Annotated in this window: 52 protein-coding genes, 6 tRNA genes and 1 riboswitch; of the genes, 16 read left to right on the forward strand and 42 right to left on the reverse strand. The window is 49.0% G+C overall.

Going from position 1 to position 54744, the window contains the following annotated elements:
- Positions 1–78 precede the first annotated feature (78 nt).
- The 14 genes from fusA to deoC all read right to left on the reverse strand — a co-directional run bounded on the left by fusA (position 79) and on the right by deoC (position 17092).
- The gene (fusA, locus tag CWB98_RS00005; RefSeq protein ID WP_054016908.1) at positions 79–2193 is read right to left on the reverse strand and encodes an elongation factor G; all 2115 of its coding nucleotides are present in this window, start codon (positions 2191–2193) and stop codon (positions 79–81) included.
- Between the two features lie 27 nt (positions 2194–2220).
- Positions 2221–2691, reverse strand: a complete 471-nt coding sequence (rpsG, locus tag CWB98_RS00010) for a 30S ribosomal protein S7 (protein WP_046003850.1) — start codon at positions 2689–2691, stop codon at positions 2221–2223.
- A 102-nt stretch (positions 2692–2793) separates the two neighbouring features.
- Positions 2794–3168, reverse strand: coding sequence for a 30S ribosomal protein S12 (rpsL, locus tag CWB98_RS00015; RefSeq protein WP_010387308.1), 375 nt, complete (start codon positions 3166–3168; stop codon positions 2794–2796).
- A 191-nt stretch (positions 3169–3359) separates the two neighbouring features.
- Positions 3360–7541, reverse strand: coding sequence for a DNA-directed RNA polymerase subunit beta' (gene rpoC, locus CWB98_RS00020; protein ID WP_138542970.1), 4182 nt, complete (start codon positions 7539–7541; stop codon positions 3360–3362).
- A gap of 95 nt (positions 7542–7636) precedes the next feature.
- Positions 7637–11662, reverse strand: coding sequence for a DNA-directed RNA polymerase subunit beta (gene rpoB, locus CWB98_RS00025; RefSeq protein WP_138542971.1), 4026 nt, complete (start codon positions 11660–11662; stop codon positions 7637–7639).
- 265 nt (positions 11663–11927) lie between these two features.
- Positions 11928–12290 (reverse strand): 50S ribosomal protein L7/L12, encoded by a 363-nt coding sequence (gene rplL, locus CWB98_RS00030; protein ID WP_023400585.1) that lies wholly within the window; start codon positions 12288–12290, stop codon positions 11928–11930.
- A gap of 70 nt (positions 12291–12360) precedes the next feature.
- Positions 12361–12855 carry a 50S ribosomal protein L10 gene (rplJ, locus tag CWB98_RS00035; protein ID WP_010387318.1) on the reverse strand — a complete coding sequence of 165 codons (495 nt, stop codon included), beginning with the start codon at positions 12853–12855 and terminating at the stop codon, positions 12361–12363.
- Positions 12856–13188: 333 nt separating this feature from the next.
- A complete protein-coding gene (gene rplA / locus CWB98_RS00040; RefSeq protein WP_010387319.1) occupies positions 13189–13893 on the reverse strand; it encodes a 50S ribosomal protein L1 in 705 nt (234 codons plus the stop codon).
- A gap of 6 nt (positions 13894–13899) precedes the next feature.
- A complete protein-coding gene (gene rplK / locus CWB98_RS00045) occupies positions 13900–14328 on the reverse strand; it encodes a 50S ribosomal protein L11 (protein WP_010387320.1) in 429 nt (142 codons plus the stop codon).
- A gap of 178 nt (positions 14329–14506) precedes the next feature.
- The gene (nusG, locus tag CWB98_RS00050; protein ID WP_010387321.1) at positions 14507–15064 is read right to left on the reverse strand and encodes a transcription termination/antitermination protein NusG; all 558 of its coding nucleotides are present in this window, start codon (positions 15062–15064) and stop codon (positions 14507–14509) included.
- A 37-nt stretch (positions 15065–15101) separates the two neighbouring features.
- On the reverse strand, positions 15102–15479 hold the full coding sequence (secE, locus tag CWB98_RS00055) for a preprotein translocase subunit SecE (protein WP_138542972.1): 378 nt from the start codon (positions 15477–15479) through the stop codon (positions 15102–15104).
- Positions 15480–15610: 131 nt separating this feature from the next.
- Positions 15611–15687, reverse strand: a tRNA-Trp gene (locus tag CWB98_RS00060).
- A 128-nt stretch (positions 15688–15815) separates the two neighbouring features.
- Positions 15816–16316 carry a hypothetical protein gene (locus CWB98_RS00065; protein WP_138542999.1) on the reverse strand — a complete coding sequence of 167 codons (501 nt, stop codon included), beginning with the start codon at positions 16314–16316 and terminating at the stop codon, positions 15816–15818.
- Positions 16317–16345: 29 nt separating this feature from the next.
- Positions 16346–17092 (reverse strand): deoxyribose-phosphate aldolase, encoded by a 747-nt coding sequence (gene deoC, locus CWB98_RS00070; protein ID WP_138542973.1) that lies wholly within the window; start codon positions 17090–17092, stop codon positions 16346–16348.
- A 444-nt stretch (positions 17093–17536) separates the two neighbouring features.
- On the opposite strand from deoC, the gene cysG reads away from it, so the two are divergent.
- The 9 genes from cysG (at position 17537) to CWB98_RS00115 (ending at position 26161) form a co-directional block, all read left to right on the forward strand.
- Positions 17537–18958: a siroheme synthase CysG gene (gene cysG / locus CWB98_RS00075; protein WP_138542974.1), complete on the forward strand. Its 1422-nt coding sequence runs from the start codon at positions 17537–17539 to the stop codon at positions 18956–18958.
- 44 nt (positions 18959–19002) lie between these two features.
- Positions 19003–19902, forward strand: coding sequence for a sulfate adenylyltransferase subunit CysD (gene cysD / locus CWB98_RS00080; RefSeq protein WP_046003841.1), 900 nt, complete (start codon positions 19003–19005; stop codon positions 19900–19902).
- On the forward strand, positions 19902–21317 hold the full coding sequence (gene cysN / locus CWB98_RS00085) for a sulfate adenylyltransferase subunit CysN (RefSeq protein ID WP_138542975.1): 1416 nt from the start codon (positions 19902–19904) through the stop codon (positions 21315–21317). Before cysD ends, cysN begins: the two co-directional genes overlap by 1 nt.
- Before the next feature lie 33 nt (positions 21318–21350).
- On the forward strand, positions 21351–23075 hold the full coding sequence (locus tag CWB98_RS00090) for an SLC13 family permease (RefSeq protein WP_138543000.1): 1725 nt from the start codon (positions 21351–21353) through the stop codon (positions 23073–23075).
- A 12-nt stretch (positions 23076–23087) separates the two neighbouring features.
- Positions 23088–23687 (forward strand): adenylyl-sulfate kinase, encoded by a 600-nt coding sequence (cysC, locus tag CWB98_RS00095; protein WP_046003838.1) that lies wholly within the window; start codon positions 23088–23090, stop codon positions 23685–23687.
- A gap of 15 nt (positions 23688–23702) precedes the next feature.
- Positions 23703–24470, forward strand: a complete 768-nt coding sequence (gene cysQ, locus CWB98_RS00100) for a 3'(2'),5'-bisphosphate nucleotidase CysQ (protein WP_046003837.1) — start codon at positions 23703–23705, stop codon at positions 24468–24470.
- Positions 24471–24533: 63 nt separating this feature from the next.
- Positions 24534–24899 carry a cupin domain-containing protein gene (locus CWB98_RS00105; RefSeq protein WP_138542976.1) on the forward strand — a complete coding sequence of 122 codons (366 nt, stop codon included), beginning with the start codon at positions 24534–24536 and terminating at the stop codon, positions 24897–24899.
- A gap of 457 nt (positions 24900–25356) precedes the next feature.
- Positions 25357–25433 (forward strand) — tRNA-Ile (locus tag CWB98_RS00110).
- A 152-nt stretch (positions 25434–25585) separates the two neighbouring features.
- Complete coding sequence (locus CWB98_RS00115) at positions 25586–26161, forward strand: hypothetical protein (protein WP_138542977.1); 576 nt, start codon at positions 25586–25588, stop codon at positions 26159–26161.
- 8 nt (positions 26162–26169) lie between these two features.
- Here the strand turns inward: CWB98_RS00115 and CWB98_RS00120 are convergent, their stop codons facing one another.
- A complete protein-coding gene (locus tag CWB98_RS00120; protein ID WP_138542978.1) occupies positions 26170–26664 on the reverse strand; it encodes a YbaK/EbsC family protein in 495 nt (164 codons plus the stop codon).
- A 280-nt stretch (positions 26665–26944) separates the two neighbouring features.
- On the opposite strand from CWB98_RS00120, the gene CWB98_RS00125 reads away from it, so the two are divergent.
- From CWB98_RS00125 to CWB98_RS00140, 4 genes are all read left to right on the forward strand, one after another.
- Positions 26945–29443 (forward strand): EAL domain-containing protein, encoded by a 2499-nt coding sequence (locus CWB98_RS00125; RefSeq protein ID WP_138542979.1) that lies wholly within the window; start codon positions 26945–26947, stop codon positions 29441–29443.
- A gap of 43 nt (positions 29444–29486) precedes the next feature.
- Entirely contained in the window at positions 29487–29921 is a 435-nt protein-coding gene (locus CWB98_RS00130; protein WP_058796952.1) for a transcriptional repressor, read from the forward strand.
- Between the two features lie 72 nt (positions 29922–29993).
- Positions 29994–30461, forward strand: a complete 468-nt coding sequence (locus CWB98_RS00135; RefSeq protein ID WP_138542980.1) for a chemotaxis protein CheX — start codon at positions 29994–29996, stop codon at positions 30459–30461.
- A complete protein-coding gene (locus tag CWB98_RS00140; RefSeq protein ID WP_138542981.1) occupies positions 30458–30889 on the forward strand; it encodes a secondary thiamine-phosphate synthase enzyme YjbQ in 432 nt (143 codons plus the stop codon). Before CWB98_RS00135 ends, CWB98_RS00140 begins: the two co-directional genes overlap by 4 nt.
- 9 nt (positions 30890–30898) lie before the next feature.
- Here CWB98_RS00140 and alr read toward each other — a convergent pair whose 3' ends face one another.
- The 19 genes from alr to orn all read right to left on the reverse strand — a co-directional run bounded on the left by alr (position 30899) and on the right by orn (position 42788).
- Positions 30899–31987, reverse strand: a complete 1089-nt coding sequence (alr, locus tag CWB98_RS00145; protein WP_138542982.1) for an alanine racemase — start codon at positions 31985–31987, stop codon at positions 30899–30901.
- 48 nt (positions 31988–32035) lie between these two features.
- The gene (dnaB, locus tag CWB98_RS00150; RefSeq protein WP_138542983.1) at positions 32036–33415 is read right to left on the reverse strand and encodes a replicative DNA helicase; all 1380 of its coding nucleotides are present in this window, start codon (positions 33413–33415) and stop codon (positions 32036–32038) included.
- Positions 33416–33535: 120 nt separating this feature from the next.
- Positions 33536–34477: a DUF4097 family beta strand repeat-containing protein gene (locus tag CWB98_RS00155; RefSeq protein ID WP_138542984.1), complete on the reverse strand. Its 942-nt coding sequence runs from the start codon at positions 34475–34477 to the stop codon at positions 33536–33538.
- A gap of 9 nt (positions 34478–34486) precedes the next feature.
- A complete protein-coding gene (locus CWB98_RS00160) occupies positions 34487–34972 on the reverse strand; it encodes a hypothetical protein (protein WP_138542985.1) in 486 nt (161 codons plus the stop codon).
- The gene (locus tag CWB98_RS00165) at positions 34965–35516 is read right to left on the reverse strand and encodes an RNA polymerase sigma factor (RefSeq protein ID WP_138542986.1); all 552 of its coding nucleotides are present in this window, start codon (positions 35514–35516) and stop codon (positions 34965–34967) included. The genes CWB98_RS00160 and CWB98_RS00165 overlap by 8 nt, the downstream gene beginning before the upstream one ends.
- Positions 35517–35679: 163 nt before the next feature.
- A complete protein-coding gene (locus tag CWB98_RS00170) occupies positions 35680–37422 on the reverse strand; it encodes a DUF7305 domain-containing protein (protein WP_138542987.1) in 1743 nt (580 codons plus the stop codon).
- 5 nt (positions 37423–37427) lie between these two features.
- On the reverse strand, positions 37428–37952 hold the full coding sequence (locus CWB98_RS00175) for a prepilin-type N-terminal cleavage/methylation domain-containing protein (RefSeq protein ID WP_171045544.1): 525 nt from the start codon (positions 37950–37952) through the stop codon (positions 37428–37430).
- Positions 37949–38344, reverse strand: coding sequence for a type IV pilus modification PilV family protein (locus CWB98_RS00180; protein ID WP_138542989.1), 396 nt, complete (start codon positions 38342–38344; stop codon positions 37949–37951). The genes CWB98_RS00175 and CWB98_RS00180 overlap by 4 nt, the downstream gene beginning before the upstream one ends.
- Positions 38335–38796: a pilus assembly FimT family protein gene (locus CWB98_RS00185; RefSeq protein ID WP_138542990.1), complete on the reverse strand. Its 462-nt coding sequence runs from the start codon at positions 38794–38796 to the stop codon at positions 38335–38337. Before CWB98_RS00185 ends, CWB98_RS00180 begins: the two co-directional genes overlap by 10 nt.
- A complete protein-coding gene (locus tag CWB98_RS00190; protein WP_138542991.1) occupies positions 38783–39202 on the reverse strand; it encodes a type IV pilin protein in 420 nt (139 codons plus the stop codon). The genes CWB98_RS00185 and CWB98_RS00190 overlap by 14 nt, the downstream gene beginning before the upstream one ends.
- Positions 39203–39613: 411 nt before the next feature.
- Complete coding sequence (rplI, locus tag CWB98_RS00195; protein WP_054016932.1) at positions 39614–40066, reverse strand: 50S ribosomal protein L9; 453 nt, start codon at positions 40064–40066, stop codon at positions 39614–39616.
- Positions 40067–40101: 35 nt separating this feature from the next.
- On the reverse strand, positions 40102–40329 hold the full coding sequence (rpsR, locus tag CWB98_RS00200) for a 30S ribosomal protein S18 (RefSeq protein WP_002962753.1): 228 nt from the start codon (positions 40327–40329) through the stop codon (positions 40102–40104).
- A gap of 12 nt (positions 40330–40341) precedes the next feature.
- Positions 40342–40671, reverse strand: coding sequence for a primosomal replication protein N (priB, locus tag CWB98_RS00205; RefSeq protein WP_138542992.1), 330 nt, complete (start codon positions 40669–40671; stop codon positions 40342–40344).
- Between the two features lie 30 nt (positions 40672–40701).
- Positions 40702–41043 (reverse strand): 30S ribosomal protein S6, encoded by a 342-nt coding sequence (gene rpsF, locus CWB98_RS00210; RefSeq protein ID WP_010386261.1) that lies wholly within the window; start codon positions 41041–41043, stop codon positions 40702–40704.
- 211 nt (positions 41044–41254) lie between these two features.
- A tRNA-Gly gene (locus CWB98_RS00215) sits at positions 41255–41330 on the reverse strand.
- A gap of 118 nt (positions 41331–41448) precedes the next feature.
- Positions 41449–41524, reverse strand: a tRNA-Gly gene (locus tag CWB98_RS00220).
- Between the two features lie 193 nt (positions 41525–41717).
- Positions 41718–41793 (reverse strand) — tRNA-Gly (locus tag CWB98_RS00225).
- 118 nt (positions 41794–41911) lie between these two features.
- Positions 41912–41987: transfer RNA gene (locus CWB98_RS00230), tRNA-Gly, on the reverse strand.
- Between the two features lie 255 nt (positions 41988–42242).
- Positions 42243–42788 (reverse strand): oligoribonuclease, encoded by a 546-nt coding sequence (gene orn / locus CWB98_RS00235; RefSeq protein ID WP_046004965.1) that lies wholly within the window; start codon positions 42786–42788, stop codon positions 42243–42245.
- A 173-nt stretch (positions 42789–42961) separates the two neighbouring features.
- Here orn and rsgA point away from each other — a divergent pair, with 173 nt between their 5' ends.
- The gene (gene rsgA / locus CWB98_RS00240) at positions 42962–44014 is read left to right on the forward strand and encodes a small ribosomal subunit biogenesis GTPase RsgA (RefSeq protein ID WP_046004964.1); all 1053 of its coding nucleotides are present in this window, start codon (positions 42962–42964) and stop codon (positions 44012–44014) included.
- A gap of 34 nt (positions 44015–44048) precedes the next feature.
- Positions 44049–44915 carry an archaetidylserine decarboxylase gene (gene asd, locus CWB98_RS00245; protein ID WP_125720180.1) on the forward strand — a complete coding sequence of 289 codons (867 nt, stop codon included), beginning with the start codon at positions 44049–44051 and terminating at the stop codon, positions 44913–44915.
- 58 nt (positions 44916–44973) lie between these two features.
- On the opposite strand, the gene CWB98_RS00250 is transcribed toward asd, so the two are convergent.
- The 8 genes from CWB98_RS00250 to CWB98_RS00285 form a co-directional block, all read right to left on the reverse strand.
- On the reverse strand, positions 44974–45726 hold the full coding sequence (locus CWB98_RS00250; protein ID WP_138542993.1) for a HesA/MoeB/ThiF family protein: 753 nt from the start codon (positions 45724–45726) through the stop codon (positions 44974–44976).
- Entirely contained in the window at positions 45723–47243 is a 1521-nt protein-coding gene (thiE, locus tag CWB98_RS00255; RefSeq protein ID WP_138542994.1) for a thiamine phosphate synthase, read from the reverse strand. Before thiE ends, CWB98_RS00250 begins: the two co-directional genes overlap by 4 nt.
- 88 nt (positions 47244–47331) lie before the next feature.
- Positions 47332–48123 (reverse strand): thiazole synthase, encoded by a 792-nt coding sequence (locus CWB98_RS00260; RefSeq protein ID WP_054016936.1) that lies wholly within the window; start codon positions 48121–48123, stop codon positions 47332–47334.
- 2 nt (positions 48124–48125) lie between these two features.
- A complete protein-coding gene (thiS, locus tag CWB98_RS00265) occupies positions 48126–48323 on the reverse strand; it encodes a sulfur carrier protein ThiS (protein ID WP_054016937.1) in 198 nt (65 codons plus the stop codon).
- Entirely contained in the window at positions 48320–49339 is a 1020-nt protein-coding gene (locus CWB98_RS00270) for an FAD-dependent oxidoreductase (RefSeq protein ID WP_138542995.1), read from the reverse strand. Before CWB98_RS00270 ends, thiS begins: the two co-directional genes overlap by 4 nt.
- Before the next feature lie 40 nt (positions 49340–49379).
- Positions 49380–51332, reverse strand: coding sequence for a phosphomethylpyrimidine synthase ThiC (gene thiC / locus CWB98_RS00275; protein ID WP_138542996.1), 1953 nt, complete (start codon positions 51330–51332; stop codon positions 49380–49382).
- 164 nt (positions 51333–51496) lie between these two features.
- Positions 51497–51598, reverse strand: a riboswitch (TPP riboswitch).
- A 28-nt stretch (positions 51599–51626) separates the two neighbouring features.
- Positions 51627–52004 carry an META domain-containing protein gene (locus CWB98_RS00280; protein WP_249364557.1) on the reverse strand — a complete coding sequence of 126 codons (378 nt, stop codon included), beginning with the start codon at positions 52002–52004 and terminating at the stop codon, positions 51627–51629.
- 137 nt (positions 52005–52141) lie between these two features.
- Positions 52142–52531, reverse strand: coding sequence for an acyl-CoA thioesterase (locus tag CWB98_RS00285; RefSeq protein WP_138542997.1), 390 nt, complete (start codon positions 52529–52531; stop codon positions 52142–52144).
- A 105-nt stretch (positions 52532–52636) separates the two neighbouring features.
- On the opposite strand from CWB98_RS00285, the gene CWB98_RS00290 reads away from it, so the two are divergent.
- Positions 52637–54718, forward strand: coding sequence for a TonB-dependent receptor (locus tag CWB98_RS00290; RefSeq protein WP_138542998.1), 2082 nt, complete (start codon positions 52637–52639; stop codon positions 54716–54718).
- Positions 54719–54744 lie beyond the last annotated feature (26 nt).

Below are 54744 nucleotides of genomic sequence, written 5' to 3' on the forward strand. Positions count from 1 at the left end.
TTCAAACTTTTCTTTTGCCATTTTCAAAATTCCTATAAAGAAATTAAAGTCCAGCCCTAAGACCGGACCGAACTAAAATTACTTAACAGCGCGAGCTGCAATAATTGCGTCAGCAACGTTTTTCGCCGCTTCTGCGTACTTGGAAAATTCCATTGAGTACGAAGCTCGACCTTGTGTTGCAGAACGAAGATCGGTTGCATAACCAAACATTTCAGACAGCGGTACCTGAGCATTAACTTGCTTCAGACCACCAAATGAGTCTTCCATACCTTCGATTATGCCTCGACGACGGTTGAGGTCGCCAACGACATCACCCATGTTTGCTTCAGGGGTGGTGACTTCTACCTTCATAACAGGCTCAAGAATCACAGGCTGCGCATCAAGCGCGCCTTTCTTGAAGCCCATTGCGCCGGCAATCTTAAACGCCATCTCATTTGAGTCGACATCGTGGAACGAGCCGTCAAACAAGGTAGCTTTCACACCCAGCATTGGATAACCCGCAAGAACACCTTGCTTCATCTGCTCCTGGATGCCTTTGTCAACCGCAGGAATGTATTCCTTAGGAACCGTACCACCTACGATTTCGTTCACGAATTCGTAAATTGGCGCGTCTTCATCAGCAACATCCATAGGCTCGAGCTTCAACCAAACGTGACCATACTGGCCGCGTCCGCCTGACTGACGTACGAATTTACCTTCGGCTTCAACCGAACCGCGGATCGTTTCACGATAAGCAACTTGTGGCTTACCTACGTTACATTCAACACTGAACTCACGTTTCATACGATCTACGATAATATCCAGGTGGAGTTCACCCATACCTGAGATAATGGTTTGGCCTGATTCTTCGTCGGTTTCAACTCTGAAAGACGGGTCTTCCGCAGCCAGTTTACCCAGCGCGATACCCATTTTTTCTTGGTCAGCAACGGTCTTAGGCTCTACTGCCACTGAGATCACTGGCTCTGGAAATTCCATACGCTCTAACGTGATAACAGCATCATGGGCACAAAGCGTGTCACCTGTGGTGACGTCTTTGAGACCAATTGCAGCAGCAATGTCCCCGGCGCGAACTTCTTTGATCTCTTCACGCGAGTTAGAGTGCATCTGAACGATACGTCCAAAGCGCTCTTTTTTGCCTTTAACTGGGTTATAAACCGAGTCACCCTGACCTACTGTGCCGGAATAAACTCGGAAGAAGGTAAGCGTACCAACAAATGGGTCGGTGGCGATCTTAAACGCCAGAGCAGAAAACGGTGCGCTGTCGTCCGCAGGACGCGTTGCTTCGCTTTCATCTTCCAGGATACCCTGGATCTCTTTAACCTCAGTTGGAGATGGCATGTATTCAACAACGGCATCAAGCACAGCCTGAACACCTTTGTTTTTGAACGCACTACCACAGGTCATTGGCACAATTTCATTGTTCAATGTACGCTGACGGATCGCGGCCTTAATTTCGGCCTCGTTCAGTTCACCTTCTTCAAGATATTTGTCCATTAGCTCTTCAGACGCTTCTGCGGCAGATTCGAGTAGCTCTGCGCGCCACTCCTCTGCCAGCTCCTGAAGTTCTGCCGGGATCTCTTCGTAGTTGAAAGTCATCCCCTGGTCTTCAGCATTCCAGTTGATGGCTTTCATCTTGATGAGATCAATAACACCTTTAAATTCATCTTCAGCACCAATTGGCAGCTGAATTGGCACAGGCGTAGCGCCAAGACGCTTTTTCACCTGATCCACAACGGCGAGGAAATCTGCGCCGGTACGGTCCATTTTATTGACGAAAATCATGCGAGGTACTTCGTACTTGTTCGCCTGACGCCAAACGGTTTCCGTTTGTGGTTGTACACCTGATGAAGCACATAATACGACTACAGCCCCATCTAGTACACGTAATGAACGTTCTACTTCGATGGTGAAGTCTACGTGTCCGGGAGTATCGATGATGTTTATACGATGCTCATCAAACTGAGCATCCATCCCTTTCCAGAAACACGTGGTCGCAGCAGAAGTAATGGTAATACCACGCTCCTGCTCCTGCTCCATCCAGTCCATAGTTGCGGCACCATCATGTACCTCACCAATTTTGTGAGACAGGCCCGTGTAATAAAGTACACGTTCCGTGGTGGTGGTTTTCCCCGCATCTACGTGAGCACAGATCCCGATATTACGGTAGCGCTCAATAGGAGTTGTACGTGCCATATTATCCTCTTAAAGGTCTCGGGCAGATTACCAACGGTAGTGAGCGAATGCTTTGTTCGCTTCAGCCATACGGTGAACGTCTTCACGTTTCTTAACCGCAGTGCCTTTGTTGTCAGCAGCGTCAAGCATCTCTTGAGCCAAACGAAGGCCCATTGATTTCTCGCCACGCTTACGTGCAGCTTCAACCAACCAACGCATACCTAGTGCGTTGCGACGAACTGGACGTACTTCAACTGGTACCTGGTACGTAGAACCACCAACACGGCGAGATTTAACCTCAACCTGTGGACGTACGTTATCAAGTGCAGACTCAAAGATTTCTAGGTGCGACTTGCCTGATTTTTCAGCAGCCACGTCTAGCGCACCATATACGATTTTTTCAGCAGTAGACTTCTTACCGTCAAGCATTACTACGTTAACGAATTTAGCAAGAAGCTCTGATCCGAACTTCGGATCTGGAAGAATTTTACGTTGACCTATTACGCGTCTTCTAGGCATTTTCTTTCTCCGGTATCTTCAGGTTCGTCTTACTACGACGAATTCCCAAAACAAAATATATAAATTAAAACTTAAGTGCTTGGCCTTACTAACGGAGAACCATTAGCCCTTAGGACGTTTTGCACCGTACTTAGAACGACCTTGTTTACGGTCATTTACGCCAGCACAGTCAAGCGCGCCACGTACTGTGTGGAAACGCACACCTGGTAAGTCTTTAACACGACCACCACGGATTAGGATAACACTGTGCTCTTGCAAGTTGTGGCCTTCACCACCAATGTAAGATGTTACTTCGAAACCGTTCGTTAGACGAACACGCGCTACTTTACGTAGTGCAGAGTTTGGCTTCTTAGGTGTAGTTGTATATACACGAGTACATACACCACGCTTTTGAGGACAAGCTTTAAGAGCAGCTGAGTTGCTCTTAGTAACCTTGCTGCGACGTGGCTTACGTACTAGCTGGTTAATAGTTGCCATTAAATAGCTCCTGAATTAATAAAAATTACTACTGAAAAAATCAAATTTCGCCAATTTAAACGTTCGGTTATTCGAACGAATAAATGGGTGGCGGAATTTTAATGAGCAAAGTTTAACCTGTCAACCAAAACAACTAAAAAGGCAGCGTTAAAGCTGCCTTTTTATTGTAATTGACGTGTTTTTCGTCAATTTTAGTCTTGGCCGCCAAGCAAGTCTGCGTTTAGTGCGTCAGTCAGTGCCTGAGATGCTTCTTCAGCACTTACTGTCTGCTCTTCAACTGCAGCTTCATTTTGCTTACGACGGTTGATGCGATCTAAGTGGTAAGAGAAACCAGTACCCGCTGGGATCAGACGACCCACGATAACGTTTTCTTTCAGACCACGTAGCTCATCACTCTTACCATTTACTGCGGCTTCAGTCAGGACACGAGTTGTTTCCTGGAACGAGGCTGCAGAGATGAAAGATTCTGTTGCCAGTGAGGCTTTGGTAATACCCATCAGCTGAATTTCGAACTTAGCTGGGATCTTACCTTGTTTCTCTAGCTCGCGGTTTGCGATGTTAACGCGTGCCACTTCGGCTTGCTCGCCCGCCAGGAACTCACTGTCACCACCATCGATGATGATACATTTACGTAGCATCTGGCGAATGATGGTTTCGATGTGCTTATCGTTAATCTTTACACCCTGTAGACGGTATACTTCTTGTACTTCGTTTACGATGTAGTTAGATACGTCAGTCACACCACGTAGACGTAAGATGTCGTGCGGAGACTCAGGGCCATCGGCGATAACTTCACCTTTCGATACCTGCTCACCCTCGAACACGTTCAGCTGACGCCATTTCGGGATCATTTCTTCGTATGCATCACCCTCTGCCGGCGTGATCACCAGGCGCTTCTTACCTTTGGTTTCTTTACCAAAGCTAACGGTACCTGTGATTTCTGCCAGGATTGCTGGATCTTTCGGCTTACGTGCTTCGAATAGGTCAGCAACTCGAGGTAGACCACCCGTGATATCACGCGTCTTCGAACCTTCCTGAGGAATACGCGCTAATACGTCACCCGGCTGAGCCGTAGCACCATCTGTGATTTCGATGGTGGTGAACGAAGGCAGACGAATTTCCTGCAGGCCACGCTCTTCATTTTCAATGATAAGCTTAGGCTCTTTTGCATTCACCTTAGCAAGGTCTTTAACTACCACACGCGTCAGACCAGTCAGTTCGTCTGTCTGTGCTTCTGTGTTAGAATCGTCGATGTCGCTGAACGATACTTTAGACTCATGCTCGATGATGATTGGGTGACTGTGCGGGTCCCAGGTCGCGACAATGTCGTTACCTTTCACTTCAGCACCGTCATTCACTGACAATACGGCACCGTAAGGCACTTTATAGCGCTCTTTCTCACGGCCCTGCTCGTCAATAACCGTAATTTCGGTTGAACGTGAGGTGATCACTATCTTACCGTCGGTATTGATTACGAACTTCGCATTGTGCAGCTTCATGCTACCGTTGTTCTTCACCTGAACGCTGTTCTCTGCAGACGCTCGAGATGCCGCACCACCGATGTGGAAGGTACGCATCGTCAGCTGGGTACCCGGCTCACCGATTGATTGTGCCGCGATAACACCCACAGACTCACCCGCGTTGATGATATGGCCACGAGCCAGGTCACGACCGTAACACTTAGCACATACACCAAAGTCGTTTTCACAGGTGATAACCGAGCGTACTTTAACTTCGTCCACTGAGTGCTCTTCTAACAGGTCACACAGCTTCTCATCAAGCATCACGTTACGTTCAACCAGCACTTCTTCAGTGCCAGGGATAACCACGTCTTCTGCGACAACACGACCCAATACACGCTCGCGTAGTGGCTCTACAACGTCACCACCTTCAATCAGCGGCTTCATCACAGTACCTTCAAGAGTACCACAATCAGTTTCGTTGATGACCAAGTCTTGTGCCACGTCTACCAGACGACGAGTCAGATAACCCGAGTTCGCTGTCTTAAGTGCCGTATCGGCTAGACCTTTACGCGCACCGTGCGTCGAGATGAAGTACTGTAGTACGTTCAGACCTTCACGGAAGTTCGCGGTGATAGGTGTTTCGATGATTGAACCATCCGGACGTGCCATCAGACCACGCATACCGGCTAGCTGACGGATCTGAGCGGCACTACCACGTGCGCCCGAGTCGGCCATCATGAATACTGAGTTGAAAGAGTCTTGCTCTTCTTCTTCACCTTTTGCATTCACAACCGTGTCTTTCGACAAGTTCGCCATCATCTCACGTGACAAGTTTTCATTAACACGTGACCAGATATCGATAACTTTGTTGTATTTCTCACCCGCAGTTACAAGACCAGACTGGAATTGCTGGTTGATTTCTGTAACTTCGGCTTCTGCCGCTTCGATGATACCAACTTTCGTAGGTGGGATTTCCATATCGTTGATACCGATAGAAACACCCGACTTCATCGCGTAGTGGAAACCGGTGTACATCACCTGGTCAGCAAAGATAACGGTATCTTTCAGACCCAGACGACGGTAACACTCGTTCAACAAACCAGAGATCTGCTTTTTACCCAGCGTGCGGTTGATCAACTCAAACGGCAGGCCAGTAGGCATGATCAAAGACAGGATGGCACGACCAACTGTGGTTTCAACCACTTCAGTTACGTCTTTACGCTCACCTGTTTCGCCATCAATGTGGACTTCTGCGATACGTACTTTCACGCGTGCATGTAGTTCAGCAGCGCCAGTACGGTAAGCTTTTTCAGCTTCTTTCGCATCTTTGAAAGCAATGCCTTCACCTTTTGCGTTGATGCGGTCGCGAGTCATATAGTACAGACCCAATACAACGTCCTGTGAAGGTACGATGATTGGCTCACCGTTCGCAGGAGACAGGATGTTGTTGGTCGACATCATCAGGGCACGTGCTTCAAGCTGTGCTTCCAGTGTCAACGGTACGTGTACCGCCATTTGGTCACCATCGAAGTCAGCGTTATACGCCGCACACACTAGTGGGTGCAGGTGGATTGCTTTACCTTCGATCAGAACAGGTTCAAACGCCTGGATACCTAGTCTGTGAAGTGTCGGTGCACGGTTCAGCAGAACCGGGTGCTCACGGATAACTTCGTCTAGTACGTCCCAAACCTCTGGTACTTCGCGCTCAACCATCTTCTTCGCAGCTTTGATGGTAGTCGCCATGCCGCGGCGCTCTAGTTTGCCGTAGATGAATGGCTTGAATAGCTCAAGTGCCATTTTCTTAGGCAGACCACACTGGTGTAATTTCAGTGTTGGACCTACTGTGATTACAGAACGGCCTGAGTAGTCTACACGCTTACCTAGTAGGTTTTGACGGAAACGACCTTGCTTACCTTTGATCATGTCTGCAAGCGACTTCAGAGGACGCTTGTTAGAACCTGTGATCGCACGGCCACGACGACCGTTATCGAGTAGTGCATCGACCGCTTCTTGCAACATACGCTTTTCGTTGCGTACGATGATGTCCGGTGCCGCCAGGTCAAGTAGACGCTTAAGACGGTTGTTACGGTTGATAACACGACGGTACAAGTCATTGAGATCAGACGTCGCAAAACGACCACCATCCAGTGGTACAAGTGGACGTAGATCAGGTGGCAGTACAGGTAGTACGCTCATTACCATCCACTCAGGATTGTTACCTGACTGGTGGAACGCTTCCATCAACTTAAGACGCTTAGTAATCTTCTTACGCTTGGTCTCAGAGTTGATAGTAGGCAGCTCTTCACGCATTTCAGCGATCAGCTGACCCAGATCCAGGTCACGTAGCAGATCAAGTACTGCTTCGGCACCCATCTTAGCTTCGAACTCGTCACCGTGCTCTTCCAGAGCATCCAGGTACTCTTCTTCACCTAACAGCTGGCCACGTTCAAGTGTCGTCATGCCAGGTTCAGTTACAACGAATGACTCGAAGTAAAGTACACGCTCGATATCACGAAGCGTCATGTCCAGCATCAGGCCGATACGAGACGGCAATGATTTTAGGAACCAAATGTGTGCAACTGGGCTGGCCAGCTCAATGTGACCCATGCGGTCACGGCGTACTTTAGTCAGTGTAACTTCAACGCCACACTTTTCACAGATCACACCACGGTGCTTCAAGCGCTTGTACTTACCACACAAACACTCATAATCTTTTACTGGGCCGAAGATACGGGCACAGAATAAGCCGTCACGCTCAGGCTTGAAAGTACGGTAGTTAATTGTCTCAGGTTTCTTTACCTCACCGTAGGACCATGAACGCACCATGTCCGGCGAAGCAAGACCAATGCGAATTGCATCGAATTCTTCGGTCTTATTTTGTTGCTTCAGAAACTTAAGTAAGTCTTTCACCTTAGCTCTCCTGTCGGAGTTAATCTTGAGGGCAAGCCTGGCTTGCCCCTTCATTCTTTTCAGTCCGGTCTGGGCCGCTTAGGCGGCCCGGCGGATCAACTTTCTTCCAATTCGATGTTGATACCCAGCGAGCGGATCTCTTTCAACAATACGTTGAATGATTCCGGCATGCCCGGCTCCATCTTATGGTTGCCGTCTACGATGTTCTTATACATCTTAGTACGACCATTTACGTCATCCGACTTAACTGTCAGCATTTCCTGTAGCGTGTAGGCAGCACCGTATGCTTCAAGTGCCCATACCTCCATCTCACCGAAACGCTGACCACCGAACTGTGCCTTACCACCCAGCGGCTGCTGAGTAACCAGGCTGTAAGAACCGGTAGAACGTGCGTGCATCTTGTCATCAACAAGGTGGTTCAGTTTCAGCATGTACATGTAGCCAACCGTTACCTGACGCTCAAATGCATCACCAGTACGACCATCATATAGCGTTACCTGACCACTTCGTGGGTAACCACCCAGCTCTAGCATGTCTTTGATTTCAGCTTCGCGTGCACCGTCAAACGCAGGTGTTGCGATTGGTAGACCACCTTTAAGGTTGTCTGCCAGACGGCGGATTTCATCATCAGAGAAGTTTTCAATATCGACTTTCTGACGGCAATCACCGATTGCGTAAGCTTTCTTGATGAAATCGCGCATTTCGTGTAGTTCACGTTGCTCTTTCATCATGTCTTCAATGCGCTCACCGATACCGCGTGCAGCAAGACCCATGTGAGTTTCCAGGATCTGACCGATGTTCATCCGCGATGGTACACCCAGCGGGTTCAGAACGATGTCTACCGTACGACCTCTTTCATCGTAAGGCATGTCTTCAACAGGCACGATAGTAGAGATAACACCCTTGTTACCGTGACGACCCGCCATCTTATCACCCGGTTGAATACGACGCTTAACAGCCAGGTAAACCTTAACGATCTTCAGTACGCCCGGCGCCAGATCATCACCTTGGGTGATCTTGCGACGTTTGTTCTCGAACTTCTTATCGTATTCAGCTTTCAGCTCGTCGTACTGCGCAGCCAGTTGCTCTAGTTCAGCTTGCTGCTCTTCGTCAGCCAGGCTTTGCGTCAGTAGCTTTTCAGCGTTCAGATCTGCGATCTTATCTTCGCTCAGACCAGCACGTACCAGCAGATCACGCGCACGAGTCAGAATACCACCTTCAAGGATACGGAATTCTTCGTTGAAGTCTTTCTTCGCTTCGCGAAGCTGCATGTCTTCAACTTCCAGCGCACGCTTGTCTTTTTCTACGCCATCACGGGTAAAGACCTGAACGTCGATAACCGTACCAGATACAGAGTTAGGTACACGTAGTGAGCTGTCTTTAACGTCAGACGCTTTTTCACCGAAAATAGCACGCAGTAGCTTCTCTTCAGGCGTTAACTGAGTTTCACCTTTAGGCGTTACTTTACCAACCAGGATATCGCCGCCTTTCACTTCAGCACCGATGTATACAACACCTGATTCGTCCAGCTTACCTAGCGCAGACTCACCCACGTTCGGGATATCAGCAGTGATCTCTTCCGGACCAAGCTTAGTATCACGCGCAATACACTGTAGTTCCTGGATGTGGATCGTAGTTAGACGATCTTCCTGAACAACGCGCTCTGACAATAGGATTGAATCCTCGAAGTTGTAACCATTCCACGGCATGAATGCCACGCGCAGGTTTTGACCAAGAGCCAGGTCGCCCAGGTCAGTCGAAGGACCATCCGCCAGAACGTCACCACGTACAACCGGCTCACCAACCATACAAGTTGGTTTTTGGTTGATACAGGTGTTCTGGTTAGAACGGGTGTATTTAGTCAGGTTATAGATGTCGATACCTGCTTCACCAGGTACACGTTCTTCTTCGTTCACGTTAACAACGATACGGCTTGCATCAGCATACTTCACCACACCGCCACGCTTAGCAACAATGGTTACACCAGAGTCTTTTGCCAGCGTACGCTCGATACCTGTACCTACCAGCGGCTTGTCTGCGCGCAGTGTTGGTACAGCCTGACGTTGCATGTTCGATCCCATCAATGCACGGTTCGCATCATCGTGTTCAAGGAATGGGATAAGTGCCGCTGCCACAGAGATAACCTGCTGTGGAGATACATCCATATACTGGATGCTGTCGCTTGGCATAAAGGTTGACTCACCCTTATAACGACATGGGATCAGCTCTTCTGCAAACTGGTTTTCTTCAGTCAGGTTAGTGTTCGCCTGTGCGATTACGAACTGACCTTCTTCAATTGCAGACAGGTAATCAACGTCATCCGTTACTACGCCATCCACGACTTTACGATATGGTGTTTCAAGGAAACCATAATCGTTAGTACGTGCATAAGTAGATAATGAGTTGATCAGACCGATGTTTGGACCTTCAGGCGTTTCGATAGGACAAACACGACCGTAGTGAGTAACGTGTACGTCTCGAACCTCGAAGCCAGCACGTTCACGAGTCAGACCACCCGGACCAAGTGCAGAAATACGACGCTTGTGCGTTACTTCTGACAGCGGGTTGTTCTGGTCCATAAACTGAGAAAGCTGTGAAGAACCAAAGAATTCTTTAACGGCAGCCGAAATAGGCTTAGCGTTGATCAGATCCTGAGGCATCACGTTGTCCAGATCACCTAAGCTCAGACGCTCACGTACAGCACGCTCAACACGTACCAGACCAACGCGGAACTGGTTTTCTGCCATTTCACCTACAGAACGGATACGACGGTTACCTAAGTGGTCGATATCGTCCACATCGCCTTTACCGTTACGGATGTCGATCAACACCTTCATCACGCTAACAATGTCTTCTTTGCTCAGCGTGCCAGGGCCTGTGTCAGTGTCATAACCAACACGGCTGTTGAACTTCATACGACCAACCGTTGACAAGTCATAACGCTCGTCAGAGAAGAACAGGTTGTCAAACAACGCTTCTGCTGCTTCTTTTGTTGGTGGCTCACCCGGGCGCATCATACGGTAGATTTCTACCAGCGCTTCAAGACGGTTTGATGTGCTGTCAATGCGCACAGTTTCCGACATGTAAGCACCGCTGTCTACATCGTTGATGTACAGGGTATCAATTTTAGTGTGACCCGCCTTCACAAGCTCGGCCATCAACTCCAGAGACAGCTCAGCATTTGCTTCTGCGATGATCTCACCCGTTGATTCATCGATGTAGTTTCGCGCAACCACACGACCAATGATGTACTCATGCGGTACTTCAAGCTGGTCAATGCCCTTTTTCTCGATTGTTTTTATATGACGGGCTGTGATACGACGACCCTGTTCAACCAGGACTTCACCGTCTGCATCTTTGATATCAAAAGCAGCGGTTTCACCACGTAGTCGAGATGGTACCAATTCCATCATCACTTTGCCGTTTGTCACTTCGAACGCTGTGGTTTCGAAGAACATGCCAAGAATTTCTTCAGTTGAGAACTCAAGCGCACGTAGAATGATTGACGCAGGCAGTTTACGACGACGGTCGATACGTACAAACAGGTTATCTTTTACATCGAATTCAAAGTCTAACCACGAACCACGGTAAGGGATCACGCGTGCGTTATACAGTACTTTACCCGACGAGTGTGATTTACCACGGTCGTTATCAAAGAATACACCAGGTGAACGGTGTAGCTGAGAAACGATAACACGTTCAGTACCATTGATAACAAAAGTACCTGTGTCAGTCATGAGCGGGATTTCGCCCATGTAAACTTCTTGCTCTTTAATGTCTTTGACTGTGCCTGGTGCATCTTTGTCCATTAGCACAAGACGAAGTTTTACGCGAAGTGGAGCAGAAAAAGTCACACCGCGAATTTGACATTCTTTTACATCGAATACTGGCTCTCCAATACGATAGCTAACGTATTGAAGCTCAGAATTGCCCGAGTAGCTTTTGATCGGGAACACAGAACGGAATGCCGCTTCCAGTCCGGTATCACCATCAGCGTCCGGTGTAATGAACTTTTTGAACGATTCCAACTGCGTTTGCAAAAGGAAAGGTATGTCCAAAACTTGTGGACGTTTACCAAAATCCTTACGGATACGTTTCTTTTCAGAATAAGAGTAAGCCATGGGGTTCCTCAGCTTGCTGATCTTTGACCCAACCTGTTCATGGAGAACAGACTTCATTGGCATCTAAGCCATGATAACAACATCTAATTGTCGTCCTATGAGTCACTCACTTTCAAAATACTACTAACAGATTGAAAAATAAGAAAAAACATAGGAATTTATTGCGCAACAGGAAAGCGTCGCTCTATAGCGCAAAAGGGCCGGTGATTAAATAATCACCAGCCCTTGCCTGATTGCTCAGGCAGCGAACCTAGCAAATGCCAGATTACTTGATCTCAACTTCAGCACCAGCTTCTTCAAGATCTTTCTTAAGTGCTTCAGCTTCTTCTTTAGAAACAGCTTCTTTGATTGGCGCAGGAGCAGACTCAACAAGAGCTTTTGCTTCTTTAAGGCCAAGACCAGTTGCACCACGTACAGCTTTGATAGCAGCAACTTTGTTACCGCCAGCGCCAGCTAGGATTACGTCGAACTCAGTCTTTTCTTCAGCAGCTTCAGCAGGACCAGCAGCAACAACAGCAGCAGCTGCAGTTACGCCGAATTTTTCTTCCATTGCTTCAACTAGTTCAACAACTTCCATTACTGACATTTCAGCAATCGCGTCAAGGATTTGGTCTTTAGTTACAGACATTTTAAGTTTCCTAATTAATCACGAACCATGGGGTTCTAAAAATTTATTTGTGAAAGTAAGAAGCGTGCTATTAAGCAGCTGCTTCAGCTTTCTGAACACGTACAGCTTCAATTGTTTTACACAATTTACCAGCTGACGCTTCTTTCATAGCGCTCATTAGGCGTGCAACAGCTTCGTCGTAAGTAGGCAGCTTAGCTAGCATGTCTACGTCAACAACATTGCCTTCAAATGCAGCCGCTTTCAGTTCGAACAACTCGTTCTTCTTCGCGAAATCAGCGAAGATACGAGCTGCAGCACCTGGGTGCTCTGAAGAGAAAGCGATTAGGCTTGGGCCCACTAGCGATTCGTTAAGGCACTCATAGTCAGTACCTTCTACAGCGCGCTTAGCTAGCGTGTTACGGACAACTTTCATCCATACGCCTGCTTCACGAGCTTCTTTACGAAGTGCAGTGATCGCATCTACTGTTACACCACGAGAATCTGCAACAACTGCAGACAGAGCACCTTTGGCAGCTTCGTTGACTTCAGCAACAATTGCTTTTTTGTCTTGAAGATTTAAAGCCATGGGTGTTACTCCTGGTTATGATGGGAACGTGTCCCAGTTCTACTTTACTCATTGTCTTTCGACTCAGAGCTGCTTTTTACGGCGAGAACCAGAAGATTAGGAAAAATCTAGCTGGGATTCACACCGTCTACGTAGGGAATTAAGTAACTCAGTTACACCTACGGTCTTGGACGGAAACGCAATTTATCGGATCATTGTAGACTATAAAGCCTGCAAAGTGCCGAAATTATGCGCTTCAACCCGAATTCTTTGCTTCGTTGAGAGTCAGACTCTCAACGAAATGGCGCAAAATTATAGTCTAATTTTTACGCCATGTAAACGCTTATCTCTAAATTAAGCCACTTGCGTGTTTAGAGTAGCTTGGTCTACAGCAACACCCGCGCCCATAGTCGTTGAGATGCTTACTTTCTTCACGTAAGTACCTTTAGCTTGTGAAGGCTTAGCCTTCTTAAGCGCAACGATAAGTGCTTCCAGGTTTTCCTGAAGCTGGTTAGCGTCGAAATCAACCTTACCGATAGTGGTGTGGATGATGCCGTTTTTGTCGTTACGGTAGCGAACCTGACCCGCTTTCGCGTTTTTAACTGCCTCTGCAACGTTAGGCGTTACAGTACCAGTCTTAGGGTTAGGCATAAGGCCGCGTGGACCTAGGATTTGACCTAGTTGACCAACTACGCGCATTGCATCCGGAGAAGCAACAACTACGTCGAAGTTCATTTCGCCTTTCTTAACCTGCTCAGCAAGGTCTTCCATGCCTACCAGATCAGCACCAGCTTCTTTTGCTGCATCAGCGTTTGCACCTTGAGTGAATACTGCTACGCGTACTTCACGACCTGTACCGTGAGGTAGTACAGTTGCACCACGTACGTTTTGGTCAGATTTACGAGCATCGATACCCAGGTTTACAGCAACGTCTACGCTTTCAACGAACTTAGCAGTAGCCAGTTCTTTAAGAAGAGCAACAGCTTCGTTGATTTCGTATTCTTTAGTAACATCCACTTTTTCGCGGATAGTACGCATACGCTTAGTTAATTTAGCCATTCTCAATTACCCCTCTACGTTCAAGCCCATTGCACGTGCAGAACCTGCAATCGTGCGTACAGCTGCGTCCATATCAGCAGCAGTAAGATCCGGACGTTTAGTCTCAACGATCTCTTCAAGCTGAGCGCGAGTAACAGTACCCACTTTCTCAGTGTTAGGACGGCCAGAACCAGACTTGATACCAGCTGCTTTCTTAAGAAGGTAAGAAGCAGGTGGAGTTTTCATGTCGAAAGTGAAAGAACGGTCGTTGTAAACAGAAATGATTACAGGAACCGGTGCACCTTTCTCGATAGACTCTGTACGTGCGTTGAACGCTTTACAGAATTCCATGATGTTTACACCGTGTTGACCTAGTGCAGGACCTACTGGAGGACTAGGGTTAGCCATACCAGCAGCAACTTGTAGCTTGATTAAAGCTTCAACTTTTTTAGCCATGATAATACCTCGTTATGTGGGTCTTAGCCTTGTGCGCGCGAGGACGCGTACTCAGACGGCTTCCCAATTAAAAAAATCTGTCTTTTTGTGCGTCATCGTAATGACATACAAAAAGGCCGCTGATTATAGATTAACCAGCGGCCTTTGGCAATAACTTTTGCTGTTTTAAACAACAAAATTACTTATCTTGCTCAACCTGTCCAAACTCCAGGTCAACCGGTGTAGAACGACCGAAGATCAGTACCGATACTTTCAGACGACTCTTCTCGTAATCGACTTCTTCCACAACGCCATTAAAGTCAGCAAATGGACCATCAATAACACGTACCACTTCACCTGGCTCGAACAAGGTCGCTGGCTTAGGTGCTTCTGCATTTTCCTGCAGACGGTTAAGAATACGATCAGCTTCTTTTTTGCTGATTGGCGCTGGACGATCTGACGTACCACCCACAAAGCCCATCACACGTGGTGTACTGTTGACCAGGTGCCAGGATGCATCATCCATCACCATCTCAACCAGTACATAGCCTGGGAAGAATTTACGTTCAGACTTACGCTTTTGTCCGGCACGCATTTCCACAACTTCTTCAGTTGGGACTAGTACTTCACCGAAGTAGTCTTCCAGACCTTCGATTTTAATGTGCTCAAGAATAGTTTGAGCGACGCGCTTTTCAAAACCTGAAAACGCCTGAATTACGTACCAACGTAATTTCTTTTCTTTGTTCTCATCCGACATGGGATCAGATCTCCAATCCAGTTAAAACGCTAACCTGTTACAAGGCCAAACCGGTTAAATAGCCAACTGCACGAAACAGAATGCCATCCAATCCCCACAGGATCAGTGCCATTACTACTGTTGCAGCCATTACGATAAAGGTCGTGTGTGTTGTTTCCTGACGCGTTGGCCAAACTACCTTGCGAACCTCAATTCTAGACTCTTTGGCGAAAGCGATAAAGGTGCGCCCTTTTTCTGTTGTCGCAGCAATACCCAATGCTGCACCAATCGCAACTACCACACCAATCGCGCGCGTTAGCACTGAGATATCAGCGTACATGTAGTTACCAACAACTGCGCCAGCCAATAAAACGACTGCCAACAACCACTTTACCGTGTCCATCGAGCTAGACGGGTTTTCAACATTAGTGCTCATAATTTATTTTTACCTTAAATACAGACACAACAACCCTACATATGAGCAGGGTTAATCCATTTCAATCCAAATTTACAAATAAGCGGTGGTGGTAAAACCCATTATTTTAGATTTGGACTGATTATTAAGAGTGGCAGGGGCGGCAGGACTCGAACCCGCAACCATCGGTTTTGGAGACCGCTGTTCTACCAATTGGAACTACGCCCCTGCAAAGTGGATGCCCATTATACTGACGAACAAACTGAAAACAAGAGTAAAAGATGCGCAAAGCGGTATTTGTGCCAATTTCAGGCTGGTTCTGCTTCTACCGAGCGCTAAGAACCCGAAATTTCCCAGCTAAAACAAGCGCAGCGGATCACCATAGAAGAAATCACAGAGCAGCCATATTTGTTCGAAAGGGTGTGTTTGGGGAACAGGTAAGTGTGGTAATTCTCTTTCGAAGTCGGCCCGGTGCCACATCGGGCTGGCATTTCGGATCAACAGCCAAACACGCTGAGAATGATAATGCTTGCCCGCCTTTTGTGTTAGTAAGCGACCAAGACCTGTATTCAGTCGCCGTGTACTCGGCGCCTGGGCCATCACTGCCAATTCACGTTGCATGGTCAGTGACAACGGGCGACCTAATACAGCCATAGCCTCCGTTTCGCTGGCATAAAGGTGCGCAACTTCAATATCGAGTTGTGACTCCCCCAGATAACAACTCACATCGGGTTTTGCTGGTTGATTGTGCCAGATGTGACGCATGGGCGTGTGAGTGAGGCGCTCATAGCTGCGCATAAATAGCTTGGCCGCACCATGCTCCAGCTGTTGTTTCTCTCGCTCACTCTCGCGTATCACTGCCTGGTCACGCTTCACCTTGCTCTCCGTTAGTCTGAACAACTCAGCTGGTTATGCACATCTTGTAATAAACTCGATGCACCAAACCGGAAATGGTCTGCACACAACCAGTCATTACCCATGATATCGACTGCAACTTGTAAGTAATCATTTGCTTGCTCAACACTTTTAACGCCGCCAGCGGCTTTAAAGCCAACAGCCTTGCCCGAAACACGGATGCGTTCAAGCATGATTTTTGTCGCTTCTAACGTTGCATTCACCGGCACTTTGCCGGTACTGGTTTTAATAAAGTCAGCCCCGGCCAGAATGGCAACATCACTGGCCTGAGCGATTTGCTGTGCATTTTCCAGCACCCCTGATTCAATAATCACTTTAAGCTTTGCCTGTGCGCCACAGAGTTGCTTGCTTGAGCGCACATACTGCCAGGGCGTATCCGGGTCGCCTGCCTGGAGCTGCTGATAAGGCATGACCAAATCAATCTCATCGGCTCCGGCCTGCAACGCCTCTTTAGTCTGTGTCAGCACTTGCTGCAGCGACTGCTTACCGCTGGGAAAATTTGTGACTGTGGCGACCTTCACCTGTGACCAGCCTCGACGTGCCAGCTCCCTTTTACATAGCGCCACAAATTCCGGATACACACACACCGCAGCGGGTAATCCCAGTTCTGGTCGAATGCTGTCTAACAACGCAATGATACTGGCTTCGTTATCCTGTTCGTTTAACGACGTCAGATCCATCAATCCAAGCACCTCGCGTGCGACGGCTTGCATTTTCATATTAGTTTCCTTTTTACTGCCACAGTCCTGAGGACATGGCTGCATCATATGAGTCGGACTTCAACGTTAGCCGCTTGCCCCACTCGACCACAGGACATTTGTCCGCACCATTACCGAACAAGTTCACTTGGCCACGCCCGCTTATCCAGCCAGCCGCTGGGGCTAAAGTTACGGCGTTGTTCAGTACCAGCAAGCACGCTTTGGGATAAATTGTCGAAATTATAACTCATAACCAATAGCTATAACTGTTATCAGACACATGTAACCACCCTAAACCCCTTGATATATATGAAGTAAGCCTATTTTAAAGTCTTTATATAACTTTTAGTTATAAAAACTGGGTTTAAGTTATTTTTTCCCTGCCAGTACGCGGGATATTCTGCCACTCTAGAAAAAGCCAGAGTTGGCTTATATCAAGTTTTACGATGTTTAAGGGGCAACAGCGTGCAGTACTTACCTATCTTTACCAAGCTAGACAACAAACCCGTGCTGGTCGTCGGCGGCGGTGAAGTTGCACTGAGAAAGATCCGCGCGCTGCTAAAAGCGCGCGCCGATGTAACTGTACTGGCTCCTGAATTCTGTGACGAACTCATGCAATTGTCTGAAGAAGGTGAGCTACATCTGAAGACAGCTTACTTTAGCGCCGACGCCGTTGACAGCATGGCGCTGGTTATTGCTGCCACCGACAACGATGACGTCAACGCACAGGTGCGCGATGCAGCGGATGCGCGCAATATTTTCGTCAATGTGGTTGATGACCAGCCAAAATGTAGCTTTATTTTTCCGTCTATCGTTGACCGCAACCCCATTACCATTGCAATTTCCAGTGCCGGCACAGCGCCTGTATTGGCGCGCCGTTTAAGAGAAAAGCTCGAAACCCTGATCCCACAACATATTGGCCCGTTAGCTGAACTGGTTGGCGGATTCAGAGACAAGGTCAAAAGCCGTTTTAAGCATTTTGCGGATCGCCGTCAATTCTGGGAGCGGGTATTCGACTCACATGTTGTCAGTAAAGTACAAAGCGGAGACACACAAGGTGCGCAACAGCAGCTGCATGACATGCTGGACGACACCGCTGAGCCACAGGGCGAAGTCTATGTCGTCGGCGCAGGCCCGGGTGACCCGGAACTACTGACACTCAAAGCTCTGCAATTGATGCAACAAGCTGATGTTGTGGTGTATGACTACCTGGTGTCCGATGAAATTATGGAACTGGTCAGACGCGATGCCGACCTTATCTGCGTCGGAAAACGCGCCGGACACCACAGTGTCAAACAAGAAGACACCAATCAGATGTTGGTTGAGCTGGCCCAGCAAGGTAAAAAGGTATGTCGTATTAAAGGCGGCGACCCCTTTATTTATGGCCGTGGTGGCGAAGAAGTGCAGGTCCTGGCTGCGGCCAACATCCGCTACCAGATAGTCCCTGGTATTACCGCCGCCGCGGGGTGCAGTGCCTATGCGGGTATACCGCTTACACACCGTGACCATGCTCAGGCTATTCAGTTTGTGACGGGGCACTGTAAAAAAGAAGGGCAGGAACTGGACTGGCAGTCGCTAGCCAAGCCCAACCAGACGTTGGCCATTTATATGGGGGTTATTAAATCTCCGCATATACAGGCCCAACTCCTGGCCCATGGCCGCAGTGAACACACACCAGTGGCCATCGTTGAAAATGGTACCCGCAAATCACAGCGTGTTGTGACCACTGAACTTGGTCAGCTGGCAGCGCAAATCGAAGCCAACAATATCCAGTCTCCGGCGCTGCTGATCATTGGCGAAGTCGCTGCACTGCATCAGGAGCTGGCCTGGTTTGGTAAAACAGAACAAATTGCAAGTTACGCTCAGCCGCTCGCTAAGATCGCCTGACACATGAACCACTTTATTTTTAGTATTTAAGTAGGACGACGACAATGGCTTTAACTCACCTTCAGCAACTTGAGGCTGAAAGTATAAAGATTATTCGCGAAGTCGCTGCTGAGTTTGAAAACCCAGTGATGCTTTACTCCATAGGTAAAGACTCATCGGTACTCCTTCACTTAGCACGTAAAGCGTTTTTCCCGGCAAAGATCCCTTTCCCTCTGCTGCATGTAGACACGGACTGGAAATTCCGCGAGATGATTGAGTTTCGTGATCGTCTGGCCAAAGAGTACAACTTTGACCTGATTGTGCATAAAAACCCGGAAGGGTTAGCAATGGGCGTTGGCCCATTCACCCACGGCTCAGCCAAGCACACTGATATCATGAAAACTCAGGGTCTTAAGCAGGCATTGAACAAGTACGGTTTTGACGCAGCCTTTGGTGGCGCACGCCGTGATGAAGAAAAGTCTCGTGCAAAAGAGCGTGTGTATTCATTCCGTGATAAACACCACCGCTGGGATCCAAAAAACCAGCGTCCTGAGCTGTGGAATACCTACAACGGTCAGGTCAATCCAGGCGAAAGTATTCGAGTATTCCCGCTATCAAACTGGACTGAGTTGGATATCTGGCAATATATCTACCAGGAGAACATTGAGATAGTGCCGCTTTATCTGGCAGAAAAACGCCCGGTAGTTGAGCGCGATGGCACATTAATCATGGTCGACGACGAGCGTATGCCACTGGCGGAAGGGGAAGTGCCTGAAATGAAGTCGGTACGTTTCCGTACGCTGGGTTGTTACCCACTGACCGGTGCGGTTGAATCTGAGGCGAACACTCTGACCGGGATCATCGAAGAAATGTTGTTATCGACCTCTTCAGAGCGTGAAGGCCGGGTCATCGACCATGATTCATCCGGGTCAATGGAGAAGAAAAAACGTGAGGGGTATTTCTAATGTCTACCGCAAATGAAGTAAAAGAACTGGGGATTGAAACCTACTTGTCACGCCAACAGGACAAAAGCCTGTTGCGCATGATGACCTGCGGCAGTGTAGACGATGGTAAATCCACCCTGATCGGCCGTTTGCTGCACGACAGCCACCAAATCTATGAAGATCAGCTGGCAGCGCTGCACAAAGACAATGAAAAAGTCGGTAATGCCGGTGAAGAGCTGGATCTTGCGTTGCTGGTTGACGGTTTGCAGGCAGAGCGTGAGCAAGGTATCACCATCGACGTCGCATATCGCTATTTCTCAACGGCCAAGCGCAAGTTTATCATCGCGGACACACCTGGGCATGAGCAGTATACCCGTAACATGGTAACCGGCGCTTCAACCAGCGATCTGGCCATTATTCTGGTTGATGCCCGCTATGGTGTGCAGATCCAGACCAAGCGCCACAGTTTTATCTGTGATTCGCTGGGGATCAAACAATTCGTTGTGGCCATCAACAAAATGGACATCGTTGACTTTGATGAAGCGGTGTTCGAAAAGATCAAGGCCGATTACCTGAAGTTTGCAGAGCAGCTGGACGTCAATGACATCAAGTTCGTGCCGATTTCGGCGTTGAAAGGCGACAACGTTGTTACTCGCTCCGAGCACACCCCTTACTACACAGATCAACCGCTGATGGCGCTGCTGGAAGATTCTCCGGCTGCTGAACCAAACAGTGCCTTTGAAGCCCGCTTCCCGGTGCAATACGTCGTTCGCCCCAACCTGGATTTTCGTGGTTTTCAGGGCACGTTGACGTCAGGTGCGCTAAGTGTGGGTCAGGCGGTTAAGATTCTACCTTCGGGTAAAACCAGTACCATCAAAGAGCTGGTAACCTTCGACGGCAACTTGGAACAAGCAGAAACCGGTCAGGCACTGACCATCACTTTGAATGATGAAGTGGATGTCAGCCGTGGTGATGTGATTGTCCCGGCAGACTCATCGACTAAAGCAACCAACCTGATCCAGGCCAAGCTGGTATGGATGCACGAAGCGCCTCTGGTGCTGGGCAAAACGTACAACTTCAAGCTGGGCGCTAAGAGTACGGCTGCCATCGTGAAGCAGATTGACCACACCATAGACGTCAACACGCTGGAACATGGCGAAGCCGAAAGCCTGCAGCTGAACGAGATTGCCATTGTTACGCTGGAACTGACAGAAACAATCGCTGCCGACGTATATCGTGATAACCACGAAACCGGTGCCTTTATCCTGATTGACCGTCTGAGCAACCTGACCGTAGGTGCGGGTATGATTGATGTGATTCTGGATGAACAACTCAGCGAAAAGCAGCAGTTCAGCGAGTTTGAGCTGGAGCTCAATGCCCTGGTTCGCAAGCACTTCCCACACTGGCAAGCGCTTGATTTGAGCAAGCTGAAATAACGGCCTTATGCCTGTTAACGGGAGTTATCTATGCTGCTAGAGCAGATCATCTTAACAGGCATCATGCTCGTGTTAGTCGCGTGTCTTTTTGGCACGCGGCTTAATCCGGCCTGGTTATTCGTTGGCGCAATCAGCAGCGCTTATCTGGCTGGGCTAATCGATCTGGAAACCATGCTGGTCAATTACGCTAATCCGTCGTTGATCACTCTGGTTTTACTGATCCTTGTCTCTATTGCCATTGAAAAAACCACTCTGGTGCAATACCTTGCCCGCTCGCTGGCCAATGGTTCGCTGGCGCGCTCGGTCATGAAACTGGGGTTATCCACGGCCTTTTTGTCGTCTTTTACCAACAATACCGCCGTGGTTGCGTCTTTGATCAGTACCATTAAAGAAAGCAAAACCCACTCGCCTTCCAAGTTATTACTGCCACTGTCGTACACAGCGATTCTGGGCGGTACCCTGACCCTGATCGGCACCTCGACCAACTTAATCGTCAATGGCTTTGCGATTGAGGCTGGTATGGCACCGCTGGGCTTTTTTGATTTTACCCTGGTTGGCATTGGCGCACTGAGTGTGGGCCTGATCACCATCATTCTGTTACTGAAGTTTTTGCCAGACCATGGCCGTAAGGAAGAAGAAGTAGTACCTTTCTATCTGGAAGGGAAAGTGACTGCGGGCTCCAAACTGATAGGCCGCACAGTCGAGGAAAATGGCCTGCGCGATCTGCGCGATTTATTCCTGGCAGAAATCATTCGCGGCGAGCGCCGCATTTGCGCCGTGACCCCGCAACAGGAAATCCAGCAGGGTGATGTGCTGTTGTTTGTCGGCGATATCAAGTCTGTGCCTTTACTACGTCGTTTCGACGGATTACAGGTGGTACACGACAAGCACGAAAAAGACGCTGAGCATTTGGTGGAAGTCGTGATCAGTCAGTCGTCCAAGTTTTTGGGCAAAACACTCAAAGAGATCCGCTTTCGCGAACAGTTTCATGCCGCGGTGATAGCCATTCGCAGAGGTCATGACCGTCTGCCTGGCGGCCTGGGTCAGGTCAAGCTGCAGGCAGGAGATTCTTTGATTCTCGCCCCTGGCGGTGACTTTTACCAGCTGCCCGACCTGAAACGCGAATTTGTTTATATCTCTGGCCTGGACCTGCAAACCCATTTAACACAGCCACAATCGAATAAAGTGATGGCTGCCTTTGTTGCCGTGCTCGGCTTGGGGATCTTCGATATTGTGCCTTTAGTCAAAGGCCTGATGGTATTATTACTTGGGCTAGTGCTGTTTGGCTCCGTCAAAGTCAGTGAAATGAAGCGTCGTTTTCCCATTGAATTGCTGGCCATAGTGGGCAGTGCCATTGGCTTAGCTAAGCTGATGATAGACACAGGGTTAGCCGGGCAGATTTCCGATGCGCTGTTTTATGTGCTAGGCGACTTCGGCCCGTATGGTGCCTTTATCGCCATTTTTGTGATGACGGTGGTGTTCACTGAATTAATCACCAACAATGCGGCAGCCGCACTGTCATTCCCTGTCGCGTATGCATTGGCCATTGGCTTTGGCGTGAATCCACTGCCATTCGTAATGGCGGTGGCCTTTGGTGCATCGGCCAGTTTTATTTCACCTTTTGGCTATCAGACTAACCTGATGGTATACAGTGCAGGCAATTACCGGATCAAAGACTATGTGACCGTGGGCCTGCCGCTTTCAATTATTTACTCGATCACTGTGCTGACGCTGATCCCCTTGGTTTTCCCGTTTTAGTGGATAGGAATTATGGATACGAATATTGTCTGGCATAACTATGCCGTGAATAAAACACATCGCAGCGAACAAAAGGGCCATCGTCCGGTTATTCTGTGGTTTACCGGCTACTCTGGCTCGGGCAAAAGCACCGTTGCCAATGCATTGGAAAGTGCTCTGCAACAGCTCGGCGCACACACATACCTGCTCGATGGCGACAATGTACGTCATGGGCTGTGCAAAGATCTCGGATTCAGCGACGCAGATCGGGTTGAGAACATCCGCCGTGTGGGTGAACTGAGCAAACTCATGGTCGATGCGGGCCTGATCGTACTGACCGCCTTTATCTCCCCGTTCCAGGCCGAACGCGATATGGTTCGCAACCTGGTTGAAGACGCCGAGTTTATTGAGGTTTATCTGGATACACCGCTGGAAGTGTGTGAACAGCGGGACCCGAAAGGCCTGTATAAAAAGGCCCGCGCCGGCGAGATCAAACACTTTACCGGCATAGACTCAGACTATGAACCACCTCAAAACCCGGAGATCCGCATTAATACCGGTGAAAATAGTCTGGACCAATCGGTGCAACAGCTGGTAGCGTATCTGCAACAGCGCGAGATAATTCATCTGTAGTACCAAGGAAATACCATGAACGACACCGACTTATTGGAGGAAATTGTTAATCTGGCCCGACGCGCCGGAGACAAGATCCTCACCATTTATGCCAAAGACTTTAACGTTGAATATAAAGACGATAAAAGCCCGGTCACCGACGCCGACTTAGCCGCCAATGAGGTGATCACGGCAGGCCTGCAAACGCTGACTCCGGATTTGCCTATCCTCAGTGAGGAGAGCGCCGAGATCAGCTGGCAGGAACGCCAAACCTGGCAGCGCTACTGGCTGGTTGACCCCATCGACGGCACCAAAGAGTTTATAAAGAAAAACGGTGAGTTCACGGTCAACATCGCCCTGATTGAAAACGGTGAGCCGGTGATGGGCGTGGTCCATGCGCCCGCACTGAACGTCAGTTACTTCGCCGCCAATAGCATTGGCGCTTTCAAAGAATGTGGCGAGGCCCGTATCGAGCTGAAAGTCACCCGCAAAGACAATCAGGGCACCATTCAAGTGGTAGGCTCCCGCTCACACCCTTCACCGGACTTGGCTGACTACCTCAAACAATTTGATGATGTGAACATGGTGCCAAAAGGCAGTTCACTGAAACTTTGTCTGGTTGCGGAAAGTGCTGCCGATGTGTATCCGCGCCTGGGCCCCACCAGTGAATGGGATACCGGCGCCGGACATGCCGTGGCGAAAATCGCCGGTGCAACTGTCACTCAGCTGGACGGCAGTCCCCTGCTGTACAACCAAAAAGAGTCATATCTGAACCCCTACTTTGTGGTTTCAAGACTCAACTGATCCTTGAGCCTTACCCGGTCGGGTAAGGCTTTTCTCTTATGCCCGTCACCATAAGGAAATGTTATGTCACACGCACCCATTAATTTTGCCGACAAGCTGGCGCTGTTTTCAGAGCACTGGAGTCCTAAAGTCATTGCGGAAATGAACGACTACCAGTTCAAACTGGTAAAACTTCAGGGGGAATTTGTCTGGCACGATCACCCCGACACCGACGAAGTGTTCATTGTGCTATCCGGTGAGATGCACATAGCCTTTCGGGACCGCACAGAGTATCTGAAAGAGGGTGACATGCTGGTTGTGCCCAAAGGTACAGAACACAAACCCTATGCAGAGCATGAGTGCCAGGTACTTATTATCGAACCCAAAGGGGTCGTCAACACCGGAGATGCCGACAGCGCACTCACCGCACAAAACGATGTCTGGATCTAACGCACAGATGTAAAGCAGATGAACCGAATAAAGAAACAGGTTTAGCGCCTAGTTTGGCTTTTTATTAAGCAATTGAATCAGATATGTGCGACTTTTTCCTCTTTAGCTAGTGACAAGCCTGTTAAAAATTTTTATACTGCCAGCGCTTTTTAGGTCTGTGCTAAAAAGCCAGCAAAAAATGGCTCTACAGCTTAAGTGATAAACATAAGCCTTAAGGCTTTCAAAGCTAATAAAAATTCAGCTTGAAATTAAAGAACGCTAGGTCGTGGATGACCGAGCTAAGTGATAGTCATCATGAACGTGTTTATGACTGCCACAAACAATCTAAAAATGGCCCTATAGCTCAGTTGGGCGATACAAGACCGAAGCATCGCTTCGCAGCTTGTTGAGGTGGAGGCAGGACGCCGACAGGACCTCGCTTCATGGATGAATTTATTGAGCACTACAATTTAGAAATGGCCCTATAGCTCAGTTGGTTAGAGCACCCGACTCATAATCGGTAGGTCCCTGGTTCAAGTCCAGGTGGGGCCACCATTTTTCTCATCTTGCATACTGCTGTAATAAACTCTCACCACCCACTCTGATTTATTATTGCTCTCAATTCGTTTACCTTACAAGCAAAAACCATAGCACCCTAACCTGCTTCCAAGTATGCTAGAGCCATTGCATATCAAAGGATTTATTTCATGCCTAATCAAATGTTTACCGATGTCGAGCTTCGCATTATGTCAATTCATGTTAAATCGCAGGGCTTCGTCGACAAGTTACTCAGCGAAAGTAAGTTTGAGATTAAGGTATTTAGTGCTGTAAGTGATGGGGTAGCAGATCATGCATTTAATATGGAGCTAAACGTAATGCCAGTCAGCGAAGGCGGCACCATTAGCTTTGGCCCTGCGGGTTACACCATTTATCGTAATCGTGCCGGACAGATCCCACGCTTCCTTGATGCCCATATTGCCGTCTTAGAAGATGACAGTGATATTCGCAGTACGGCCAAGCTGATGGCTAAGGTTCGAAAAACCGCAGCATTTGGCGAACTCACCCGCACAGTCGTGGCCGCGGCGGCCAATCCTCTGTTTGCAGTCGGTATGAATGTGGCTGAAAGCCTGATGGATATTTCCATCGAAGTGCTAAAGGACAATAAAGACGACCTGTGGCTGCGCCGTTTCTTCAGCTTTAACTACAATATTGAAGGTTATGAGGGTGTTGCAGAGTTTGAGTCTGACGAAGTAAAAATCACGCTGCAACTCTTTACCGGATAGCGCCGCAATCAGCTTTTCACGGCTATCACGACTCCCTGAGTCAGTGACACCAGCTTGGCTGCTGGCAGCGAGAATACCGCATTGGGTGTACCTGCCGCAGCCCACAGCGTCTCATATTGCAGTAAATCCTCATCAATATAAGTGACTGGCTGGGTAAGGTGTCCGATAGGAGGTATGCCACCAATGGCAAATCCGGTGACCTCCCGGGTAAACTCAGCGTCGGCTTTTACCAGCTTCTCTCCCAGATGTTTGGCCACGACTTTTTCTTTTACTCGATTGCTGCCACTGACCAATAACAACACCGGCTTACCGCTTTCTTTGCCTTTAAATATCAGTGATTTTACAATTTGTCCGAGTTGACACCCTAAGGTGTGCGCAGAGTCTTCTGCAGTGCGGGTGCTGCCGGGTAACTCGACAACAGTAAACGCCCCGCCTGCCGCCGCAATGGCATCCTGAACCCGTTGCGCACTTCTGCTTAGTTTATCCGCTTCATGTCTGCTCATAGCCGCTCCTTGTTTTGACTTTGTTAGCTTCTTACCTACCCTAGCCAAAAATCGCAGCCAGGCCAAATACATTCCGTAATTAGTTATTGATTGTTTTTCACCTGACTGGTGTAACTTCTTTTTCCTATAATCCAAGATCACAACGAGTAATCAGTACTTTTCAACTACACTTACCTGTAGAAAGCTTCTAAAACGGGGTCCGAGTCTTGACAAGGGACAGCCCAGAGTCTCGACTGCTCAGTCACAGGGCCAGGTGATAACACGAAAGAGAGATAGCCGAGTGACCAAACTGTACTCCATTGACCTCAAGCTATGGCTTACACTTAGTGCTTTTTTATTTGCCGCCCTGTTGGCGGTAGGTTTAGTGCAGGTCCATCATGATACCCAGCAAGAAAGCCTGCTGGCGATCACAGAAGCAACCTTAAAACGCGATCTCTCGGCGCTTAACCTGACAATGCAGCATCACCTCGCCCAAAACGATCAGAAAGAAATACGTAACACCTTGGTTGCATATCAGCAGGGCCAGCAATATGACCACCTGGCACTGGTCGATGCAAAAGGCATGGTGCTATATAGTAGTAACACAAGCCATGAGGGCCGCCACCACAACGATACCCCATTAAAACTCAAACCAGAAGCCATCAGTCAACGGCTCAGTCCGCCATACATAATGGTTGAATACATTAAACATAACCATCTGTATCAGGCCTACAGCACCTATGAACAACAAGGCGCAGTGGCGCCTAATTCCCCCCTTCCGGCACTCATTTATGCCGAATATTCCATTGCTGACCAGGCACAACAACTACTTGAATATACGCGAATGAAAACCCTGTCTATTCTGGCGATTGCGGCACTGCTCACTGCTTTGGTGCTGTATTTCACTCGGCTCTTCATTCATCGCCCGGTATCACAGCTAGTTGCGCTCAGTGAGCGACTGAGTAGTTTTGACTTCAGCGACACACTCGAGACACATGGCGCTGGCGAGTTTAAGCATCTGGCGGACAACCTCAACCACATGGCAAACAGTCTGCAAGTCGGCTGGCAGAAAACGCAACAAGCTGAGGCTGATGCCAGCCGCAAAACAGCGATCCTGGAGGGCATTTTCTCAGCCCTGCCTGACTTGTTTTTTATCATTGATAAACAGGGCACTATTTTAGAGTATCACAGCGGACAGACAGACGACTTATACGTACCTGAAGCCCAATTTTTGGGACGTAAAATTGAGGAATTCCTGCCAGCCCAAACCTCGCGCCACTTTACTCGCGCAATTCAAAGTATTGAACAGCCTGGCCAGTTAACGCAACTTGAATATTCGCTGCCCTTTGAGGACGGTAACCGTCACTTTGAAGCTCGCCTCAGTGCACTACCAGGGACCGAGTCTTTGGTTATTGCTGTACGCAACATCACAGACAAAAAACGCCAGGAAGAAATCATCCTGCACCACGCTTTTTACGATACCCTCACGGACTTGCCCAATCGCTTTTTAGTGCTTGATCGCCTCCAGCAACTGATCCATGACGCCAAACGAGACAAGTTACTGGTTGGTGTTGGCTTTATCGATTTGGATGACTTTAAAAAAGTGAATGATTCAATGGGACATGAAGTCGGTGATAAAGTCTTGATCCATTCGGCAAAGCGACTGCAGTCGGCGTTGCGAGAAAAAGACACTGTAGCGCGCCTTGGTGGTGATGAGTTCATCATTCTGTTGGGCGACTTGAAAAGCAACGCTGATATTCATCCCATCGCTACCAAACTGGTTAAACTCTTTCATGCACCGTTTGATATTGACGGTCGTGCCTTCAATATTTCTCTGAGTCTGGGCATTGCCCTGTTTCCTCAGGACGCCGATACGCCCAACGACCTGCTGAGAAAGGCAGACTCTGCCATGTATAATGCAAAGCAACAGGGTCGCAATACTTATTGTTTATTCACCGAAAGCATGAGCAACTCACTGCAACGACGCCTGATGCTGGAAGAAAACATGCAAGGCGCACTTGAGCGCGGAGAATTCGAGGTCTATTATCAGCCGCAGCTGGATCTCCAGGCGCGCAAAGTGGTTGGGGCTGAAGCCCTGCTTCGCTGGCACAGTGATAAGCTCGGCCCAATTTCTCCGGCTGAGTTTATTCCCCTGGCAGAACAAAATGGGTTCATTATCGACCTTGGCAAGTTTGTTCTTAACTCTGCTGCCAAAGCCTTACAGCGAATACATACGCAATTTAATGCGTCATTGCGGCTGGCGGTTAACCTGTCACCCCGCCAGTTTAATGACCCTGAACTACTCAGCCATGTTGAGCATTTGATAGAACGTTGTGCTTTACAACCTGGTACGCTTGAATTGGAGATCACTGAAGGTCTGCTATTAAGTGGTGACAACACGATTAAAGCCACACTGGATAAACTTCAGCAAATGGGGATTTTGATCTCAATGGATGACTTTGGCACAGGCTACTCATCGTTGAACTATTTGCGTCAGTATCCGTTTGATGTGTTGAAAATTGACCAAAGCTTCATTGCCGACATGCACACAGGGAATGAATCGGCCTATCTGGTAAAAAATATTATCACTATGGCACACGGCATGGGCCTTAAAGTGATTGCCGAAGGGATTGAAGATCATGAACAGCTCACACGACTGGTCGAGTTTAAGTGTAACATTGGTCAGGGCTACCTGATTGGACAGCCAATGCCTGAAGCCGCATTCCAGGACTGGCTTGAACACAACTTTACTCGCCCGGAGAATATAATGAATAAATCCCTGTCGATACAAGACTATTAAAAAGAATATGTTAGTATTGCATGGCAGTGTAAGGATTTAGAACATGAATATAGAACAACTGGTAAGTAAAGCTAAGCAAGTTTGTGATAATCGAGGGGCTCGTTTTACCCCTATCCGAGAGAAAGTTTTCCGCTTACTCGCTGCTAAACAAGGCGGTGTAGGCGCCTATGATCTGTTAGAAGAGCTCAAACTCACCGAGTCTGGCGCAAAACCAGCAACGGTATACCGTGCTTTGGATTTTCTCTCAGAATTAGGGTTTATTCATAAGATTGAAAGCACAAATGCATTTATGCTGTGCCATCACTTTGACTGTATTCACCCTGTGCAGTTATTGATCTGTGACTCATGTGGCCACGTACAAGAGCTGCATTCCAATGCCATTTCGCACGAACTGAATAACCTGGCTGCAGAGCACGGCTTTCTTGTAAAAGCACAAACGATTGAAGCACACGGCCGTTGTGGAAAGTGTAATGAGTAGTGCAGCAAAGTAAAAAGCCCACTACACTTAAATCAGCGTCCGTTACAACGTAGGAACCTAGGGAAGAAGCATATGAATGTAGAATTCATCAACCCTTTTTTATCGTCACTAATGAATGTACTGGCGACCATGGCACAAACAGAATTAACGCCAGGTAAGCCCAAGATTAAAAAAGATGAGGTGGCACGCGGTGATGTGTCTGGGTTGATTGGCATGGTGGGCCCACAAACCAAAGGCTCCTTTTCTATCAGTTTTGATGAAGGCCTGGCGTTGACCATTATGGAAAGAATGCTGGGTGAGCGCCCGGACAAAATCAATGAAGAAGTCACCGACATGGTCGGTGAGATCACCAACATGGTCACTGGTGGCGCAAAGAACCTGCTTGGTGAAAAAGGCTACGAGTTTGATATGGCCACGCCAATTGTGGTCTCCGGACCCGGGCACACTATTACTCACAAATGCGATGGCCCGAAAATCATTATGCCCTTCACCTCAGCTGACGGGAATGCCAACATAGAGGTGAGCTTCGATAAGCTATGAGCTGGCATCAGACACATATCACACTCAGGCCGCGTCAACGCGGCTTTCATTTAATTGATGATGAAGTACTTACACAGTTACCTCAGCTAGGCTATTACAAAGTGGGATTGCTACATTTGTTTATTCAACACACTTCAGCCAGTCTCACCATCAATGAAAATGCCGACCCCACCGTTCGCATGGATATGGAAAGTCACTTTAACCACTTTGTACCCGAACGGCAAAGCTACTATCGTCATGATTATGAAGGTGACGACGACATGCCAGCCCATATCAAATCCAGTACGCTGGGCTGTGAAGTCACGATACCAGTGAGTCACGGGCGCTTGCAATTGGGTACCTGGCAAGGGATTTACTTAGGGGAGCATAGAGACCATGCAAGTAGCCGCTCAATTGTCGCAACCTTGCATGGCCAGCTTCTGGAATAATTAGCTGGATTAGTCTGCTGGGGTGATGTAGTCGTAACTCACCCTGGGTGTGACATTGCAGAGTAATTCATAAGGGATAGTCCCCGCACACGCCGCAACTTCTTCAACCGGTAAATCAGGACCCCACATTTCAACCAGGTCACCGACTGCAACTCCACCTGGGTTAGTGCCTATGTCCACAGTGATCATGTCCATAGATACCGCACCAACAATGCCATAACGCTTCCCCCTTATCACTACAGGCGTCCCATTGCGAGCATTACGTGGGTAGCCATCACCGTATCCCATCGCAACTACGGCCAACTGAGTTTGTCGATTACTCTGCCAGCGACCGCCATATCCCACTTTCTCACCAGCAGCGATGGTCTTGATGGCGATCACCCGGGTTGTTAGCCGCATCACAGGCTTGAGGCCATGCTCAGTGCCAACCTGGTCAAGCATGGGTGAAACCCCATACATCATTAAACCTGGGCGGACCCAGTCACCATGTGACTGAGGCCAGCCGAGTACCCCAGCGGAGTTGGCCAAACACTTAGCTTCAGGTTTACCTTCTATCAGATGCTCGAACGCTTTAATCTGGCGTTGTGTTTGCGTGCTATTGACATCATCAGCACAGGAAAAGTGCGTCATCAGTTTGATATTCGGGTCAACATTGCCACAAGCTTTTAGCCGCTGATAGAAGGTCTCGAACTGTTCAGGCTCGATACCAAGTCTGTGCATCCCAGTATCGACCTTTAGCCACACAGACAAACGAGCATCCAGCTGACTGGTTTCGATGGCCCGCAGCTGGTTTTCATCGTGAATGATAGTTTCAAAGTTATTGGCAATCAGAATAGGTAAATCTGCACAATGAAAAAAGCCTTCCAGCAAAACGATCGGCTTAGTCAAGCCACCGGCGCGCAGCGCCAGTGCTTCATCAATACGCGCTACCGCAAAGGCATCCGCGCCATTGAGCTGCTGGGCAATTTTGACCAGACCATGACCATAGGCGTTGGCCTTGAGCACAGCCATCACGCGGGCACCAGGTGCCAGTGCCTTGATCCGTTTTAAATTATAACTTAATGCCGCGAGGTTAATTTCGGCGGTTGCCAGGCGCATACTTACTCCTAATTCAGGCTGCCGACTCAGTGAGAAAAAACGAATACGTTAATATTCGTCATCGACTGCAGGGCCGGCATAATTGTCGAACCGAGAGAATTGCCCCTGAAAGGTTAACCTAACCTTACCAATCGGACCATTACGCTGTTTACCAATGATAATTTCCGCGACTCCCTTATCTGGGCTGTCGTCGTTGTAGACCTCATCACGATAGATAAACATGATCAAGTCGGCATCCTGCTCGATAGACCCTGATTCACGTAAGTCTGAGTTAACCGGGCGTTTATCAGCACGTTGTTCCAGTGTACGGTTAAGCTGCGATAAGGCTATCACCGGGCACTGAAGCTCTTTTGCCAATGCTTTGAGTGAACGAGATATCTCTGCGATTTCTAAGGTCCGGTTGTCCGACAAACTGGGTACTCGCATCAACTGCAAATAATCCACCATGATCATGCTGATACCACCATGATCCCGTGCAATCCGCCTTGCTCTCGAGCGCACATCCGTCGGCGTCAAACCTGAGGCATCATCAATGTACATTTGACCCTTTTCCATCAATAAGCCCATGGTTGAGGATAACCGAGCCCAATCATCATCATCCAGCTGACCAGTCCGCACTTTGGTCTGGTTAATACGCCCCAGTGAAGCCAACATCCTCATCATGATCTGCTCTGAGGGCATCTCCAGTGAATAGATAAGCACTGGCTTATCTTGCGTCATCGCAGCATGTTCTGCCAGGTTCATGGCAAAAGTGGTTTTACCCATCGACGGACGTGCAGCGACTATGATCAGATCTGAGGGTTGCAAGCCTGCGGTCATCTGATCAAGATCAGAGTAGCCCGTGCTCACCCCCGTTACACCATCTTGCGGCGACTGGTAAAGCTCTTCAATTTTATCGACGGTTTTTTCGAGTATACTGTGAATGCTCTGTGGACCTTCGGTACTCTTAGTGCGCTGCTCAGCGATTTTGAATACCTTGCTTTCCGCCAGATCCAACAATTCGTGGCTATCGCGCCCTTCCGGGTTAAAGCCCGCCTCGGCGATTTCATTTGCCACCGAGATCATTTCACGGACCACTGCGCGTTCGCGCACAATACTGGCATAGGCATCTATGTTCGCTGCGCTGGGTGTATTTTTGGCAATTTCAGCCAGATAAGCAAAACCACCGACCGTGTCCAGTTGATTATTCTTCTCGAGGTTTTCCGAGATAGTGATCAGGTCTATAGGCTGACTGGCCTCGACCAGTTTGCTCATAGCCTCAAATATCAGCTTGTGGGTGCGGGTGTAAAAGTCCTGCGCGACAACCAGCTCTGCAACCCTATCAAACGCCTGATTATCAAGCATCAGTCCACCTAACACAGACTGCTCTGCCTCGATGGAATGGGGGGGAACTTTCAGGGTATCGACTTGTTGATCAGGTTTCGCCATATCACTACAAACACTAAGGGACGGACCTGTTATTGTATACGCAATTGGGGTGGAAATGAATCTAGATTATCAGGCTAATATTGACGAAGGGACGCCCTCATTGAACGTCCCACCTGAGTCTTACAACTTCTTCAGGGCAATACGCCCACTGACAGTATCGATTTCTACATCCACATCACCGTCGTTAATCACAAACTCCAGTTCACGCGATGGCCCATATTTAGCCTTCTTTTCTTTGTCTGCTGACAGTTCATTGATGATGCGCCCGCCGGCATGCGCATCGATATCAAAGCGCGCCGACAGATTAGTGGGAAAATAAAAGTCGACATCACCACTGACTGATTCAAAACGAATATTGGCTCGCTTTTCCAAAGCTCTCATTTTGACATTAATCTCGCCATTGACTGTGCTCATTCTGAGGTCTTTCAGGCTGGCAATATCGAAATCAACTTCACCATTGACGTTTTCAACCCGAATATCACTCGCCTGAGTCATACTCTCAATACCACCATTGACCGCGTTGAAACGTAGTTTTCCGCTGGAGGCCATATCTTCAATATCGCCATTGACTGTTTCATAGCGGATGTTACCAGATAGTTCTTTACCTTCGATATCGCCGTTGACGGTTTCCAGTTCAATTTTACCGCTTGCCTGGTTCACCTCAATGTCCCCATTGACGGTGGTTACTGCTACACCTGCACTAAAGTTACTGACATCCACATCAACATTCACCCCTTCAAAATCCAGTTCACTCTGTTTTGGCATATAAATGGTCAACCGAGAACCATCTCGCTTGTTATTCCACCCCTTATTGCGGCGCGGCATTTTGACAATAAACTCTGTTACATTACCCTGAGTTTCTAACGTATAGCCCTCGGCCAGTTCATCTAGCTCACCACTGACTTTAAAGCTTGGCTTGTCCCATGACTTAATCGTGACTTTACCACGCTGGTTTTCGATGACCACTTTACCATTTAGCGGCACCTCAATCTGCTCGTCAATCTTGTCACCCGCCAGGGCAAACAGCGGCAGCGTGGCCAGTCCTAAAATGATTGCTTTCATGCTTCTCTCCTAAATCTGTTGCCACTGGGGCTGATGTACCTTAGTGATTAAATCCAGCTGCTGCTGGTATACCTGAGCCAGCATTTTGAGCAGGGCTGCATTATCGGGATCTTTTGTCAGAGCCAGCTTGATGGCCTGCTCTGCTTCTTCCAGCTCCTGTAATGGCACCTGCCAATCCTGTGTCAGTGCAGGTTGTGCCTCATACTGAACCAGTAACGTCTGTTTTTTCTGCTCGAAGAACGCACTCATATTCGTCATAGTGTCTTGCTTGGGCTGCGTCATGATGACCTGCCAGCTCAGCAGGCCCGCAGAAACGCAGGCCGCAACGCCTGCCAGCTTAACCCAGGGACTGGCTGAGCGAGGCTCTGCAGCGGGCAAGTTGATCGCCTTTTCAATACCCTGCCATAAATCTTTTCTCGGCTCAGGGAGTTGATCCTGATCTTGTTGCCGTGGCAGTTGTTGTTTCAGAAACTGCTCGAATGTAGGTTTACTCATTGTCGTACCACTCCTGTAACAATTTCCTGGCCCGGTGAAACTGAGACTTACTAGAGCCCACCGCCATATTCAACATACCCGCTACTTCTTCATGGCGATACCCTTCAACCGCATGTAAGACAAACACCAAGCGAGCGCGTTCCGGTAACCGCAGTACCAGCTTATCTAGCCCATTGAGCGAGTCACATTGCGCGAGTTCAGTTTGTTCCATACCACTGTCTTCCAGGCTGACGACTTTTTGCAGCCAGTTTTTTTGCTTACGCAAATAACTGATAGCAACATTCGACGTGACGCTGTGAAGCCAGGTCGTGAATTTTGACTGCCCCTGAAACTGAGCGATTTTATGCCATAGCTGAACAAACACCTCCTGCGTCGCATCCTCCGCGTGTGCCTGATCGGCCAGCAAACGTAAACACAGTCCATACACCCTGCGATAACACTGTTGATAAAGCTGTTCAAATGCCACCTGTTCGCCTTGTTGGGCACGCAGCACTAACGCCTCAATCTTATCTTGGTTAAATGCCTCTTTGGCATTGATTATCATAGAGTATTCCCTCGTTACCGAGCCATCATCGTGACACATCAGATGTAATAAAGAAAGTGACCCAATGTGCGATGTTTGAAGGGTAAGACGCGGGGAGAAGAGCAAAAGGTTTAAACAAAGAGGAAAAATTTTTCTATACTGAGAAAGCGACTATAACACCGTGCTATTCGTCATCCTCATCTGGTGCCTGGTAATCTTCACCAGACTCAAAGCGCCAGCCCATAAACTCAAGCTTAGCCGGCGTAACCACACCACCATTACCAAGGTTAAAGTTTTTCAGTGCTTCATCAAAATGCACGCCACTACCGCCAGTGGCATCTATGGTTGCACCTCGGATAGTGCCGTAAAACTGACCGCTTCCCCGCATTGCGATGCTGGTAACAGGTGCATAAATCACGGCATACACGGAGCTGGCACCTCTGAGAGTAATGCCATTTTGGCCAGAGTAAGAAGAGAAGATACTCAAACTTGGAAAGCCGCTATCAGTCATGCCTTCGCGCTCTGTGATCACGATTCCACTGGCACCAAAATCAACCTTGCCGGTAACAAAAATCGCCAGACTGCTGCCTGCTTTGATGGTAATACTGGTGTGTCCCGTCATTTTGAAATCACCATCAACCAGCCAGATAACATCTCCTCCCTCAATGGTAATGGTGCCATCACTGGTCAGCTTCATATTTTTCATCCCAAACACATACTCGTTGCTGGTATTGCCCTGACCATGGTTTTGCGTAAGGTGCTGAAACAAATAAATGTCTGCGGGGCTCGATGACCAGGTGCCACTACCTCCACGTATATAACGGCCTTCACTCGGGGTAAACACATAGTCCGTCTGCGCCCCGACGGTAAAGTCCACATAGTTGTTATTGCTGTCGATCACAGAGGGCATATTCAAAGGCAAGGCCAGTGGATCACATTCTTTATCGGGGTCACTGGGATCATAGTCCGGGGAACTTGGATCGTACACCCGCACTGCCTCTACTTCTGGGTTAACGTTGAAGCGGTCGGCTGAATAGTGCAGCCCATCTTGCATATGGCTGCTCTGAAAAGCTCCCGTGCCACCATACATAATGTCTAGCTCTGAGCGGTTTTGATTAAGGATTTCAGCGCCCCACTTCATCGTCACGTCGCCGTTCGCGCGCAGCACACCCGTAATCTGTCCACCGTTGTGCTTTACAAACCCCTGAGTGAGCACATCGCCATCAACCCGCACGCCACTGCCCGCGGAAATATCGATACCAGTATTAGACTGAACAGTACCGACAACAGGTGAAGATCCCTTTAGATACAGAATACCCGATGCTTTAACGTCCCCCATAATAGGAGAGTGACCATTTAGCACCACATCGGCATCGCCAATCACAGTGTTCACATCGCCATTGCTGGTTTTAGTATCTTCATAGCTGCCCTGAGTGGAGTCATAACTGTCAACCAAACCACTGCCCGCAAGATTTACACCTTTACACCCGGTAACGGCGTTTTGGAACACTGAGCTGCGCTCGGGGGGCGTATATTTAAAGTAAGAGATCATACGCGCCTGGGCCTGATCATCATAACGCTGTCCCAGGCTGGCAATCGCCACTTCATCACCGTTGACCGACAACTGGGCATCAAAACGCGTGCCATCAAGTTCGCCGCTCCCCAGACCCGCCCCTATCTGCTGCACAGCCTGCTCCAGTGTCAGGTTTGGGTTATTAGTGAGTGCCGCTTTAAGCGCCTGCCCCCGTTCGATCACCCCTTTCTCAGCCAGTAAACGGGCATTCAGGTCTTTTTGATAATTACCACTGAGACGCTCCTGTACTAGGGTATCTTTAAATGCAGCAAAGACCACCACACTGGCGACCGAGCTGAGTAGCATCACTTTTATCAGGGTAAATCCACGCTGTTGCAATGTTTGTATTGCCATGACAATCACCAGTTCGCCGTCGCCAGCACCTGCTGACTTGCTGCAATATCTATCTGGATCCCCGCGGCATACTGTAAAGGCATGCCATCCGGTGTCACAATAATAGAAGTAATAAGACCATTGACGGCAAAACTCAGATCATTCACACCACGCAATAAACGTTGTGCCGGTAAATTGTCCGAACTGAGATCGCATAATAAGTAGCCATCAAGCAAAGAAAAGGTTTCTGTATAAGCCACTGAAGGCACGCTGCCATCGCAGGCCGGCGTATTGGCAACCTGACTGACTTCTAGTGCCTCACCGTTAAGCATGACCTGAGGTGTGGTCGCAGTTTGCTTAATGCTACGGGTCATTAGCTGGCTGGTATAACGGATCACTTCCTGTGCTTGTGCCAGCTCCTGATTCACGGCAATAGTGCTGCGAATGGTCGAATAGGCCACGGCAATACCTCCGAGCATAAACAAGCCTATCGCCAGTGCAATCAGCAGCTCAAGTAAAGTAAATCCACGGCAATTCATCAATCGACTCACAAACATTCATTGACAAAACTGGCGTGCAAAGAGACTTGGTCCACGCCTGTATTGGTCATACGTTCGTCGTGCCAGCTAACCGTCAGGCTCATATCGAGACTGAAAGTGTCGGGCAGCGTTAGCGTGAAGCGAGGATCATTCGGGTATAGCCAGGCTGCTGTCGGGTTGGCAACCGGATTCAGGCTGGTATTGACACTCTGATAATGGCAAATGTCGGGCCAAATACGCTCTATCGCATTCTGAGCGTGGATCAAAGCCACGGTATAATTAAAACTGTTCTGTGCAAACTGCATGGCCTTGATCTGGGCTGCGGCAAGGCCGAGCAATGCAATGGCTGCGATTACCATAGACACCATCACTTCCAGCAATGAAAACCCCGAAACTACGCGCAATTGTCTGTCGCCTTACCCAACCAACTTTGCCCACTGTGTAAGATGCATAAACGAACATCGTCCGTTGTTGCATCGTTATCCGATATCAGTATGTTACTGAATGCACTGAGCTCACCGCTTGAGCGCAGTGTTCTGTCAACCAGGTTCACGGCTACTGCTGTGTGGTCAATCGTAAACCGTTTTAACGTGATTTCCTGACCCTGCTCGACCACCTTCATTACCCAGTCATTGTTTTCAAGTTCCAGTTTTACTGGCACTTCGCGCTTTACCGCTTCACTGCGGGCAAAGCGATAAAAGCTGCTTAGCTGATTTGCTGTGGTATTCACCCTGTCCTGTTTAATTTGGCCAATTAAAGACGGCGCAGCCGTAACAGCCAGAATGGCAATGATGGCCAGAACCATCAACAACTCAATCAGTGTTACACCGTGCTGGGTGTACTTACCAACAGTCATTCAGGTTACCTCCCTGATTGCCTAAATGGTCCAGCGTGAGTACTCCGCAAATGTCGCCAGTCTGACCACCTGCAGCCAATGGTGTCGCCTTTAAAATATAGCCCATATTACGAAAATCACCGTTGGCACCTTGTGGCTTATTACGCGCTTCGTAGCTGAACGTGTAGTGTTCAGCAGCAGGCAGGCTTTGAAAAGTCTGATCATTCGGGTAACCACCATTACGGGAATAGATACGCTCCAACGTGGCACTGGTTTGTAACAGCAAGTGCTGTGCATCCAGTCGTCTGCTTTCACGTACATACTGACCATAGTTTGGCAATGCCACACTGGCCAGAATGGCGACGATCGCAATGGCGATCAGCAGCTCAATTAAAGTAAATCCACGCATTCTGGAGGTTTTAAGCATATTGGGTTTCCCACCTAAATGATAACGCTGTCATTAACGCCTGAATAAGACTGTATGACATTTAACCAATAAAAAAAAGTGCCTGTAATAAAAACAGTTAACTAAAATATCACAGAACGGAATTATCTAAAACAGGAACGCGCTTACACGAGATAACAGCCGACGATGTGCCTCAAGGCTACACGGTGGTCAGACCATTAAATACCAGCGTCATTTGTTCCCATAAAGACTATAAGCCGTTTACGAGCGCTGTTGTTTTGATTTGGATTAAATTTCCGACTTGTGTTGTAAACCTTCCATGATGATCCCGATAATCATCAGATCCACACACTGAAAATTGGAGTTGTTATTGTCTTTCAGAGATTGGGAATACAACCGCGTGCAGATACACGCGGTTGGTGCTTAATATTATTAAGCTTCAGCGATCACGATTACTTTGATAGCTGTTGTCACGTCAGTGTGAAGCTGGATTGATACGTCGAATTCACCTGTTTCGCGGATAGTACCGGTAGGCAGACGAACTTCTGACTTAGCAACTTCCAGACCTACTGCAGTGATAGCGTCGGCAATATCGCGAGTACCGATAGAACCGAACAGCTTACCTTCGTCACCCGCTTTAGAAACCAGAGTCACTTCAGCAAGTGCTTCTAGTTTTTCAGCGCGCGCTTGTGCAGCAACTAGCTCTTCAGCGATTTTCGCTTCAAGCTCAGCACGACGTGCTTCGAAAGTTTCGATGTTAGCTTTAGTTGCAGGAACTGCCTTACCCTTAGGGAAAAGGAAGTTACGTGCGAAACCAGATTTAACAGAAACCTGGTCACCTAGGCCACCTAGGTTTGCGATCTTGTCTAGTAGAATAACTTGCATGTCTCTACACCTTTTAAAAACTGTTAATCAGCTGCTTACTTGTGTAAGTCAGTGTACGGAAGAAGGGCTAGGTAGCGAGCACGCTTAATAGCAGTTGCTAGCTGACGCTGATATTTAGCGCTAGTACCTGTGATACGGCTAGGTACGATTTTGCCACTTTCTGTTACGTAGTTTCTAAGAGTAGCCAGATCTTTGTAATCGATTTGTTGTACGCCTTCCGCTTTGAAACGGCAGAACTTACGACGTCTGAAATAACGTGCCATGAGTAAATTTCCTCAATTAATTCTTTCAATATGTTGTGCATGTAATACAAGCTGACTCAAGCCACTTCGGCTCTCGTGTCGGTTTAAAAAACCGCGTACCTGTAAGGTCTGCCCAACGCATAAATGCTCTAGTTGAGTCCGGAACTGCTGTCCGCTGGCAACCACCTGAATACGTACATAACTATTACGATTTAGGTCAGCTTCTACCTGCATCGACTTATGTTCTAAAACAAAAATACAATGCGCGATACCCGCGGGGCTTTGACTGTACTTAGGTGGCTTACAGACCGTGCCGGATAATACCAGCTGGTTTGTATACAGTTCAGACTGAATGCTCACCAAACTACCAGGTCAATTCCGAATCAATAACGATTAAGCAGTTGCTGCTTCTTTTTTCTCTTCTTTAGCAAGAGGAGACGCTTCAGTTACAGCGTTCTTAGTACGCATAACCAGGTTACGAAGCACTGCATCGTTGTAGCGGAAAGAAGTTTCAAGCTCGCTGATTACTTCAGTAGGTGCTTCAACGTTCAACAGAACATAGTGTGCTTTGTGAAGCTTTTCGATTGGGTAAGCCAGTTGACGACGGCCCCAGTCTTCTAGACGGTGGATTTTACCGCCAGCTTCTGTGATGGCACCAGTATAACGCTCGATCATACCAGGTACTTGCTCACTTTGGTCTGGGTGAACCATGAATACGATTTCGTAATGACGCATGGATATTCCTTACGGTTAATATAGCCTTGTCCCGTTTCGGCCAGTCGGGGTAAGGCAAGGAACTAAAGTTAGTTAGGCCGAAAGAGCGCGTATTTTACGTGTCGAACTAAAAATAAGCAATCAGTTTATCAATGAAAATTGGTGGAATAAGATTTAAAGTTGAGTGTGTAAGTCAGAGTGAGAAAATTTGGATATAAGGAGAAGAGAGAGTTGGAGCGGCACACGAGGTTCGAACTCGTGACCTCGACCTTGGCAAGGTCGCGCTCTACCAGCTGAGCTAGTGCCGCTTCATTATTTGCTCGATTGAATTTAAACGCTGGTCCGCGACGGGTCGCGTCTAACGTTTAGCAGCTGAGCCATTGCTGCATCATAGAAAGTATCTAGTTTATACACCTGAAGAAGTGTTGGAGCGGCACACGAGGTTCGAACTCGTGACCTCGACCTTGGCAAGGTCGCGCTCTACCAGCTGAGCTAGTGCCGCTTCATAGGTTATGGAATATTAAAACGCTGGTGCGCGACGGGTCGCGTCTAACATTTTAGCAGCAGAGCCAGTGCTGCATTCCTGATTACTCATGTTTCAAACGCTGGAGCACGAAAGGTCGCGTCTAACGTTTTAGCAGCTGAGCTAGTGCCGCTTCATAGACAGTATCTAGTTTATACACTTGAAGAAGTGTTGGAGCGGCACACGAGGTTCGAACTCGTGACCTCGACCTTGGCAAGGTCGCGCTCTACCAGCTGAGCTAGTGCCGCTTCATTATTTGCTCGATTGAATTTAAACGCTGGTTCGCGACGGGTCGCGTCTAACGTTTAGCAGCTGAGCCATTGCTGCATCATAGAAAGTATCTAGTTTATACACCTGAAGAAGTGTTGGAGCGGCACACGAGGTTCGAACTCGTGACCTCGACCTTGGCAAGGTCGCGCTCTACCAGCTGAGCTAGTGCCGCTTCATAAGTTATGGAATATTAAAACGCTGGTGCGCGACAGGTCGCGTCTAACATTTTAGCAGCAGAGCCAGTGCCGCATTCCTGATTACTCATATTTTAAACGCTGATGCGCGACGGGTCGCGTCTAACGTTTTAGCAGCTGAGTTAGTGCCGCTTTACAATACTACACCCCAAAGACAAATAAGCTTTGCCGTCTTGAGCGGGGCAGGATTCTACAAGATAGAAAAAGCATTGCAAGTACTTTTTCTAAATTTTTTAAAGATTGAAGAATTTTTGCTGGTAAACCTTCAACTCCATAATGGAGTCTTTGATGTCGTCCAGAGCCAGGTGAGAGCTCTTTTTGTGGATCCCATTTAACAGCTCAGGCTTCCAACGACGTGCCAGCTCTTTAATCGTGCTGACGTCCAGGTTGCGGTAGTGGAAATATTCTTCCAGCTCAGGCATGTATTTATTGAGGAAGCGACGATCCTGACCAATCGAGTTACCACACATCGGCGATTTGCCCGGTGGTACCCATTGTTTCAGGAAGTCTAATGTTTGTTTGATTGCATCAGATTCAGAGTGAGTGCTGGCCTTACAACGCGCAGTCAGACCGGAACGGCCATGCTGGTTTGTACACCACTCATCCATATTATCAAGTAAATCATCACTTTGATGGATAGCAATTACAGGTCCCTCGGCCAGTACATTCAGATCACAGTCGGTGATCACAGTGGCAATTTCGAGGATCCTATCTGTTTTAGGTTCCAGACCCGTCATTTCTAAGTCGAGCCAGATCAGGTTTGATTCATGAAAAGACATACACTACCTAACGGTACTTTCCTTTAGATCCAATGCAATTAGATATATCATATTAGCTTCATCACTCGACCAAAAGCTTTTTTTTACAAAGCGGGGCAATTTATTGAGTTATAGTCCATGATTGGCCTGTATACCACTCGATAGCAATAAATCGTGTCGCGAGTTTATAAGATATGGCAAAACGCAAAAAACTCAGTAAGGGCCAGTCCAGACGGATCAGTGCCAACCATCAAAAACGCTTGCATAAAGCGAAACAACAATCCGACACTCAGGTGACTTGGCAAACCGATAACCTGGGCCCCACAGAACCCGCGGTGGTGATCAGTCGCTTTGGCCAGCACGCCGATGTCGAGTGCGAAAATGGCGACGTGCTGCGCTGTAATATTCGCCGTACTGTCACCAGCATAGTATGTGGCGATGACGTGATTTTTCGTCGCGCCAAAGTCAGCGAAGGCGATCTGGCCGGCGTGATAGAAGCCGTCGAGCCTCGCCGCTCTCAGCTCACTCGTCCGGATTTTTACGACGGCGTAAAAGTGGTGGCAGCCAATATTGACCAAATTTTAATGGTATCCGCTGTAGTACCTGAATTCACCCCGCAGATCATTGACCGCTACCTGGTCGCCTGTGAAGACATGGGCATTGAGCCTATTCTGTTACTCAACAAGATCGATCTGCTCGATGACGAAGGCCTCGACTATGTTGATGAAGTGCTGGATATCTATCGTGAGCTAGGTTACCGCGTCCTGCTGGTGAGTAACAAAACAGGCCAAGGGATTGATGAGCTCAAAGCCCTGCTAACAGACAAGAACAACATCTTTGTTGGCCAATCCGGTGTGGGTAAATCCACGTTAGTGAATACCGTCCTGCCTGATGCCGCTATCCTGACGCAGGAAGTCTCTGAGAACAGTGGCCTGGGCCAACACACCACCACGGTTTCTAAACTGCATCACCTGCCCAGTGGCGGTAACCTGATAGACAGTCCGGGGATCCGTGAATTCGGTCTGTGGCACCTCGAAGTAGAGCGGGTAACCTGGTGTTTTAAAGAGTTTCGTGAATTTATCGGCGGCTGTCGTTTTCGCGATTGCAAACACCTCAACGATCCGGGCTGTCTGATCCTGGAAGCGGTTGATGAGGGCAAGATCAGCGAACTGCGCTTTGACAGCTATCACCGTATTCTGGAGTCAATGGCGGATGGTCGCGCAGGTGCGCGCGCGCCAAGAGTTTGATACTATCTTCAAAATTTTTTCAGGAATAATAAAAGTGAACTTGGATAAACTAAAGATTGCCCTGCAATATGCTTTACCCAAACATGCCGTATCACGTTTGGTGGGAAAACTGGCCGCAGCCGAAGCGGGCGCACTGACGACCACCTTAATTAAATTGTTTATCAAGCAGTACAAGATAGACATGAGTGAAGCCCTGCATGAAGATCCAGCTCACTATAAAACCTTTAATGAATTCTTTACCCGTCCGCTGAAGCCGGGGATCCGCCCACTTGCCGAAGAAGCCAGCATTGTGGCTCACCCGGTCGACGGTGCCATTAGCCAGCTGGGCGATGTGGTCGATGGTCAGATCATTCAGGCAAAGGGTCATGACTACAGCCTGCAAACCCTACTGGGGGGCAAAGAGTCGGATGTGGCGCCATATCTTGGTGGTAAATTTGCCACTATCTATCTGGCACCCAAAGACTATCACCGTATTCATATGCCCCTTGATGGTACGCTGAAAAAGATGATCTACGTACCTGGCGATCTGTTCTCGGTCAACCCGCTGACTGCGCAAAACGTCCCTAATCTGTTTGCTCGTAATGAGCGGGTAGTCGCAATCTTTGACACTGAAATAGGTCCACTGGCTATGGTACTGGTGGGCGCCACTATAGTGGCCAGCATCGAAACCATCTGGGCGGGTACGGTCACGCCACCAGCCGGTAAAGACGTCTTTAGCTGGGATTATCCCGCAGAGGGCGACAACGCCGTTAAACTGAAAAAAGGCGACGAGATGGGCCGCTTTAAGCTGGGCTCGACGGTTATTTTGGCCTGGGGAGAAGACAAGGCCGACTTCCTGGCCAACCAATTGCCAGAAACCGTTACCCGTATGGGCACCCCATTTGCGACCATCCGCGACTAAGCCGGATAATTCGCTCAAAAAAGCCCGCAGAAGCGGGCTTTTTTAATCGTCTATCGCATTAGCTACACACGCTACATGCCGTATCTCTTTCCAGCGTAAACTGCCGTTGCTGCAAGCTCAAAGCATCGACCACTATCATTTCGCTGTGTTTATCAGGCACATCAGAGATAATTAAACTGACTGCTTTCATCGCCTGCATAGAGCCGATAATGCCCAATAACGGGCTCACCACACCTGCGTTCTGACAATTCAATACCGGTTGCGCAGAAGACTGTGGAAAAATGCAGTGATAACACACAGAGGACACCCTGAAATCAAAGGTCATAAACTGTCCCTGAGTTCCCAGCGCAGCACCCGAGATCAGGACCTTACGGTGTTGTACACAATACTGATTGAGCAAATAGCGCGTGGCGAAGTTGTCGCTGCAATCCAGGATCAAGTCACTGTCTTGCAATATGCTGTCTATATTGCTGCGACTAAGCTTCACAGGCTGTGGGATCAGTGAAATTTGGTTATTCAGGCTCGCTAAAACCTTACCCGCTGCCTTCGCTTTTGGCTGGCCAATGTGACTGACCTTATACAAAATTTGCCTTTGCAAATTAGACAACTCAACCGCATCATCATCACAAAAAGTCAGCTGCCCGACTCCACTTGCCGCCAGATAAAACAGCGCTGGGCTGCCCAAACCACCACAGCCCACCACGGCCACCCGCGCTTGTTTTAGGCGCAGCTGACCGGCTTCCGATACTTCGTTGAGCAGTAAATGGCGGCTGTACCTTAGCCGCTCTTTGTCACTGAGCTCTGTACTCATGATTCGCCTGTGGCCCGTTTCAGGTCAATAATAGCCTGTTTATAATCCGCCGCCTCGGTGATGGCGCGCACCACCGCCACACTGCCCACTCCGGTGGCGGCAACCTGAGGAGCACGAGTGAGGTCAATGCCGCCAATGGCCACGGTGGGATAGGTTTCACGCATCAGAGGCACAAAGTGCCTGAGCTTTTCGAGCCCCTGGATCTGTCCGGACATGTCCTTAGTGGTGGTCGGGTAAATCGCGCCAAACGCCAGGTAGCTGGGCCGATAGTTGTGAGCCCGCAGCATTTCATAAAACCCATGCGTAGACACGCCCAGGCGTAACCCCGCCTGCTGAATGGCAACCAGATTCGCCGAATCCAGATCTTCCTGACCAAGATGCACCCCATAAGCGCCATGGCGAATGGCCAGCTCCCAGTGGTCGTTAATAAAGACCCGGCCCTGATATTTCTCACCCAGGGTGATTGCACACTGTATGTCTTCTTCCAGGGTCGCGTGATCAGCCTGTTTAATCCTGAGTTGCACCGTTTTCACGCCCTCAGCCAGACACTTTTCAACCCAGTCTACCGAGTCAACGACGGCATAAAGCCCCAGCTCTTCTCCCACCGGAGCAAAGCCGGCGGCAAAGTTAAACTCTTCACTGACGGCAAATTCCAGCTCGTCACCCAGCCAGCTGCCAGGCTCTATCACCTGAGGAAAGTCCGAGATATTCTCTGGAAATCCGCAGTGTGCTAAGGGGCCCCTGCCCTCACCAAAGCGCTGTGCTAACTTCAGCCCCTGATTGATATAAGCTTTGGCCAGAATGAAGGCATCTTTGATCGGGTAGCCTTTGGCCAGGCAAGCCGCAACAGAAGATGCAAAGCTACAGCCGGTGCCGTGGCTATGCGGTGTTTGTATCGCTTCATTACCCAGCCAATACTCTTCGTCCTCACTCCAGCAATAATCGATGCAATAACCACTGGGATAATCCCAGTGACCCCCTTTAATGATCACCGATTTGACGCCAAATTCACGCAGCTTGCGGGCAGCGTCCCTGACGGCATCCGGACCAATCAGATACACGCCAGTCAATACTTGCGTCTCCTGCGTATTGGGTGTGATCACATCGACCAGAGGTAATAAGTATTTTTTCAACGCATCCAGGGTATCTTCTTCGGTCAGCGCATCGCCACTGGATGCAATGGCAACCGGGTCGAACACAATCACAGGGGGATTGTCCCAGCGACTCCTGTACTGCGCCAAATGCTCTGCCACCAGCTGGATCTGTGTGCTGTTGGCCAGCATGCCAATCTTGATAACGGTTGCTTTTAAGTCGGCTTCGAGTGCCAGCAGCTGAGATTCCAGCACTTCACTCGAGACCGCGTTGATCTCTTCAACCGCCAAACTATTTTGCGCCGTCAGCGCTGTCACGGCTGTGCAGGTTTGCACACCAAAACTGTGCATTGCTTTGACATCCGCCTGAATCCCGGCGCCGCCGCCCGAATCCGACCCGGCAATGGTCCATACCAGTTCAGCCACAATTACTCCTACTTACTCTGTTGAATATGGGCGCATGATTAATTAAGTACTTTGCGCCACAAAGGCTTAGCGTCACTATAGCGCGTGTTTAATTCTGATGCCAAAAGGGCATCCCCATCGTCGGGGTGGAAGGCGCTGCAACTTCTTTCTCCGGCATGGCCTGCGCCACATAGGCGGCACGCCCGGCAACTACCGCATGATTAAAAGCACTAGCCATGGTTACCGGACAACCGGCACCGGCAATGGCAGAGTTTAGCAACACGGCATCGTAACCAAGCTCCAGGGCTTGTACCGCATGCGATGGTAAACCGAGTCCCGCGTCGACAATCAGAGTATGGTCAGGCAAACGTTCACGAATGGTTTTCAGATTATAAGGATTCAGTAACCCTTTCCCGGTGCCAATGGGCGCGCCCCAGGGCATCAGTACTTCGCAGCCCAGATCCGCCAGGCGCTGACACACCACTAAATCATCGGTGCAATACGGCAGCACTTTAAATCCCTGCTTTATCAGGATTTCGGTGGCTTCAAGCAGCGCAATCGGATCGGGTTGTAAATTGTATTCATCGCCGATGAGTTCCAGCTTGATCCAGTCAGTCGCAAACACTTCCCGACACATTTGCGCCAGTGTCACCACTTCTTTAACACTGTGGCACCCGGCGGTGTTAGGTAGCACCCGCAATCCGGTATCCTTGATCAGTTGCCAAAAGTCGTCTCCGGCCGACACTGAGTTCTGGCGTCGCAGTGAGACAGTGACAATTTGCGCCTGCGAAGCCACCAGGCTTTGCTGCATAATTTCCGGCGAGGGGTAAAGTGCTGAGCCTATCAGCAAGCGACTGTCGAACTGCTCACCGTAAATGGTTAACGGTTTATCACTGTGCATCATTAGCCCCCCTGAATAGGCGATAGCAACTCGATGCTGTCACCTTCTTGCAGCCGCTGCTGGGCCAACGTGCTGCGCGGCACAAATTGCCCGTTCAGCGCCACCGCAAAGGGCGCCTTTGCCCCTTGTGCTTCAATCACCTCCAGCAAAGACTGTGGCTGTGACAGCGTGAGCGCCTGACCATTGTAACTAATATTCATAATACCCCTTGTTGTAACGCGTGTTGCACCACAGCGGGTGCCAGCAAAAAGCCATGCCGATACAGGCCGTTAATGCGGATCACATTATCAGTGACGCTAATATGCGGGCGATTATCTTTATACGCCGGGCGCAAACCTGCGCGCAGCGACATCACTCGCCCCTCGGCAAAGCCACTGTGTACTGTATATGCAGCCGACAGCAGCTCCAGTGTCGAGCGGACTGTAATATCTCCCCGATCCTGAGACTCAATTTCGGTCGCCCCGATGACAAACTCGTGATTTGGTTTAGGCGCAATATAGAGTGGATAACGCGGATGCATCAGACGCACCGGACGCTGCAAACTCACCTCCGGCGCATAAATGCGTGCAACTTCGCCACGCACCCCGCGCAGACCGGGGCTGTCTTTTTTGGCATCCAGCCCGCGGCAGTCAATGATCCAGTCAAACGCTTCACCATTGACCCGCCCTTGTGCGATGTGTGCCTCTGCCCCTTCATGAAAGCGCACGCCCCTGTTTTGTAAGGTGCGAAGGCTGGCAGCATAGAATGCCAGGTTATCGAGCTGGCCCTCACAGGGTAAATACAGTCCCTGGTGAAAGCGGCCAGCCAGTTCAGGTTCCAGCGCACCAATGCCGTGACCATCCAGGTTTTGCGCCTGATGGCCAGCCAGCGGTTTAAGGCGCCGCTGGAAACTCAGCAAATCGCCCCTGTCTTGCTGGTGCGCGACGATCACTGTGCCCTGCTGCTGAAAGAATACAGGCGCATCGAGTTTGGCCAGCAACTCGGGCCATAATGCCATGGCATGTAAGCCCTGCTCTGCCAGGTCTTGTTCACAGATCACGGATTCGGCCATGGGCGCGAGCATCGCCGCGGCCAAAGTGCCGACACTGGCAGGCGCCGCGACCAGGTCACGCTCAAATACGCTTAGCTGATACTGCTCTGCCAGCATCAGCGCCGCAACCCGCCCTGTCAGACCAAAGCCGACAATGGCAACGCGTGGTTTGTTTGTCTGGGACATCTTGCCTCCATACGGGCCCGAAGGGGCCCGCTACCCTAAATCACAACGCTTTGTGGTAAAGCTCCGAACCCGTTTCTTTAAATTCGCGTGATTTATTTTTCATTTCGGCTTCCACATCAATCATTTTGATGGCGATAGCTTCACCGGCATTATTTGGATCTATGCCCTCGGCTTCGAGCTGTTTGGCATAGTCGCGCACATCCTGGGTGATCTTCATAGAGCAGAACTTAGGACCACACATAGAGCAGAAGTGCGCCACTTTACCCGACTCCTGAGGCAGTGTTTCGTCGTGGTAAGACAATGCCCGCTCCGGGTCCAGGCTCAGATTAAACTGATCGTGCCAGCGGAACTCAAAACGCGCTTTAGACAGGGCATTGTCACGGATCTGCGCGCCCGGATGACCTTTGGCCAGATCCGCCGCATGCGCCGCAATCTTGTAGGTGATCAAACCTTCTTTCACGTCTTCTTTATTGGGCAGGCCCAGGTGCTCTTTTGGTGTCACGTAACACAACATTGCGGTACCGTACCAGGCGATCTGCGCTGCACCAATCCCGGAGGTGAAGTGATCGTAGCCAGGAGCAATATCTGTGGTCAGCGGACCAAGAGTATAGAAAGGCGCTTCATGACAATGCTTTAATTGCTCATCCATGTTTTCTTTGATCAGGTGCATTGGCACATGGCCCGGCCCTTCAATGAATACTTGTACGTCATGCTTCCAGGCAATCGTGGTCAGCTCACCCAAAGTACGCAGCTCAGAGAGTTGCGCTTCGTCATTGGCATCGGCGATTGAACCCGGACGCAGACCATCGCCCAGAGAGAAACAGACATCGTATTGCTTCATGATCTCGCAGATGTCTTCAAAGTGGGTGTACAGGAAGTTTTCTTTATGGTGCGCCAGACACCATTTGGCCATGATGGAGCCACCGCGCGAAACAATGCCCGTCACTCGCTTCGCCGTCATAGGCACATAGCGTAGCAGCACACCTGCGTGAATGGTGAAGTAGTCAACGCCCTGCTCGGCTTGCTCAATCAGCGTATCGCGGAAAATTTCCCAGGTCAGATCTTCTGCCACGCCGTTCACTTTTTCCAGCGCCTGATAAATCGGCACCGTACCGATCGGCACCGGTGAATTACGTACCACCCACTCACGGGTTTCGTGGATATATCGGCCAGTCGACAAGTCCATGACAGTATCGGCACCCCAACGGGTTGACCACACCAGCTTTTCCACTTCTTCTTCAATCGAAGAGGTCACCGAGGAATTACCTATGTTGGCATTCACCTTCACCAGGAAGTTACGACCGACAATCATAGGTTCGGTTTCCGGGTGGTTGATATTGTTTGGCAAGATAGCGCGACCACGTGCAATTTCAGAACGGACAAATTCGGGGGTAATAAAGTCTGGGATCTCAGCACCAAACGACTGGCCCTTGTGCTGCTGCGCCAGCAACTCTTCACGAATTTTAGCACGACCCATGTTTTCACGAATGGCGACGTACTCCATTTCCGGGGTCACAATACCACGACGTGCATAGTGCATTTGTGTCACATTCTGTCCGGGCTTAGCGCGACGGATCTTAGGCAGGTTTTCAAAACGAATATGGTCCAGACCTTCGTCCGCCATACGCTGCTGAGAAAACTGCGACGTGACCGACTCCAGCACTTCGGTATCGTCGCGGTCTAAAATCCACTGCTCACGGAATTTCGGCAAGCCTTTGCGCACATCCAGCTTAAACTCCGGATCGGTGTAAGGGCCTGAGGTATCGTAGACACGAACCGGTTCATTTTTCTCATAGATTGGCTCTTCTTCAGTACCGCCAATAAATGAATCACTCAAAGTGATCTCGCGCATTCCGACGCGCACGCCCGCCTGCTCACCCTCGACATACACTTTCTCGGAATTTGGGAAAGGTTGTCCGGTAAGGTTATAGATAAAATCCGACGCGGCCTCGCGCGACTCACGACGTGATAACTTGCTACTGTTGTTTGACATGACATGCCTCATTGTTAAGTTAAGGTGTCTTGTCAGAACTCCGCAAAGGGAGCGAGAAGGGTCCAAACCAAATCCACAGCAAAATACTGTGTGTTGGTTTCATTCAGTGGATCATGTTGGCACAGGCACAACATGGCTGGCAACCTAGATATCTTGCGATATACCAACTTAGGTAGCTTGTTCCCTACGCAGGCATTAACCTGATCAGGTCCACGGATCCCGCAATACTGCGATCTCAGCCCAGATGGGCACTCCGACAAGTAACGAACTGTGAAAAAGTGTACTGAATCGCGCTTAGTTAGTCAAAGACTCTGCGTCCAGCGCTTTAAATTGCCAGGTTTGCTGGCCTTTCAGCTGTAGCTTGCTATTCACAAAGGTCACACTGGCACCTTGTTGTAGCATCTCTAAAAACTGTACTTCCTGGCTGTCTAAGGTATTTCCGCAAGACTTGCGAGTCATCCCCAGCTTACTCAGTGTGAGCACCTCAGATTCCATGTTGCCCTCTGCAAAAAACCGATTACAACCTGCGAAACCAACCACCTGTAGAGCGTCCAGAAATTCAATTTCTATGGGTGAGGCCTCTGTGACAAGACGACCATCAACCTGAATTAACTGCCAGTGAGAGTGCTTAAGCTGTTCCCTGGTTACCTTCCCTGTACTGGAACATGCCATTAATACGCACATCAGGCATATAAGAATGGAATTTTTCATGGTAAACCAACCGCTTAAAATATGATTAATATTATAACGTCAGGCGGCGTGGAAAAGGCAGTAAAAATCTGTAATTTTCTGCCTTTTTAGTAAAAATATCAGCCGAAAAGCTGATCAATTTCCTCAGGTAGGAACGGCCGGCCCCTTTCATTCACAGATGTCCCGGTGACAACCGCGTCCAGCATGAGCTTGTCGTCTTCGGCTCGGATAATACGCTGGATAAATGCGAACTTAAGTTTACTGATCCGCAGTGTTTCAACTTCAACATAAAATGCGTCGCCCGGTTTCAATGAATCCTTGTAATTCATTTCAGAGCGGATCACTACCAGATTGATTTTCTGCTCTGCCAGCGCAGCAAAATCAACGCCATTGGCAATCAAAAATTCATGTCTGGCATGCTCCAGATAATTAAAATAGACACTGTTATTCACAATCCCCTGCAGATCACATTCGTAATCCCTGACTTTGAAATCAAGCTTAAATGTCATGGCCTTTCCTCTTGACTAAGTTGCCGAATTTATAACACATATTAACTGTTAACTGGTCGGGCTTTTGCTACACTGTGCGCAATCAAAAATGGAACAAGATAAGACATGAAGCTTAAACTTTCTTCGCTTAGCCTCAGCCTGTTGGCTGCCCTGTCATACCAAGCCGCAGCTGATGAATCACGTACCGCCGCGCCCCTTGAAACCATTGAGGTCACTGGCGACTTCCAAAGAGAATCTCTGCAAACACTGAGTGCCAGCGCCAGTGTGATGGGTGAAGTTGAAATGACCCATCGCGGCGCCAGTTATCTGGACGAGTTACTGAACAGCACAGCCAATGTGAACTTTACCGCTGGAGCCTCTCGCGGTCGCTTTGTGCAGATCCGTGGTGTGGGCCTGCGCTCCCAGTTTGTTGACCCCATCACCCCGAGTGTGGGTATGCTGGTCGATGGCATTAACTATTCAGGCCTGGGTGGCAGTGCATTATTGTTTGATATTGACCAAGTGACCTTGTATCGCGGTCCTCAGGGAACACGTTTCGGTGCCGACGCGATGGGCGGATTAATCGATCTGCAGTCTCATGCCCCAACTCAGGACACGGACCTGAAACTACGCATAGGCGCCGGCAACTACAACAGCTATGAAGCGGGTCTGGCCGCAGGTACGGGATTGACCGAAAACACCGCAGCACGCTTTAGTTTGTATCAACGCGGCTCAGATGGCTATGTTGATAACCTTTACTTGGACAAGCCAACTCAGGACCAGGAAGAGCGGCTGGCACGTTTTAAACTGAGCAGCCAGCTGACAGACGCATTGACTGTAAATCTGGCAGTGCATCATATCAATATTGATAATGGCTATGATGGCTTTACACTGGATAATACACGTAACAGTGTGGCCAATCAGCCTGGTAAAGACACACAAAAAAGCGACGCCTTTGCACTCAGTGCGTTGTATACCGGTCTGAGCGCCTTTGATATCGAGCTTCAAGGCACAGGGTTGCAGGCTGATACTGAGTATAGCTACGACGAAGACTGGACCTGTCATGATGCGACTCAGGCAGAGCTTTGCGCCGCCGGGTTACACCCGGATCACTATGTTGGCTTTGATAACTATCTGCGTGATCACGAACGTGGCAGCCTCGAAATGAAGCTCAAAGACAAGCAAGGCGACTGGGTCATAGGTGCCTATGCACAGCGTCGTGATGTCGCACTCAGCCGCAGAAACGCAACTTTTAAGTCTCACTATGATGTCTCCAACCAGGCAGTGTTTGGCCAAAAAGTTACCCACTTAAACGAACAAACCCGCTTGATCACGGGGTTACGTGTGGAGCGCTATGACAGCGAATATACAGACTCCAATGGCTTCGCCATAGATCAGGATGACACTATGGTCGGTGGTAAGCTAGCGCTGGAATATCAGGTTGTGCCCCGTACCATGATCTATACCAGCCTTAGCCGGGGCTATAAAGTCGGTGGCGCCAATGGAGAAGCGCTGGCGAAAGCCAAAGATGATGGGTTCAGCATCCCAGCCTCAGCATTTTCGTTTGAACCAGAGTACCTGTGGAATGCTGAGTTTGGCGTGAAAGGTCAGTCAGAAGATAAAAAACACACACTTGCAGTCACAGCTTTCTATATGGAGCGTGAGGACATGCAGCTCAAACAGTGGCAAGTGAGCGGCGTGCAGTTTGCAGGCTTCATCAGTAACGCAGGTAAAGGCGAAAACTATGGTCTGGAAATTGAAGGCCAACGTCTGATCACAGATCAGCTGACGCTGAACTACAGCCTGGGTTATCTCGATACTAAAATTGAAGACTTTGTGACTACATCAGGTGAAAACTTCGATGGTCGCGAGCAGGCGCAGGCACCTAAGTACCAATATGCTTTCTCAGCAGACTACAGTGTACTGGAAAACCTGGTTGTGACTTTGGGGCTCGAAGGTAAAGACGATTACTTCTTCTCTGACAGTCACAATGAACAAGCACCGAGTCAAAACCTGATCAATGCCAGTGTGAGCTATTATGGCGAGCAGTGGTCACTCACCGCATGGGGTCGTAACCTGGCCGATCGTGATGTACCGGTTCGGGGATTCTACATTATGAATGACCCACGCATTGGCTATGAAACCAGTCGCTACGTGCAATATGGTGAGCCGCGGGTCTTTGGCCTGACCTTCAGTTACGATTTGTAATACCAATCCATATCGATATAAAAAAG

It is taken from the genome of Pseudoalteromonas rubra (assembly GCF_005887115.1).
GTDB lineage: Bacteria > Pseudomonadota > Gammaproteobacteria > Enterobacterales > Alteromonadaceae > Pseudoalteromonas > Pseudoalteromonas rubra_F.

Excerpts from the sequence above, each read along its gene's own strand:
- CWB98_RS00105 (WP_138542976.1), top strand. The coding sequence starts at position 24,534 with ATGTCACACGCACCCATTAATTTTGCCGACAAGCTGGCGCTGTTTTCA.
- cysQ (WP_046003837.1), top strand. The coding sequence starts at position 23,703 with ATGAACGACACCGACTTATTGGAGGAAATTGTTAATCTGGCCCGACGC.
- dnaB (WP_138542983.1), bottom strand. The coding sequence starts at position 33,415 with ATGGCGAAACCTGATCAACAAGTCGATACCCTGAAAGTTCCCCCCCAT.
- thiC (WP_138542996.1), bottom strand. The coding sequence starts at position 51,332 with ATGTCAAACAACAGTAGCAAGTTATCACGTCGTGAGTCGCGCGAGGCC.
- secE (WP_138542972.1), bottom strand. The coding sequence starts at position 15,479 with ATGAGCACTAATGTTGAAAACCCGTCTAGCTCGATGGACACGGTAAAG.
- rplA (WP_010387319.1), bottom strand. The coding sequence starts at position 13,893 with ATGGCTAAATTAACTAAGCGTATGCGTACTATCCGCGAAAAAGTGGAT.
- alr (WP_138542982.1), bottom strand. The coding sequence starts at position 31,987 with ATGCGCCTGGCAACCGCCGAAATTAACCTCGCGGCATTAAGTTATAAT.
- CWB98_RS00185 (WP_138542990.1), bottom strand. The coding sequence starts at position 38,796 with ATGACTGTTGGTAAGTACACCCAGCACGGTGTAACACTGATTGAGTTG.
- CWB98_RS00285 (WP_138542997.1), bottom strand. The coding sequence starts at position 52,531 with ATGACATTTAAGCTTGATTTCAAAGTCAGGGATTACGAATGTGATCTG.
- rplK (WP_010387320.1), bottom strand. The coding sequence starts at position 14,328 with ATGGCTAAAAAAGTTGAAGCTTTAATCAAGCTACAAGTTGCTGCTGGT.
- cysD (WP_046003841.1), top strand. The coding sequence starts at position 19,003 with ATGGCTTTAACTCACCTTCAGCAACTTGAGGCTGAAAGTATAAAGATT.
- CWB98_RS00260 (WP_054016936.1), bottom strand. The coding sequence starts at position 48,123 with ATGCACAGTGATAAACCGTTAACCATTTACGGTGAGCAGTTCGACAGT.
- CWB98_RS00165 (WP_138542986.1), bottom strand. The coding sequence starts at position 35,516 with ATGATAATCAATGCCAAAGAGGCATTTAACCAAGATAAGATTGAGGCG.
- thiS (WP_054016937.1), bottom strand. The coding sequence starts at position 48,323 with ATGAATATTAGTTACAATGGTCAGGCGCTCACGCTGTCACAGCCACAG.
- CWB98_RS00190 (WP_138542991.1), bottom strand. The coding sequence starts at position 39,202 with ATGCTTAAAACCTCCAGAATGCGTGGATTTACTTTAATTGAGCTGCTG.
- CWB98_RS00115 (WP_138542977.1), top strand. The coding sequence starts at position 25,586 with ATGCCTAATCAAATGTTTACCGATGTCGAGCTTCGCATTATGTCAATT.
- fusA (WP_054016908.1), bottom strand. The coding sequence starts at position 2,193 with ATGGCACGTACAACTCCTATTGAGCGCTACCGTAATATCGGGATCTGT.
- CWB98_RS00250 (WP_138542993.1), bottom strand. The coding sequence starts at position 45,726 with ATGAGTACAGAGCTCAGTGACAAAGAGCGGCTAAGGTACAGCCGCCAT.
- cysC (WP_046003838.1), top strand. The coding sequence starts at position 23,088 with ATGGATACGAATATTGTCTGGCATAACTATGCCGTGAATAAAACACAT.
- deoC (WP_138542973.1), bottom strand. The coding sequence starts at position 17,092 with ATGAAAATGCAAGCCGTCGCACGCGAGGTGCTTGGATTGATGGATCTG.
- CWB98_RS00155 (WP_138542984.1), bottom strand. The coding sequence starts at position 34,477 with ATGAAAGCAATCATTTTAGGACTGGCCACGCTGCCGCTGTTTGCCCTG.
- rpsL (WP_010387308.1), bottom strand. The coding sequence starts at position 3,168 with ATGGCAACTATTAACCAGCTAGTACGTAAGCCACGTCGCAGCAAGGTT.
- CWB98_RS00120 (WP_138542978.1), bottom strand. The coding sequence starts at position 26,664 with ATGAGCAGACATGAAGCGGATAAACTAAGCAGAAGTGCGCAACGGGTT.
- rplI (WP_054016932.1), bottom strand. The coding sequence starts at position 40,066 with ATGCAAGTTATTCTACTAGACAAGATCGCAAACCTAGGTGGCCTAGGT.
- rpsF (WP_010386261.1), bottom strand. The coding sequence starts at position 41,043 with ATGCGTCATTACGAAATCGTATTCATGGTTCACCCAGACCAAAGTGAG.
- rpsR (WP_002962753.1), bottom strand. The coding sequence starts at position 40,329 with ATGGCACGTTATTTCAGACGTCGTAAGTTCTGCCGTTTCAAAGCGGAA.
- CWB98_RS00135 (WP_138542980.1), top strand. The coding sequence starts at position 29,994 with ATGAATGTAGAATTCATCAACCCTTTTTTATCGTCACTAATGAATGTA.
- orn (WP_046004965.1), bottom strand. The coding sequence starts at position 42,788 with ATGTCTTTTCATGAATCAAACCTGATCTGGCTCGACTTAGAAATGACG.
- rpsG (WP_046003850.1), bottom strand. The coding sequence starts at position 2,691 with ATGCCTAGAAGACGCGTAATAGGTCAACGTAAAATTCTTCCAGATCCG.
- rplL (WP_023400585.1), bottom strand. The coding sequence starts at position 12,290 with ATGTCTGTAACTAAAGACCAAATCCTTGACGCGATTGCTGAAATGTCA.
- CWB98_RS00160 (WP_138542985.1), bottom strand. The coding sequence starts at position 34,972 with ATGAGTAAACCTACATTCGAGCAGTTTCTGAAACAACAACTGCCACGG.
- CWB98_RS00270 (WP_138542995.1), bottom strand. The coding sequence starts at position 49,339 with ATGTCCCAGACAAACAAACCACGCGTTGCCATTGTCGGCTTTGGTCTG.
- CWB98_RS00290 (WP_138542998.1), top strand. The coding sequence starts at position 52,637 with ATGAAGCTTAAACTTTCTTCGCTTAGCCTCAGCCTGTTGGCTGCCCTG.
- rsgA (WP_046004964.1), top strand. The coding sequence starts at position 42,962 with ATGGCAAAACGCAAAAAACTCAGTAAGGGCCAGTCCAGACGGATCAGT.
- CWB98_RS00140 (WP_138542981.1), top strand. The coding sequence starts at position 30,458 with ATGAGCTGGCATCAGACACATATCACACTCAGGCCGCGTCAACGCGGC.
- nusG (WP_010387321.1), bottom strand. The coding sequence starts at position 15,064 with ATGTCGGATGAGAACAAAGAAAAGAAATTACGTTGGTACGTAATTCAG.
- CWB98_RS00130 (WP_058796952.1), top strand. The coding sequence starts at position 29,487 with ATGAATATAGAACAACTGGTAAGTAAAGCTAAGCAAGTTTGTGATAAT.
- rpoB (WP_138542971.1), bottom strand. The coding sequence starts at position 11,662 with ATGGCTTACTCTTATTCTGAAAAGAAACGTATCCGTAAGGATTTTGGT.
- CWB98_RS00170 (WP_138542987.1), bottom strand. The coding sequence starts at position 37,422 with ATGGCAATACAAACATTGCAACAGCGTGGATTTACCCTGATAAAAGTG.
- cysN (WP_138542975.1), top strand. The coding sequence starts at position 19,902 with ATGTCTACCGCAAATGAAGTAAAAGAACTGGGGATTGAAACCTACTTG.
- rplJ (WP_010387318.1), bottom strand. The coding sequence starts at position 12,855 with ATGGCTTTAAATCTTCAAGACAAAAAAGCAATTGTTGCTGAAGTCAAC.
- CWB98_RS00280 (WP_249364557.1), bottom strand. The coding sequence starts at position 52,004 with ATGGCATGTTCCAGTACAGGGAAGGTAACCAGGGAACAGCTTAAGCAC.